Below are 55897 nucleotides of genomic sequence, written 5' to 3' on the forward strand. Positions count from 1 at the left end.
GCCTCCTGCTCCTTGATCATCCCGATTATCTGCGCCTCGGTGAAACGGCTCTTTCGCATTCGTCTGCTCCTTTAAGGTTGGCGCAGACTCTACATCATGGTGAGGGATTTCGCGGGGGGCAGGTCACACCCCGAATATTGAGGAAATTTCAGACTTTGTTATCGAGCACCACACGAACAGCCAACTGGAACGATTTGGCAAGCTGAAAGAAAGAATCCGTGAATTGGTTCGTGATGCGATACTAGGGGGGGAATATCCGGACATATCAAATCAAGTAGATTTTTTGAAAGGATTAAAGCCCGGGCATTTGATCGCGCAACTGATATTTGGGTTTTCACCACAAATTATGATCTCCTTTTTGAAGATGCTTGCGCAGAAGTCGGATTGAAGTTGGTTAACGGGTTCATGGGTGCAACGACCCGCTGCTTCGCGGAACGAGATTTTTCTATGGCTTCTGGAACGATTTCTGGGGGCCGCTTTTCGCAGGACGCAGGATTGACTGTGCGATTAGTCAAACTTCACGGCTCTGTGTCTTGGTTCCGAAAAGGTGAACGAAGATTTGAATCAGCTCCTAGTGCCATAGACGAAGCCGAGGCAAGGTGCATGGTTCTTCCGCGACGCACAAAGGTTCTCGAAACCCTATCCCCCCCGTACGACCGACTCTTTCGACTCTCCAGCTCAGTTCTTGGAGATAAGTGCAAGCACCTAGTTTGTACTGGTTTCAGCTTTGGCGACGGCCACATTAATGAGACCTTAGTCACTCCAAAAGTAGAATCTGGCGCAATCGCTTTTTTCAATTTTTGCCACGATGAGCCAAAGAATCTTGAATCGTCACGGGCGCGACCGAACATTTGGCATTTTTGCAAGGACAAGACAGTAAATGGCGGGCGCGAAACAGAAGCGTCACACGAGACCTGGAAATTTAGCGAGTTCGTAAAACTCTTCTGAAAGTCAGTCTATGAAACATAAAATTGGAAAAGTGGTCGAGGTCAAGGGGGACCAAATAGTAGTCTCTCTGGCAGAGTATGATGGAGACAAAAATTTTGGCGTGCCTGAAGAAATGGCTGTTGATGTTTCGACTCCAGATGGACCGGAGAACATTTTAATTTGCTAACCCGGATCGTTTGTCGAACTTTCCTTGCCTAACGGTACCCTGCTTTGTTTGGTCACAGAAACTCGGATGAGAGAAGCATCAATAGGGGCATCCGATCTTAGACTGGCCGCTGCCGCTGGAGAATTTGTGATTGAACCAGTCACGCGGCAACTTGTGACGATACCGGTTGGGACGCTGGCAGCGGACGGAGAATTTGAGCGTGGCACAACTATTTTGCCGACTGTCAACACTCCAGTTTTCGCTGTACTTCCCAAGACGATCAACGACGTCTATACAAGCTTCGCGGAGGGCGATTTTTCAATAGGAAAACTATCGTTACTCCCAGAACAAGATGCCAAGATGAACTTGGACGCTTTCCTTGGTCGCCACGCCGCCGTACTGGGGCAAACAGGTGGGGGAAAGTCGTGGACAGTTGCGTCTATTTTGCAAAAAATCTCTGCGTTCCCGCAGTCTACGATTGTGCTGCTGGATTTGCACGGCGAGTACTCTCAAGCATTCGGCGACGAAGCAGATATCATCTCCGCGACCGACATTGAAATGCCATACTGGCTGATGAACGCCGAAGAGCTGTTAGGATTGATGATTGACAGAGCCGAGTCTAGCGCCCCTAATCAAAATGCCAAGTTCAAAGAACTCCTACAAGCGGCAAAGGAAAATCACCCAGAGAACGCATCGCTTGGGCTGGAGAAAATCACTATTGATACGCCGGTCTACTTCGACCTTGATGCGATAATTCAGGATTTCCGTAACCTAGATACTCAAATGGTCCTAGGCTCGTCGGGAAGGGACGTCAAAGGGCCGCTGCATGGTCAGTTTACTAGGTTACTGATGCGGCCTGAATCGCGTCTGAACGACCGACGCTACGACCTGATCTTTAAGCCAAAGACATACAATACCAGTGGGTCCATGGATGACCTATTCAGAAAGATACTGGGAGAAGAAGCATCAAATCGGAAGAAGGTTGTAGTTCTCGATCTAAGCCCCGTTCCTTTCGACGTCAGGGGTTCGTTGATATCGCTTACGTTGAGGTGCCTTTTCGATTTTTCTTATTGGCATAGCCGTGTGAAAGGAGCGCGATTTCCGATTGAGATCTTTGCTGACGAAGCACACATTTATTTGAGTGATGCGAGTACTGATCAAGCACCACGCGAGTCCGCAGAACGAATTGCGAAGGAAGGTAGGAAGTATGGAATTAGTCTCACGGTGATAAGTCAGCGACCAAGGGAGATGTCGTCTACAATTCTGTCGCAGTGCGGAAGTTTCTTGTGTCTAAGGATATCCAACCCAGACGATCAGGCCTACGTTCGTAATCTATTGCCGGATTCAGTGCGTGGAATCACATCCATGTTTTCCTCGTTAAGACGTGGCGAAGCAATATTAATTGGCGACTCTATGATGATGCCGACACGTATCAAGATCGATCCACCTAATCCAACGCCAGATAGCAATGATGCTTCGTTTTCAAAATTATGGGGCGAGGAACTCAGCGACTTGGACGTGGCTACTGTCTTAAGTGCGTGGCGAAATCAAAAAGTTGTTGAGTAACAGGTATCCCCTGGCAGCAAGTCTAGTCCGTTTTGCAAATGGCAGCTTTGGCGGGCCGCGATGCAGCATCGGATCACCACGTGTAAGGCCGCTTCGGGCCGGTGCGGCGGCGCCCGGTGCCGGGCTCGACCGACCGTTTAAGCCCAGGTTCGACGTTCCCAACCGGAGCGCGGCCACCTTTTCCGACGTGGCCTCGCCTGTCGCCCCCCCTACCCACAGCTGTGCTTCACGATACACGAGCTCACCGCAAACAGTCGCCAGAACCCCAAAACCGGCGTTTGTGACTCCGATGCGTCATTTCGGACATCGGAAACCCCGTTTTCGTGCTTTTTATGGCCCTCTGTTCACAAACCGCAAAAGCGCGCCTTACTCCTCCAGTTCCGCATCCCAGTAAAGAAAGTCCATCCAGCTGGCGTGCAGGTGGTTGGGCGGGAACTTGCGGCCGGTGTTGCGCAGCTCCTCGGCGCTGGGGCGGCGCGGTGGGCGGAACAGCGACATGCCGGCCTGACGCAGGCTTTTCGACCCCTTCCTCAGATTGCAGGGCGAACAGGCGGCGACGACGTTCTCCCAGCTTGTCACCCCGCCCGAGGCGCGCGGCACCACGTGGTCGAAGGTGAGATCGCCCTTGGCGCCGCAGTACTGGCAGTGGAATTCGTCCCGCAAGAAAAGATTAAAGCGCGTGAAGGCCACGCGCTTTTGGGGTTTTACATAATCTTTCAGGACGACGACGCTGGGCATCTTTATCCTCGTCGTGGGGCTTCGGACGTATTCGTCGTATTCCGCCACGATATCGACCCTGTCGAGGAAGGCCGCCTTGATCGCCTCCTGCCAGGACCAGAGCGACAGGGGGTAATAGGACAGCGGCCGGTAATCCGCGTTCAGCACCAGCGCGGGGTGCTGCTTGAGCGCCCCTGGTTCGCGTACAAATTCGGTTCTGAAATCGCCGTCCATCTGCGTGACTCCACCTTCGCCCTGTGTGCCGATCGGCGCCAGGGCGGGGAACCCGCCCCAGCCATGATTTAACTATATATCGTGGTCGACCTCTGACAAGTCCATAGATCCACCGGATGTCGCGGCAACCGATACGCCGCCCAGATGACAGGCAGATGACGTTATCCACAGCCGTGCCAGTTTCCCTTGCCGTGCTTTTGCGTTAGGAGGCGCGGCATGACCCGGCTGATCCGCTTTAACAAACCCTTCGACGTGCTGCCGCAGTTCACCGACCGCGGCACCGAAGGGTCCGCCCGCCGCACCCTGTCGGAATTCATCGACATTCCGCGCGTTTACCCCTGCGGCCGGCTGGATCGCGACAGCGAGGGGCTGATGCTGCTGACCGACGACGGCCAACTGCAGGCGCGGATCGCCGATCCCAAGCACAAGATGGAAAAGACCTATCTGGTGCAGGTCGAGGGCATCCCCGACGAGGCGGCGCTGAAGACCCTTGCAGAAGGCGTCGATCTGAAGGACGGGCGCACCCGCCCTGCCCGCGCCCGGCGGATTGACGACCCCGACACGCTCTGGCCACGGACGCCGCCAATCCGGGTGCGGAAATCCATCCCCGACGCCTGGATCGAGCTGACCATCCGCGAGGGCAAGAACCGCCAGGTGCGCCGCATGACCGCCGCCGTGGGCCATCCCACCCTCAGGCTGATCCGCTGGCGCATCGGCGACTGGAGCCTTGACGGGCTCGCACCAGGCCAATGGGACGACCTGCCGCCGCCGGGGCCTGACAGACGCCCGCGCCGGTGATATCCTCAAAGCCATGACCCTGCCCCCCGCCCCCGTTCCCGGCGCGATTCTTGAAGCCGCGCTCTATGTCCGCGATCTCGACGCGGCAGAGGGGTTTTATGGTGCTCTGCTGGGGCTGGAGAAGATCACCCGCCATGGCGATCGGCACGTCTTCTATCGCCTCGGCCCCGGGGTTCTGCTGATCTTCAACCCCGAGGAGACGGTGAAACCACCGCATCCCGGCGCCCTGCCGGTGCCGCCGCATGGGGCGCAGGGCCCGGGGCATGTCTGTTTTGCGATGGCGCGGGAGGATATCGCCGCGCTGCGCGCCCGGCTGGTCGCCGCCGGCGTGACCATCGAGGCAGAGTTCGACTGGCCGAATGGCGCCCGCTCGCTCTATGTCCGCGACCCGGCGAGAAACTCGGTCGAATTCGCCGAGCCCCGCCTCTGGGCCTGAAACGGTCTCTGGGGGATCAGAACCCCAGCTTGTCGCGCAGGAAGGCCAGCGCCACGCCCAGACCGTCGGGCGCGATGCCGTGGGCGGTGCCCTTCTCGATATGGGCAAAGACTTCCTTGAAGCCCGCCTGTTGCAGCGCCTCGGCCGCCTCGGGCAGCGATTGCACCGGCACCACATCGTCCTGATCGCCATGGATCAGCAGGATCGGCATCCGGCTGACCACCTCGTCCTTCAGCGTTTCCGGGCTCAACAGCCGGCCGGAGAAACCGACCACCCCGGCGATCGGGTCCTCGCGCCGCGGCGCGACATGCAGGCTCATCATCGTGCCTTGCGAAAAGCCCACCAGAGCCACCTGTTCGGGCAGCAGATCCTCATCCACCATCAGCGCGTCGAGGAAGGCGTTGATATCGGCGGTCGCGGCCTGCATGCCGCGTTCGGCGGCATCCTCGGACGATCCGTCAAGCCAGGGGATCGGGAACCACTGAAAGCCGAAGGGCGCGCCGGCGCAGCTTTCCGGCGCATCCGGGGCCACGAACAGCGTGTCGGGCAGATGTTCGCCCAACGGATCGGCCAGCCCCAGCAAATCGGCCCCGTTGGCACCATAGCCATGCAGAAACACCACCGCCGAACGGATTTCGCCCGAAACCGGCTCAACCCGGCCGGCATTGAGAACACGAGTCATCTAGCGACACCTTTCAAGCTCCAGTCGTAGCGGTTGTGCCTGTTAGAGGGTCCAGTTGCAAGCTGCGGCTATCTTCCCCAAGATGTCATCCACGCCGGTCAGAGAAAACTCCATATCCATGATGGTCGACCGACCCTCCAACCGCAGTGTCAGTGTCGATTTCCCCTCCAACGATTTCATGAAAGGAATAGCCGTACTACCTCCCCAAAGGCCAGCTGCCTTGTGGTCGGAAGAGGTAGAAAACCGTTTAACCACATGCTGCCCTCCATCCAACCGATAGCTGGCGCTCATAGTATCGTTCACCTCATACTCACCATGAACAATGTAAGCAGAGGTGGTGTTCCGCTGACAACGTAGAACAAGACTTGGGTAGGAAGTATTCCCGAAATTGTCCCTGATTGCTTTGGATGAATCCAAAATCGCATAGACATTCGGTTGATCTGTAATATCATCCTTTTTCTCAGACACCACCCATTTGCTGTCGGAATCTCTAGCCGTTGGGCCATCGCCAAGCGACCCACCTTTAATCAGCAAGAGCAATTCGCGCCCCGTCGTGGCTCCCTGCACCGTCAGGATACGCCCCAAGGACGCTTGTTCAATGTCGTCCCCATTCGCACGCGCCACCTGCTCGCAGTCACGGGCAAGAAGGATGCCTTCAAGCTGGTCGAGGTCTAGCTTTCCGGCATTGTTCTTCTCCAGAGCAACATCATAGCCATCAGGAGTTCTCACGATGCTGATCCAAGACAAGTATTCACTTCGAATCTCTCGAACCAACTGGTCTTGACGAATCCACAACTCACCATCGTGACGGCAGAACGCCCAGGCACTCGCCCCTCTCTTTTGCCCTAGGGGAATTTCCGCATAGGTGATTTTCCCAAGTTCTTTGCGGGCATCTTCCAAAGAAAGATCGAAACTGAACCCAAGCTGCTCTGGCCCAGAAACCTCTCCAAGAGATGTTTCCTGCGCGGCGGCTGGAACCACCAAACAAACAAGAGAAAGCAACCCGATTGCAGAAAACTTGCTCCCCATTCACTCCCCCAAAATTCTAAATTTGACTTGATCCTACGGTGACTAGCTCAGAAAATTCAATGCTTTTGGAAATGGAATGGGAAGCACTTCCCCCAAAACCGCAAGTCGGCATTTTGTCAGGCCTGCTCCGAAGATTCAGAAAAAGTAAATTAAACAATCCCTTCCCTGTCCTTTGCCACCCGGTAATAGGCCCAGAGCAGCCGCGCGGCAACAGACCTCCAGGGCGCCCAGTCCTCGGCCATCTGCCGGAACGCCCTTTCGCGCGGCCGCTCGGGCAGATCGAACAGAATTCGCGCCGCCTCCTGCAGCGCCAGATCGCCCGGGGCGAAGACATCGGCGCGGCCGAGCGAGAACATCGCATAGATTTCGGCGGTCCAGACGCCGATGCCCGGCACCTCGGTCAGGGTGGCGATCACCTGATCGGTCGGCGTGGTCCTGAGCGCGCCATAGTCGATCCGCGCCTCGGCCAATGCGCGGGCATAGCGGATCTTCTGCCGGCTGAGGCCCGCGGCGCGCAGATCATCGTCGCTCGCCCAGAGGATCTTGCGCGGGCCGGTGAGGCGCGCGTCCTTCATCCGCCCCCAGATCGCATTGGCCGAGGCAACGCTGACCTGCTGGCTGACGATGGCGGAGAGAAGCTGGGCAAAGCCGTCCGGCCGCCGGCGCAGGGGCAGCGGCCCGGTCTGATCCAGCGCGGTCGCCAAGCGCGGATCGCAGGCCGCAAGCCAGCGCGCGCCTTCGGCGACACAGTCGGGGGTTTCGATGATACGGCCAATGGTCATGCGCAGAACCATAGGAAATGTACCGATACAGGCAAGCCATCTTGTCGCAGGATATATTCGCGGATAGGCATTCGATATGTATGAAATTGACGACAGCAAGGCCCGGCGCAACGTGGCCGTTCTGGTTGCCGCCCAAGCCTTTCTGGGCGCGCAGATGCCGATGATCTTCACCGTCGGGGGGCTGGCCGGGCAATCGCTCGCCACCAATGCCTGCCTGGCCACCCTGCCGATCTCGCTGATCGTGCTGGGCTCGATGCTGGCGGCGACACCGATCTCTGCGATCATGCAGAAATGGGGCCGCCGGGCCGGCTTCTGGCTTGGCACGCTGGGCGGCGCCCTGGGGGGCAGCATCGGTGCGCTCGGGCTCTATTACAGCTCTTTCCCGCTGTTCCTGCTCGGCTCCTTCTGCACCGGCTTTTACATGAGCGCGCAGGGCTTCTATCGCTTCGCCGCCGCCGATACCGCCTCGGACGCCTTCCGCCCCAAGGCGATTTCCTATGTGATGGCCGGCGGGCTGCTGTCGGCGCTGATCGGGCCGCAACTGGTCAAGGTGACCTCGCAGGCGATGGTGATCCCCTTCCTGGGCACCTATCTGGCGGTGATCGGGGTGAACCTGATCGGCTCGCTGCTGTTTCTCTTCATCAATATCCCGAAGCCCAAGGCCCCCGCCGCCGACGCGCCGCGCGGCCGCACGCGGTGGGAGCTGATCACCACGCCGCGGATCGCCGTCGCCGTGATCTGCGCCATGGTCTCCTATGCGCTGATGAACCTGGTGATGACCTCCACGCCCTTGGCGGTGGTCGGCTGCGGCTATAATCAGGGCAATGCCGCCGATGTCGTCTCAAGCCACGTGCTGGCGATGTACATCCCGTCCTTCTTCACCGGCCATCTGATCGCCCGCTTCGGGGTGGAAAAGATCGTGGCCGCCGGGCTCGCCATTCTCGCCGGTGCCGGCGCCGTGGCGCTGAGCGGCGTGCAGCTTGAGAACTTCTTCCTTGCGCTGATCCTGCTGGGTATCGGCTGGAACTTCGGCTTCATCGGCGCCACCACCATGCTGGCCGGCGCCCATGCGCCGGAAGAGCGCGGCCGGATGCAGGGGCTGAACGACCTGCTGGTCTTCGGCGGCGTCACCATGGCCTCGCTCGCCTCGGGCGGGTTGATGAACTGTTCGGGCGGCACCCCGCAAGAGGGCTGGACCGCGGTGAACATGGCGATGGCGCCACTGCTGATGCTGGCCGGCGCGGCGCTGCTGTGGCTGATGTTCCAGCCCGAGGAAGGCCGCGAAGACACGGTCTGACCCCCGTGCCCCCAAGACAAGACCGGCGGCTCCAGGGCCGCCGTTTTCTTGTGACCTACCAGCGGCCCGAAGCCGCCCGCGCCATCAGCGCCAGGCGTTTGCGCGCATCGCTCTGCCCCAGGGTGGCCTGCGCCACCCGGGCGGGATCGCGGCGTGCCTGTTTCAGGATGGTGCCGGCCTCCCACCCCGCCAAGAGCGCAGGCCGCGCCGCAGGGCTGACATCCTTGCGCCGCGCCCGCGCGTCCGACAGCCGATCCAGCGCCTTTTCCGCCAGCGCCTGCACCCCCTTGGGGGTGCCGTCGATCAGCGGCACCCTGCCGCGCGTCTCAAGCTCGGGCACCGCGCGCAGCCAGTTGGCGATACCGGCGGCATAGCCCAGATCGCGCGCAACGCGTTCCTCCGCCTCCCCCAGCGCGGCGGCACCGGCCCACATCAGCCCCCCGGCGCTTTGGTCGATATAGCGGTCGAACTCGGCTTCATCCTCGAAGGGATCGCGATAGATGTCCCATTGCCTGACCGCCACATAGTCGTCCAAGCCCTGGGCCTGCGCCGCCGGCAGCACCGCCGCCAGGGGCGAGACCACCTCGTGCCGGCGCACCGCCCCCCCCTTGGCGATCTCTTCCAGCGCATCGCGCCACCATTGCAGCCGCATCTCGGCGATGATCGCCTCCTGCGTCACCCAGGGCGCACGCGACACCTCGACATTCATCGCGTAGAGCGGGAACAACACCCGGCGCGCCGCCACCGGCGCCGCCATCGCCGCCAGAAAACGGTCGGGGTCGCCGCGCCGGACCAGATCGGCGCAGGCGTTCAGATCGGCGGTGGAGGCCTCTGGCATGGCTCAGACCGCCTCCGCCGGCGGCAGGCTGCCCGGCACCTCGCCCGGCGCCACATCGCGCACCAGCTTCCAGCGGATCGCATCCAGCAGCGCCTCGAAGGAGGCGTCGACTATGTTCGGACTGACCCCCACGGTGGACCAGCGCCGGCCCTGCCCGTCGATGCTGTCGATGATGACGCGGGTCACCGCCTCGGTGCCGCCTTGGGTGATCCGCACCTTGAAGTCGGTCAGCCGCATGTCGTCGATTATGGCGGAATAGCGCCCCAGATCCTTGGCCAGCGCCTTCGACAGCGCGTTGACCGGGCCGCGATCCGAACCGCTCTCGTCGACGCTGTCAGAGACCGACATGTGCTTTTGCCCGTCGACCTTGATCACCACCACCGCCTCGGAAAAGCTGACCATGCGGTTGCGCTTGTTCTTGCGCCGCTCGACGGTGACGCGATAGCGCTTGACCTCGAAGAACTCGGGCATCTGCCCCAGCTCCTCCCGCGCGATCAGCTCGAAGCTCGCCTGCGCGGTGTCATAGGCATAGCCCTCGTCCTCGCGCGCCTTGACGCGGTCGAGAATGCGGCCGAGCGCCGGATCGCCGGGCGCGACCTCAAGCCCTGCCTCGGCCAGACGGCGGCGCAGGTTCGACTGGCCGGCCTGGTTCGACATCGGGATGATGCGGGTATTGCCCACCTCGCCCGGGTCGATGTGCTCATAGGTGGTCGGGTCCTTGAGAATGGCGCTGGCGTGCAGCCCGGCCTTATGCGCGAAGGCCGAGGCGCCGACATAGGGCGCCTGTTTCATCGGCACCCGGTTCAGGATGTCGTCGAGCATCCGCGAGATCCGCGTCAGCCCCTTCAGCGCCTCGTGGCTGATGCCGGTATCGAAGGCGCTGGCGAAGGGCTCCTTCAGCAACAGCGTCGGGATGATCGAGGTCAGGTTGGCATTGCCGCAGCGTTCGCCCAGCCCGTTCAGCGTGCCCTGCACCTGTCGCACCCCCGCCTCGATCGCGGCGAGCGATCCGGCGACGGCGTTTTCGGTGTCGTTATGGGTGTGGATGCCAAGATTTTCGCCCGGGATCCCGGCGGCGATCACCGCGCGGACGATGCGGGCGATCTCCTCGGGCAGGGTGCCGCCGTTGGTGTCGCACAGAACGATCCAGCGGGCGCCGGCAGCATGCGCGGCCTTGAGGCAGGCCAGCGCGTAATCGGGATTGGCCTTGTAGCCATCGAAGAAATGTTCCGCATCGAACAGCGCCTCGCGGCCTTGGGCGACCAGATGGGCAATCGAGGCGGCGATATTCTCGAGGTTCTCCTCAAGCGTGATGCCAAGGGCGGCGGTGACGTGGAAATCATGGGTCTTGCCGACCAGACAGACCGCGCCGGTGCCGGCGTTCATCACCGCCGCCAGAACGTCGTCGTTTTCGGCCGAGCGGCCGGCGCGCTTGGTCATCCCAAAGGCGGTCAGCCGGGCGCGGGTCTTGGGGGCGGTCTCGAAAAACGCGCTGTCGGTGGGGTTCGCCCCGGGCCAGCCGCCCTCGATATAATCGACGCCCAGCTTGTCCAGCGCCTCGGCGATGCGGGTCTTCTCGGAGGTGGAGAATTGCACCCCCTGCGTCTGCTGCCCGTCGCGCAGCGTGGTGTCATAGATGTAGAGGCGTTCCTTAGACATTGCCGGTCTCCTCGCCCGATTTCTGGTGACAGATCAGGGCCATCTCCCAATTGCCGGCAGCGCCCGTCTCGCCCCCCCACGGGGCGGGCGCTTCGCGTCCCCCCCGCGCGGGCCGGGCGCGGTGCTCTGTCTGTTGAGCGATACGCATCATTCCACCCCCTCCAGCTTGGCGGCATCGAAACCCGGCCCAGGGACCAGCTCCACGCCCGCCTTGCTCATCCGCACTTCAAGGCCGGCGGCAAGATAGGCCGCCTTCAGCCGGTCGACCTCGGAAAAATCCTTGTTCTCCATCGCTGCCTGCCGCGCCGCGCCAAGCCGCGCCTCATGGGCGGAGAGGTCGACCGATCCGGTCTCCGCCCAGGCCCCCAGTTCCGCCGTCAAAAGCCCCATCAGCCGGGCCGAGGCCAGCATAGTGCCCTTTTCGTAAAAGCAGTCCTTTTGCGGGTTGGCGGCAATCTCTTTCGCCATGGCATGCAGCCGCGCAATCGCACCGGCGGTGTTCAGGTCATCGGCGATCATCTCGACCAGCTCCGCATCCGGCCCGGTCGGTTCCGCATCCGAGAGAAGCCCGCGCCAGTTGCGCAGCGTCGCCGCGGCCTCCTCGGCCTTCTTCTCGGTCCAGTCCATCGGCTTGCGGTAATGGGTGGAGAGAAAGACAAAGCGGATCACCTCGCCCGGCACGCCCTTTGCCAACAGGTCGTGGACGGTGAAGAAATTGCCCAGCGACTTGGACATCTTCTTGCCCTCGACCTGCAGCATCTCGTTGTGCAGCCAGTAATTGGCGAAATGCCCCTCGGGATGGGCGCAGCAGCTTTGCGCGATCTCGTTCTCGTGGTGCGGGAACATCAGATCGTTGCCGCCGCCGTGGATGTCGAAACTGTCGCCCAACAGCTCATAGGACATGGCGGAGCATTCGATATGCCAGCCAGGCCGGCCTCGGCCCCAGGGGCTGTCCCAGCCGGGCTCATCCGCCTTGGCGGGTTTCCAAAGCACGAAATCCATCGGGTCACGCTTGTAGGGCGCCACCTCGACCCGGGCGCCGGCGATCATATCCTCGACCGACCGCCCGGAGAGCGCGCCATAGGTCTTGTAGCTGTCGACCGAGAAAAGCACATGCCCCTCGGCCGCATAGGCGTGACCACCCGCGATCAGCGCCTCGATCATCGCGATCATCTGCGGGATGTATTGCGTTGCCCGCGGCATCGCATTGGGCTCCAGCGCGCCAAGCGCGCCCATGTCGTCCAGGAACCACTGCGTCGTCTCGGCGGTGATCAGGTCGATCGGCCGGCCACTCTCCTCCGCGCGCTTGATGATCTTGTCGTCCACGTCGGTGAAGTTGCGCACATAGGTGACGTGAGCGGCCCCGTAGACATGGCGCAGCAAGCGGTAGAGCACATCGAAGACCACGACGGGGCGCGCATTGCCCAGATGCGCCCGATCATAGACCGTGGGACCACAGACATACATGCGCACATTATTGGGGTCGATCGGGGTGAAGACCTCTTTCCGGCGGGTCTTCGTATTGTGCAGTTTGATCGTCGTCATGACGGACTCCTCACAGGCGCGGCGCTCGGCGCGGGCTTAGCAACTTGTCTCGAAGATGAAAACGACAGAAACCGGCCCGCAGATGAGATCAGCAGGGAATAATGCAGCAGGTAATGATGCAGCGAATGCGGTTCATGCGGCCGGGATACCATGTGCGGAGGATTGTGGGAAGCCGAAAGCGTGGCGCGGTTTGTCGCGGGCGGCGAATGGGGCAGCGGCGCGCAAGGGGGGCTCTGCCCCCCACGGCCTGCGGCCTCCCCCCGGGATATTTGCAGCTAGAAAAAGGCGGCAGGGGGGGCAAAGCCTGCGGTCGGCGCGTCCCGAGGTCACCGGGCGGCTCAGGTTGACAATCACTGCCGCCTCTGTCCCCTTCGAGCCAAGATGACCTGAGCCAAGCGAGGAGCCGATCATGCAGCTATCCCATCGGATCGAGACCCTGACCCCCGGCGGATCGGACGGATGGGAGGTGTTCTACAAGGCCAAGGCGCTGATCGCCCAAGGCGTGGCGGTGACCGAGCTGACCATCGGCGAGCACGACATCCGCACCGATCCCGCGATTCTGCAGGCGATGGACGCCAGCGCCCGCGGTGGCCGCACCGGCTATTCCGAAATCCCCGGCATCGGCGCCCTGCGCGACCGGGTGGCGGCGCGGATCACCGAACGGACCGGGGTGACCACCGGCCGGGACAATGTGCTGATCACCCCCGGCGGCCAGGCCGGGCTGTTCGCCGCCCATTGCGCGGTCTGCGATCCGGGCGACGCGGCGCTGTTCATCGACCCCTATTATGTCACCTATCCCGGCACCCTGCGGGCGGCGGGCGCCCGCCCCGTCAGCGTGCCGACCCGCGCCGAGGACGGTTTTCGCCCGCGCAAGGCGGCGATCCTGGCCGCCGCCGAGGGCGCGGCGGCGAAATCGCTGCTGATCAACAGCCCCAACAACCCGACCGGCGCGATCTATGACCGCGAGACGCTCGAGAGCATTGGGGGCGCCTGCGTCGAGGCCGGGCTCTGGCTGATCTCGGACGAGGTCTATGACACCCAGATCTGGGACGGCGCGCATCTGTCGCCCCGCGCCCTGCCGGGCATGGCGGATCGGACGCTGGTGATCGGGTCGATGTCGAAATCCCATGCGATGACCGGATCGCGCTGCGGCTGGATCATCGGCCCGGACCATGCGATCGCCCGGCTGATCAGCCTGGCCACCCATACCACCTATGGGGTGCCGGGTTTCGTGCAGGATGCGGCGCTCTTCGCCCTGGATCAGGGGCCCGAGCTCGAAGAGCTGGTTGCCGCCCCCTTCCGCCGCCGCCGGGCGTTGGCTCTGCGCATTCTGGCGGCTCAGAACACCCTGCGCATGTTGCCGCCGCAGGGGGCGATGTATCTGATGCTGGACGTGCGCGCCACCGGGCTCAGCGGCAATGCCTTCGCCGATGCGCTGCTCGACGCGGAACGGATCGCGGTCATGCCGGGGGAAAGCTTCGGTCAGGCCGCCGCCGGCCATATCCGGGTGGCGATGACCATCGAGGACGAGGCCTTTGCTGCGGCGCTGGAGCGGCTTTGCGGCTTTGCCGCCGGGCTCGCCGCGACCCAGGCGGGCTGACGGCTCAGCCCTGGTTCTGCCGGCGCGGGCGCAGGCGGCATTCGAGGCGCCCGAGGCCGTCGGCCTCGATCACAGCCTCGAGCGTGCTGTCGATCTCGAGAAAGACCTCTTCGCCGCCCTCCTGGTCGGCGGTCTGCAACCATTGCCCCGCCGACGGCGCCGCCGCCATCGGCGTATTCGCCCAAGCGAGCCCCGGTAGCGACAGGGAGGCGACGGCAAGCGCCAGGATCAGCTTTTTCGGTTTCATTTCATGTCCTTCTTCAAGGCACTGCGCGCGTGGAGGATACCGGCGAGCGATAGAAAGACCTGCCGCCGGCCGATGTCATCCCCATAATCGACAGGCGCGACCGGCCGGCCAGTCTTGGCGCTTTCCTGGCCCTTTGCCGCCTCGGAACCGGCTGAAACCAGCCCATGGAACCGGCGGAGCGCCCGATCTTGCGGCAACCGGTCCCGTCGCCCCCTGGGCGAGGCCGGCGCAGGGGAGCGCGCGCCCGCCATCGCCAACGCGCGCCCCGGTCTTGCGGGGGAGATTGGATAAGGGCCGCGCCCGAGGCCCTTTCGGTCGCCGACGGGCGCGGCCCTGCCGGTCACTCCTCGGCCAGGGGGATCAGCCCGGCCTTGCGGGCCTGGGTCAGTTCCTCGGCATCGAGTGCACCGTCGGCATTGCTGTCGAGTTCCAGGAAGACCTCCTCGTTCACCTGTGGGGCGATGGCCTGGACCTCGTCAAAGCTCAGCAGCCCGTCGCCGTCGGTGTCGGCGGGGTCCGCCGCCCAGGCCAGCCCCGGCAGGGCAAGCGCCGCGGCGGCAAGCGTCAGCGTCGTTCGGGAAGTCATCGTCTCACCTCCTCTCACTCGCTCACCGGCGGCAGCAGCCCGGCCTTGCGCCCGGCGGCGATCTCGTCAACGTCGAGAAAGCCATCCTTGTTCACGTCCAGCTCGGTGAAAAGCTCTTCGGTGGTGTCAGGCAACGCCGCCTGCAGTTCCGCCAGGTCGAGCTTGCCATCGCCATTGGTGTCGGCGCTGGCGGCGGCGAAGGCCATGGCCGGCAGGGCGACGGCGGTGGCGGCGGCAATCAGGGTCATCTGTTTCAAAGTCATGTCAGGGTCTCCTTTAAGGATAGGGGTTCAGAGCAGCGCTTAGCCTTCGTTCGCCGGCAGCAGGCCGGCGCCCCGGGCCATGGCGATCTCGTCAGCGTCCAGCACCCCGTCGGCATTCGCGTCCATCTTTGCGAAGTCCGCTTCGGTGATCATCGGCAAGACCGACTGAAGCTCGGCCAGGTTCAGCATGCCGTCGCCGTCGGTGTCGGCCTCGGTCAGCGCCCAGAGCATGCCGGGCGCCATGATCGCCGCCACGGCCGCCAGGGTGGTCAGTTTCATCGGTTTCATGTCTTGGTCCTCCTTCAAGGATCATCGTCCGCCCTGTTTGCGGACACCCCGAAAGAAAGGTCGGCGCGGAGGGTTTGTCATCGGGGCGGCGGCGGCGCGCCGGTTTCGGGCGAAAGGCCGCGCTTTTCGACGCGCCGCTGTCGCGGAAACCCGCCCGTGCAAGAGCGCGAAAATCCGCTCGGCGGTTTGACTCCGCAGCTGCGGGCGGGTTCCGGCGCCCCACCGCCGGTTTCAGCGCCGGCTCCCCTTGCGCGACACATCGCCGAAGGCGCCGGCGGACATGAAAAAGGGGCCACGCCGGGCCCCTCTTGCCGTCATTCCAGGGGAAATCCGGTCAGAACAGGAAATCACCCTTGCCCAGATCGGCGATCTCGACGTTCAGCAGGGTGATCCGGGTGCCGGCGTGATCGTCGATCACCACATCACTGCCCACCTGCTCCATATGATTATTGACCAGATCCTTGAAATTCCGGATCCGGGTCACCGCGCTCAGGTCGATATCCTCACCATTGCTGGTGGCGTTGAAATCGGTGATCACGTCGCGGCCGGCCTTGTTGCCGAAGACGAAGGTATCAAGCCCGGCGCCCCCGGTCATCCGGTCGTTGCCCCTGCCGCCGATCAGCACGTCGGCCCCGGCGCCGCCGAACAGCTTGTCGTTGCCGTTGCCACCCTCCAGCCGATCATTGCCATCGTCACCATAAAGCTTGTCCGCCCCGCCGCCGCCGAAAATCTTGTCACGGCCGGCGCCGCCTTCCAGCGTGTCGTTACCGGCATCGCCGAACAACCGGTCGTTGCCATCCCCGGCGAACAGCACGTCATCGCCGCCACCGCCGGCGATGCGGTCGTTGCCGATCAGGTTGAAGGCCACGCCATCGCCCACCGTGCTGCCAGAGCCGGCGATATCGTCCTCATTCCCCAGGGTAATGTCCCAGTCCCGCGCCATCAAGAAGGTTTCGATCGCGCTCTGGTCGATGCCATATTCGTCGCGATAGATGATCGGGGCGAAATCTTTCATGTCGATATCGACCGAGGCGAACAAAAGCTCCTGCCCACCCAGGGTGAAGGTGATGGTGTCGATCACGCCGGAGGTCACGTAATAGGTGCCGCCGATCATCCCGAGCCCGAAGCCCGAACCGGAGACGGAGAAGCTGGCCGCGGTGCCGCCGAAGCTGCCGTATCCTGAAAACCCGGTGGAACTGGTCGTGTCCACCACCGCGTCGACCGAGATGAAGTCGATGATATCGACCAGATCGGCAAGCGACACCCCACTCGAGGGAAGGGAAACTGTGATCGCCATGGCAAACTCCTTTTAAAACTGATGACGCGCCTTGCCGGCAGTCTGCGCAGAGGGAGGGGGTATTACAAGCGATTGACGGCACATCCCCCGCGCGAGCCGTGAAAAAAAGGGGGGCGAACCGCCCCCCTTCAGTTTCGACCTTCAGGCTCATATCGTTCACCGCCCTAGTTTTCTGCCTGCGGCCTGAACGTCGTCAGGGGCGAGCGCACCCGCCCCGCGAGGTAAGGGGAAGACCGGCCTGACCGGTCCTCCCGGTGCTGTGGAACGCAGGGGGATGCCCCCTGCCCTCCGCATTCGTCGGGGATGGAAAGATTTTATTTTCCAATCCCCTGCGCATCAATCCTGATGCGTTGCCTTAACTACACCCGCTGGTCGCCCCGCAGGTGTTGCATTTCATGCAGGTGCCATTGCGCACCAGCGTATAGTTGCCGCATTCACCGCAGGCCTCGCCCTCGTAGCCCTGCATCCGGGCCTTGGCGCGGGCGTCCATGGTGACGGTGCCGCTGGCCATCGCCGTGGTGGTCGTGGTGGTGACCATGGCCGAGGTCGTCTCGGGCACCAGGGTCGCCACCCCGGCGCCGGGGGTCGAGAAGGCCATGCCGCCACCGCCCTGCAGCACCATCAGCTCTTGCGGCAGCCGCTTGCGCAGATAGCCGGTGGAACTGATCTGCTTAAGCACTTCGAGCGACCGCGAGGCGGCGGTTTCGCTGATCTCGCTGACGTTCAAGACGCCTTCGTTGTCGGCGCCATGGCCCAGATCGTCAAAGGTGGTGCCCTGCGGTTTCACATGTGCCAGATCGGTGCGGTCGAGATAGCTCACCGCCAGTTCGCGGAAGATGTAATCGAGGATCGAGGTGGCGTTCTTGATGCTGTCGTTGCCCTGGACCATCCCCGCCGGTTCGAACTTGGTGAAGGTAAAGGCATCGACGAATTCCTCAAGCGGCACGCCGTATTGCAGACCGACCGAGACCGCGATGGCGAAGTTGTTCATCATCGCGCGAAAGCCGGCGCCTTCCTTGTGCATGTCGATGAAGATCTCGCCCAGAGAGCCGTCCTCATATTCGCCGGTGCGCAGATAGACCTTGTGACCGCCGACGATGGATTTCTGGGTATAGCCCTTGCGGCGCGACGGCATCTTTTGCCGGCCGCGGGCGACCTCCTTGATCACCAGTTTCTCGACGATCTTCTCGGCCAGCACCTGGGCCTTTTCCACCGGCGTGCCGGTTTCCAGCACCTCGGCCGCCTCATCGTCATCCTCGACCAGCGCGGCGGCCAAGGGTTGCGACAGCTTCGATCCGTCGCGATAAAGCGCATTGGCCTTCACCCCCAGCGACCAGGACAGCTCATAGGCCTGCTGGCACTCTTCGATGGTGGCGTTGTTGGGCATGTTGATGGTCTTGGAGATGGCACCGGAGATAAAGCTCTGCGCTGCCGCCATCATGGTGATGTGGCTGTTGACCGACAGGAACCGCTTGCCCTTCTTGCCGCAGGGGTTGGCGCAATCGAAGATATGGTAATGTTCCGCCTTCAGATGCGGCGCCCCTTCCAGCGTCATCGTCCCGCAGACGTGATCATTCGCCGCCTCGATATCGGCGCGGGAATATCCCAGATGCCGCAGCAGGTCGAAGGTGGGATCGGTCAGCTTTTCCGGCGCGATCTTCAACACGTTGGTGCAGAACTCTTCCCCCAGGGTCCACTGGTTGAAGACAAAGCGGATGTCGAAGGCGCTTTCCAGCGAGGCGTCGATCTTGGCCAGTTCGTTTTCGCCAAACCCATGCGCCACCAGCGTGGTATGGTTGATCGACGGCGCATTGCCGATGGTGCCATGGCCCACGGCATAGGAGATGATCTCCTCGATCTCGGCCGAGGAATAGCCGAGGTTTTCCAGCGCGGCGGGAACCGAGCGGTTGATGATCTTGAAGTACCCACCGCCGGCGAGCTTCTTGAACTTCACCAGGGCAAAATCGGGCTCGATCCCGGTGGTGTCGCAATCCATCACCAGGCCGATGGTGCCGGTGGGAGCGATCACGCTGGTCTGGGCATTGCGAAAGCCGTGCTTTTCGCCCAGCTCCAGCGCCTCGTCCCAGGCGGCCATGGCCAGATCGACCAGCCGACGGTCGGGGCAATGGGCGTGATCCAGCGGCACCGGCGCCACCGCCAGCCCCTCGTAGCCCTCGCTGTGGCCATAGGCGGCCAGACGGTGGTTGCGGATCACCCGCAGCATGTTGTCGGCGTTGCGGGCATAGCCGTCAAAGGTGCCAAGCTCTGCCGCGATCTCGGCGCTCGTCGCATAGGCGACGCCGGTCATGATCGCGGTCAGCGCCCCGCAAAGCGCGCGGCCCTCGTCGCTGTCATAGCCATACCCCATGTTCATCAGCAGACCGCCGATATTGGCGTATCCCAGGCCAAGGGTGCGGAAGTCATAGGAAAGCTGCGCGATTTCCTTCGACGGGAATTGCGCCATCATCACGCTGATCTCCAGCGTCAGCGTCCACAGCCGGGTGGCATGCATGTAATCGCCGGCCTGGAACTGCCCGTCCTTCAGGAAGGTCAACAGGTTCATCGAGGCGAGGTTGCAGGCGGTATCGTCCAGGAACATATATTCCGAACAGGGGTTCGATCCGCGGATCGGCCCATCCGCCGGGCAGGTGTGCCAGGCGTTGATGGTATCGTGGAACTGGATGCCCGGATCGGCGCAGGCCCAGGCGGCATGGCCGACCTTTTCCCACAGATCACGCGCCTTGACGGTCTTGGCGATGCTGCCATCGACCCGGTTGATCAATTGCCAATCCGCATCCTCGCACACCGCCTGCAGGAAGGCATCGGTGACGCGGATCGAGTTGTTGGAGTTCTGGCCGGAGACCGAGCTATAGGCCTCGGAATCCCAGTCGGTGTCATAGGTGGGGAATTCGATGCTGGTATAGCCCTGCTTGGCGTAATCCAGCACCCGTTTCACGTAAGTTTCGGGGATCGCGGATTTCTTGGCGTCGCGGATCGCCGATTTCAGCCCCGGGTTGGTGGCCGGATCGCAGGCGTCCTCGACACTGCCGTCCCAGGCCCTGATCGCGGCGAAGATGGCGTTGAGCTTTTGCTCGTGCATCTTGGAACCGGCGACGATCGAGGCGACCTTCTGCTCCTCGATCACCTTCCAGTCGATGAATTTCTCGATATCGGGGTGATCGGCGTCGACGATCACCATCTTGGCGGCGCGCCTTGTGGTGCCGCCGGATTTGATCGCGCCTGCCGCCCGGTCGCCGATCTTGAGGAACCCCATCAGACCCGAGGATTTGCCGCCGCCCGACAGCCGCTCCCCCTCGGCCCGCAGGCGGCTGAAGTTGGTGCCGGTGCCCGAGCCGTATTTGAACAGCCGTGCCTCACGCACCCAAAGATCCATGATGCCGCCCTCGGTCACCAGATCATCGGCCACCGACTGGATGAAACAGGCGTGCGGCTGGGGGTGCTCATAGGCGGATTTCGATTTGGTCAGCTTGCCGGTCTTGTAATCGACATAGAAATGGCCCTGGCTCGGCCCATCGATGCCATAGGCCCAATGCAGCCCGGTGTTGAACCATTGCGGAGAGTTCGGCGCGGCGCGCTGGCTTGCCAGCATATGGCGCATCTCGTCGTAATAGGCGCGGGCGTCGGTCTCGGTGGTGAAATAGCCGCCCTTCCAGCCCCAATAGGCCCAGGCACCGGCGAGCCGGTCGAACACCTGTTTCGAGGAGGTCTCTCCCCCCGTCTCGGTGGTGGCGGTTTCGGGAACCGACCGCCAGAGGAATTCCGGCACGTCCTTTTCGGCGACCTTCTTCAGCCGCACCGGCACGCCGGCCTTGCGGAAGTATTTCTGCGCGATGACGTCGCTGGCGACCTGGCTCCAGCCGGCGGGCACTTCGATCTCCTCCAGACGGAAAACGATGGTGCCATCGGGATTGCGAATCTCGGACGTCGTGGTGACGAAATCCAGATCGGCGTATGCGTCCTGCCCTGCCTTGGTGAACTTTCTTTCGATTTTCATTGCTGCCTCTGACCTTCCAAGCGTTCCCCGCAACCGGGTCCTTCACCACCCCATCAGGCGTCTTCGGCGGCCCATGCGCATGACATCCCCGATCCGCAAAGCCGATCTCAGGCCTTGCGTTCGGCCCCTTGTCCGACGCGATACGCTGGTTTTGCTGCCACTCGTTCCCGACCGCGAGTTCTCGCATCATCCACTAGATTTAGTGCGCTTGTGGCCGGCTCACACAATTTGGAGCAGACAAAAGCCAGGGGTCAACGGATTTTTTTGCCCGAGCCACGGAAAAAGCCGATTGACCGGCAAGCCATCCACAGGGCCTTGCGATTCTTCCACAGGATGCTGCAAAGCAGCACTTCGCGCAGGGGCTGAAGCCTCTGCCGGAAGCCCCTTTTCCTGCATGAAAAACCTTCGACCGGCCCCGGCGCCTCCTGGCAACCGCAACCTGTCCGTCCATATTCTGGGCAGACCACAACATTTGGCGGCGATATCACCCGATGCGCGAAAACCGGGCCAAGCCGGAGCGCCGAGGGCGAAAAACCAGAGGGAATTGGGAGGGGTGGTCGGGGCGGCGAGATTCGAACTCACGACCCCCTGTACCCAAAACAGGTGCGCTACCAGACTGCGCCACGCCCCGGACCGTGCGCCTGTCTAGCGGCGGCAATCGGATTTGAAAAGCCCTAACAGGGCCAGGCGGCCGGACCTTCGGCAAAAACCGGATGGCGCATCACCGTGCCGGGGCCAATGCCATAGCGGCGGGCCAGCCCGGCGTTGATCTCGAGCACGGCAAAGATCCCCTCGCCCCCCTCGATCGGCGTCAGATCGCGCGGCTTCGCATCGCTGTGCACGCGTCTGACCACACCCTGACGGTCGAGAAACAGCATATCGAGCGGAATCAGCGTGTTCTTCATCCAGAAGGACACCGGCTGGGGATGTTCATAGACGAACAGCATGCCGGCCCCACGGGCCAGGCTTTTGCGATACATCAGCCCCCGCGATCTTTCGTCCGGGCTGTCGGCGATCTCGACATCGAAGCCGAGTTGCCCCCAATCGCCCCGCAGCTCAACCCGATCCGCGCGGCACTGCGCCCAGGCACCACTGGCGGCGCAAATCAGGATCAGAGCAAGAGCGAGGCGGCGGATCATGAAACGGCGGCGTCCTCCGCAATCTGCGGCTCGACCGTGGCCCCTTCGACCGCGGCCTCCCAGGCCAGCACCTCGGCGGCCATGCGGCCACGGCGCCCGTCGATCACCCGCATCGCCAGGGCCTCGCCCGGCTGCAGATCAGCCAGGCCGGACTGGCGCAGCACCTCGATATGCAGAAAAACGTCTTCATCCCGGCCGAACACATTCGCAAAACCGAATCCCTTCGCCTTGTCGAACCACTTCACCCGGGCCGGCTCCAGCGGATAGCCTTGCAGCTCTTCGGGATCGAGATGGCTGAAGTCGGACAGGACCGGCCCCTCGGCACGCACCGGCGGGGTGATCGATACCACCTCGACCGCCTGCACACCGCGTTCGGTCTGGTGGATCACCACTTCGATCCGCGATCCGTCAGCGACCGAACTCTGGCCGAAATTCCGCAATACATTCACATGCAACAGAATATCGGGGCCACCTTGGTCCGAGACGACGAAGCCATAGCCCTTCGCCGGATCGAACCATTTCACCTGACCTTCCACGTGCTGCATACTGCTCAGATCTTCCGCCACTTTTTTTGGTTCCGCGTTCTTGCGTGTTTGCGCGTCTTCATGATTTGCCCGCCTGTCTGCTATAAACCCCAGAAGGGTTTCAAGCGCAAAACGTCAAATTGGCCAAAATTCCGCACCAAATTTCAAGGCTTTGCATTTCACGTAACGTGAACATCACGGGTTCAGACGCTGAATTTCCCAAGCGGATTCAGGCGTCTGGCGACGCCAGACGAAACGGTCATGCAGGCGAAACGCGCCATCGGCCCAAAACTCGATCTGCACCGGCGTCAGCCGATATCCGCCCCAGAAGGGCGGCCGCGGCGGATTAGTGCCGAAGCGCGCGGTCACCTTGGCGACCTCGGCCATCAGGCTGGTCCGGCTGTCGAGCGGCTGGCTCTGATGCGAGGCCCAGGCGCCCAGCCGGCTCTTCAGCGAGCGGGAGGCATAATAGGCGTCCGCCTGCGGCCCCTCCTCCTTGCTGATCAGCCCGCGCACCCGCACCTGCCGGCGCAGCGATTTCCAATGCATGACAAAGGCAGCCTTGCCGGCCTGGTCAAGTTCCTGCGCCTTGGCACTATTGTAATTGGTATAGAAGACGAAGGCCTTATCCTCGACCTCCTTCAACAGGACCATGCGCACGTCCGGCAGGCCCTCTGCATCGACCGTCGCGATCGCGATCGCATTAGGATCATTCACTTCGCTTGCCTCGGCTTCGGCAAGCCACCGGCGAACGATGACAAACGGATCATCGCCGGCAAAAATTCCGCTTCTATCGCCCATGGTATCCCCATCATGGATTGTGGCGAGACCCTAGAACGCTCCAGCCCAGCGGGCAAGCCCGTGCGGGCGCCCCGATGCGATCGTCTCCGAACTTCGTCGGTGACTGCGCGCCCTTGAAGCGCAGATGGCAATCGCCTAAAGGACGGATCCAAACCGTTGGACAGGCGGAGGATCGAGATGTCACAACAGCTATTGGCCGGCAAGCGCGGCCTGATCATGGGCCTTGCCAATGACAAATCCATCGCCTGGGGGATCGCCAAGGCGCTGTCCGGCGCCGGTGCGGAATTGGCCTTTTCATATATGGGCGAGGCGCTGAAAAAGCGCGTCATGCCCTTGGCGGAACAGCTCGGCAGCGCGATCGTCCTGCCCTGCGACGTCGGCGACGAGGCGTCGATCGACGCCTTGTTCGAAGCGCTCAAAGAGCAGTGGGGCGAGCTGGATTTCGTCGTCCATGCGATCGGCTTCTCCGACAAGAACGAGCTGCGTGGTCGCTATGTCGACACCAGCCGCGCCAATTTCACCATGAGCATGGATATTTCGGTCTATTCCTTCACCGCGGTGATGCAGCGGGCCGAGAAGATGATGAGCGAGGGTGGCGCCGCGCTGACGCTGACCTATTACGGCGCCGAAAAAGTGATGCCGCATTACAACGTGATGGGGATCGCCAAGGCGGCGCTGGAGGCGAGCGTGCGCTATCTGGCCGAGGATCTGGGCAAGGACGGCATTCGCGTCAACGCGATCTCGGCCGGGCCGATCAAGACGCTGGCAGCCTCGGGCATCGGCGATTTCCGCTATATCATGAAGTGGAACGAATATAATTCGCCGCTGCGGCGCAATGTGACGATCGACGACGTCGGCAATTCCGCGCTCTATCTGCTGTCCGACCTGAGCGCCGGGGTGACCGGCGAAATCCTGCATGTCGACGCCGGCTATCACGCCGTCGGCATGAAGGCGGTCGACGCCCCCGATATTGCCAAGAACTGAGCCGAGACCGCCAGAGGGAAGATGCCGATGACCGACCTGCTGCCGCATGAGAAAGGGTTTCTCGTCAGCTGGGACCAGCTCCACCGCGACGCGCGGGCGCTGGCCTGGCGGCTGCAGGGGGATGCGCCGGACGGCGGCTGGCGCATGGTGGTGGCAATCACCCGCGGCGGCATGGCCCCGGCGATGATCATCGCCCGCGAGCTGGATATCCGGCTGGTCGATACCATCAGCGTCAAGTCCTATGACCACCAGACCCAGAGCGAGCCGGTGGTGATCAAGTCGCCCGACATGACCCTGGTCGGTGATGGCGCGGGCGTCCTGATCATCGACGATCTGGTCGATACCGGCCGCACCCTGGAAGTGGTGCGCACCCTGCTGCCGAAGGCGCATGTCGCCACCGTCTATGCCAAGCCCAAGGGACGGGCGCAGGTGGATACCTTCATCACCGAAGTGAGCCAGGACACCTGGATTTTCTTCCCTTGGGACACCGCGCTGCAGTACGTTAAGCCCTATCGCGCGCTGGACTGACCGGGCGCGTCCCCGGCCCCGCCGGCGGATAATCGAGTATTCTACCGAGACCAAGGGGCGCGGGCGGGCCCGGGCCCTGACCGGCGCCTTCAGGATGATCGAAGCGATCAAGGAAGGAACGCGCCCATGTCCCTCGCCTCTCCCACCCGCACCGAGGCCACCTTTCCCGCCCCCATCGTCGCCTCGCGCCGCTGGATCGAGGGGGTCAGCTTTCCCGCCGATCGCCCGCTGATCAACGTCAGCCAGGCGGCGCCGATCGACCCGCCGCCCGAAGCGCTGCGGCAGGCGATGGCCGAGTTCCTCCTCACCGTGCCGCAGGCGCATCTTTACGGCCCGGTGCTGGGCATGCCCGAGCTGCGCGCGGCGCTCGCCGGCCAGGTCTCAGCGCTCTACGGCGGCACGGTGGCGCCCGGTCAGGTGGCGATCACCTCCGGCTGCAACCAGGCCTTCACCGCCACCATTGCCGCGCTGACCGGCGAGGGCGACGAGGTGATCCTGCCGACGCCTTGGTATTTCAATCACAAGATGTGGCTGGATATGGCCGGGGTGCGCACGCTGCCACTGCCGACGGGCGATGGTCTGATCCCCGATCCGGAACGCGCCGCGGCGCTGATCACCTCGCGCACCCGGGCAATCGTTCTGGTCACCCCCAACAATCCCAGCGGCGCGGAATACCCGGCGGGCATCCTGCGGGCGTTCTATGATCTGGCGCAGGCGCATGGGCTGAAGCTGATCGTCGACGAGACCTATCGCGATTTCGACAGCCGCGATGGCGCCGCGCATGATCTCTTCACCGATCCCGATTGGGACCGGACGCTGGTGCATCTCTATTCCTTCTCAAAGGCCTATCGGCTGACCGGCCACCGGGTCGGCGCGCTGCTGGCTTCCCCCGCGATGATGCTCGAGGTGGAGAAATATCTCGACACCGTGACCATCTGCCCGAGCCAGGTAGGCCAGTTCGCGGCGTTGATCGGCATTCGCACCCTGGGCGATTGGGTGAAGGGGGAACGCGACGAAATCCTCTCCCGCCGCGCCGCGCTGGCGCAGGGTTTCGGCCGGCTCGACGAACAGGGCTGGCGGCTGAAGGGGCTCGGCGCCTATTTCGCCTATGTCGAACATCCCTTCGATCTGGAGGCCGAGGCGCTGGCGCAAAAGCTGGTGCATGCGGCCTCGATCCTTGCCCTGCCGGCCAGCATGTTCGTTCCGGCGGACGATCCCTCGGGTGCGCGACACCTGCGCATCGCCTTCGCCAATACCGACCAGGCGGGGATCGCGGAAATGATCGACCGGCTGGCGGCAGTCAGGCTCTGATCCCGGCATCTGAGCTTGCCCCCCTTCGGCGCGCGTCGTATTGAGGGCGCCGATACAACGGCATTGCCAGAAAAGGGGGCGCCATGGCCGCGCGGGTCAAAGAGCTTTCGAAATCCTTTGTCTGGATCCTGATGGGTCTGCTGGTTGCGGGTCTGGCGGGCTTCGGCGCCACCAACCTGAGCGGCACCGCCCATACGGTTGCGACCGTGGGCGATCAGACCGTCACCACCCAGGCCTATGCCCGCGAGCTGCAACGCGAGATTCGCGCCATCGAAGCGCAGAACGGCCAGGCGCTGCAGATCAGCCAGGCCAAGGCGATGGGGATCGACCAGCAGGTCCTGGGCCAGCTCATCGCGCTGGCGGCGCTCGACAATGAGGTCGACCAGCTTGGCATCGGCATCGGCGACGCCAACCTGCAAAAGGAAATCCTGGCCATTCCGGCCTTCCACGGCCCCGATGGCAAGTTCGACCGCGACACCTATCGGTTCCAGCTCGATCAGGCCGGGTTGAGCGATGTCGATTTCGAAACCGACCTCCGCCACGAGGCCGCCCGCACCCTGGTGCAGGGCGCCATCGTCGGCGGCGTGAAGATGCCGCCGGAAATGACCGCCACGCTGGTCGACTATATCAGCGCGCGCCGCAGCTTTTCCTTTGCGACGCTGACGCCCGAGGCGCTGACCACGCCGGTGCCGACGCCCGACGAGGCGACGCTGAAGGCCTATTACGACGCTCATGGCGACCAGTTCACCCTGCCCGAGACCAAGTCGATCACCTATGTGCTGCTAACGCCCGAGATGATCCTGGGTCAGGTCGAGGTCGACGAGGCCGCGATCCGGCGCCTCTATGACGAACGCCAGGCCGATTACAACACGCCCGAGCGTCGGTTGGTCGAACGGCTGGTCTTCTCCAGCGACCAGGCCGCCAAGGACGCCATGGCGCAGATCGAGGTTGGCGGCACCACCTTTGAACAGTTGGTCGAACAGCGGGGGCTGTCGCTGTCCGATATCGATCTGGGCGATGTCGGCGCCGAGGACCTTGGCGCCGCAGCCGAGACCGTCTTTGCCGCCAATGTCGGCGATGTGGTCGGGCCGCTGCCCTCGAACCTGGGGCCGGCGCTGTTCCGGGTGAACGGCACCCTGGCCGCCCATGTGACCACCTTCGAGGAAGCGCATGACGAGCTGCGCGACGAGCTCGCCTCGGAACGCGCGCGCCGGCTGATCGAGACCCAGGCCGAGGATATCAACGACCGTCTGGCCGGGGGCGCCACGCTCAAGGAGCTGGCGGACGAGACCGACATGCAGCTTGGCCAGATCGACTGGACCAGCGACAGCTCCGACGGGATCGCCGCCTATGACGCCTTCCGCGAGGCCGCCTCGAAAGTCACCGCCGACGATTTCCCCGAGGTGAAGTTCCTGGACGATGGCGGCGCCTTCGCGCTGCAGCTCGACAAGGTGCTGCCGCCGCGCCCCGAACCCTTCGAACAGGCCCGCGACCGCGTGCTCGCCAGTTGGACCGCCGCCGAGACCGATGCCGCGCTGAAGGCGCAGGCACAGGCCATTGTCGACGGACTGGGCACCACCGGCGATCTCGCCGGCGCCGGGCTGACCCAGCGCAAGGAGACCGGGCTGACCCGCGCCGCCTTTCTCGAGGATACCGCGCCCGATTTCATGAACCAGGTGTTCGAGATGAAGCCGGGTGAATTGCGCATCGTCCCCGGCGATCAGATGGTGCAGATCGTACGTCTGGACGAGGTGCTGCCGCCCGCGGAAACCCCTGATCTGGCCGTCATGCGCAAATCCATCGCGCAGCAGTTCGATCAGTCGCTGGCCCAGCAGCTGTTCGACGCCTATGTGCGCGACGCCCAGATCCGTGCCCACCCGACGGTGGACCAGCAGGCGCTGAATGCGGCGCAGGCGAATTTCCGATAAGGCGAGACCATGGCACTGACCCCCGATTTCGAAACCTTCGCCCGCGCCTATCAGGCCGGGCGGAACCAGGTCGTCTATACGCGGCTCGCCGCCGACCTGGACACCCCCGTTTCGCTGATGCTGAAACTGACCGGAGCGCAGAAGGATGCCTTCATGCTCGAGTCGGTAACCGGCGGCGAGGTGCGCGGGCGCTATTCGATCATCGGGATGAAGCCGGACCTGATCTGGCGCTGCAACGGCGAACAGGCCTTTCTCAACCGGCAGGCGCGGTTCGACCCCGAGGGGTTCGAGCCCGAGACCGCGGAGCCGCTGACCAGCCTGCGCGCGCTGATCGAGGAGAGCCGGATCGAGCTGCCCGAGGATCTGCCGCAGGCCGCCGCCGGTCTTTTCGGCTATCTCGGCTATGACATGGTGCGGCTGATCGAATATCTGCCGAACGTGAACCCCGATCCGCTGGGCCTGCCCGACGCGGTGCTGATGCGGCCCTCGGTCGTCGCCGTTCTGGATGGCGTCAAGGGCGAGGTCACCGTGGTCTCCCCCGCCTGGGTCAGCGAGGGGCTGTCGGCGCGCGCCGCCTATGCCCAGGCCGCAGAACGGGTGATGGACGCGGTGCGCGATCTCGACCGCGGCATGCCGGCCGAATCCCGCGACCTGGGCGAGGCGCAGGAGATCGGCGAGCCGACGTCGAACTTCACCCGCGACAGCTACAAGGCGGCGGTGGAGACCGCCAAGGACTATATCCGCGCCGGCGATATCTTTCAGGTGGTGCCGGCGCAGCGCTGGACGCAGGATTTCCCGCTGCCGCCCTTCGCGCTCTACCGCTCTCTGCGGCGCACCAACCCGTCGCCCTTCATGTTCTATTTCAACTTCGGTGGCTTCCATGTCGTCGGCGCCAGCCCGGAAATCCTGGTGCGCGTCTTCGGCCGCGAGGTGACCATCCGCCCGATCGCCGGCACCCGCCCGCGTGGCGCCACGCCGGAGGAGGATCGCGCGCTCGAGGCCGATCTGCTCGCCGATCAGAAGGAACTGGCCGAACACCTGATGCTGCTTGATCTCGGGCGCAACGACGTGGGGCGCGTGGCCAAGATCGGCACCGTGCGCCCGACCGAGAAATTCACCATCGAACGCTATTCCCACGTCATGCACATCGTGTCGAACGTGGTGGGCGAACTGGCCGAGGACAAGGACGCGCTCGACGCCTTCTTCGCCGGCATGCCGGCCGGCACCGTCTCGGGCGCGCCGAAGGTCCGGGCGATGGAGATCATCGACGAGCTGGAGCCCGAAAAGCGCGGCCTTTATGGCGGTGGCGTCGGATACTTCAGCGCCGGTGGCGACATGGATATGTGCATCGCGCTGCGCACGGCCATCGTGAAGGACCGCAAGCTCTACATCCAGGCCGGTGGAGGCGTCGTCTATGACAGCGACCCGGACAGCGAATATATGGAAACGGTGCATAAATCCAACGCCATCCGCCGCGCCGCGGCCGATGCCGCGCGGTTCTCGGGCAGCGGCAACCGCTGAGCCGAGCGAACGCCCTGCGCTGCGCGGATCAGGGGCCGGCGACGGCCCCTTTTTCATGCCTGGGACACAATAGACCGCGCCGCCGGCCCCGGCGCTGGTGTCACCGATCCGCCCCAGTGCGGGCGGCGCTTCGCCCAGTTACGTGATGCCAGATTGCCAAATCACAGAGGTCGTGAGCTAATTGGACAACTGTAATTTCATCTCCCCAAAAGGTGCGGTCGATGCTTAGGCCGATTGTTCTCTCTCTCTGCGCCGCGCTGGCACTCACGGCCTGCGGATCGCGCATGCCCAAATCGAATCCCGAGCCGCCGCGCAGGGTCACCACCACGCCCGATGCGGCGCATCTGAGCTTCTTCCCCGCCCCAAGCTTCGGCGATCTGAAGCCGCATGACTGGGCGACGGTGACGCCATCGGCCTATGCCGTCCATGGCATCGACGTGTCGCGCTATCAGGGCGATGTCGACTGGGCGCTGGTGCGCGCCTCGGGCGTCTCCTTCGCCTATATCAAGGCGACCGAGGGCGGCGATCACGACGATCCGAAATTCCGCGACCACTGGAACGGGGCCGGACAGGCCGGCGTCCGGCGTGGCGCCTATCATTATTTCTATTTCTGCCGCCCGGCCGAGGAACAGGCGCGCTGGTTCATCCGTCATGTGCCGCGCGATCCAGATGCCCTGCCCCATGTGCTGGATCTGGAGTGGAACCACCTGTCCCGCACCTGCCCAAAACGCCCCGATGGCGCCATCGTGCGGGCCGAGGCAAGCAAATTCCTCGATATCCTCGAACGCCACTATGGCAAGCGACCGGTGATCTATACCACCCCCGATTTCTATCGCGATACCGGCATCGGCCAGCTTCGCGGCACCCAGTTCTGGCTGCGTTCGGTCGCCGGTCACCCGTCGGAAACCTACCCCGGCGCACGCTGGACCTTCTGGCAATACACCGGCACCGGCGTGGTGCCCGGGGTTCAGGGGCAGGTCGACATCAACGTCTTCGCCCATCCGCCCGAAATCTGGGCAGTCTGGCCCGGCTGAACGCCCTCTTGACGGGCAACCGGCGCCGCCCCATTTGAAAACCGCGACATTTTGCCCTAAGTTAACAAAACAACACAACACTGAGCAGCAAGGCTACCCCACGATGATGAACCCGCGCTCCATCCCTTGGTTGGAAAGCATCAAGCTTATGATCAGCCGCCCCGAACCGGTGCAGTTGGCGGCTTTGTGTTTTCGAACACCCAAGCGGAAGGACACGCCCGAGGTTCTGCTGGTCACCAGCTCGCGCGGTCGCTGGATCCTGCCGAAGGGCTGGCCGATCAACGGGCTCGACAGCTGGGAAACCGCTCTGCAGGAGGCCTGGGAAGAGGCCGGCGTGCATAAGGGCAATCCCTGGCGCGACCCGCTGACCAGCTTCAGCAGCGTCAAACGCCACCCGAACGGAATCGAACAGCGCTGCGCCGTCTCGGTCTATCCGGTCGAGGTGGAGGAGATGCGCAAGGACTACCCCGAGGCCGACCGCCGCCAACGCCAATGGCTGAGCCTTCCCGAAGCGCATGAGCGGGTCGACGAACCCGCCCTGCATGGGGTTCTGCAACTGTTCGAGCAGGAACTCGCGGCGCGCGCTTGATCTGCGCGCCGATCCATCCTATCCGCCAACAGACTGTAACAGTTTCTTGACAGGGCGCAGGCCGGCCCCCGGCATTGGCGCGCGGCGGAAGGAGCCCATGCCTCAGGATAGCCCCGACACGTCCACCCGACAGTGGAAGACGCTCGACAAGGATCTCGGCCGCATCGGTCAGCTCGAGCTTGCCGCGCAATACGTATCCCGCCCGATGGTGGGACTGGGCGTGGCGCTGGCCTTCATGGTGATCGTGGGGCTGCTGGCAGCACTGCTGGCGGGGGTCGGATCGACCTCGGGGATCATCATCGTCGCCGCCGCCGTGCTGGGCGCCTATATGGCGATCAACATCGGCGCCAACGACGTGGCCAACAACATGGGTCCGGCGGTGGGCGCCAACGCGCTGACCATGGGCGGGGCCATCCTCATCGCGGCACTTTGCGAAAGCGCCGGCGCCCTGCTGGCCGGCGGCGATGTCGTCTCGACCATCTCCAAGGGCATCATCGACCCGAGCAGCGTCGCCGACACCCGAATCTTCGTCTGGGCGATGATGGCCGCGCTGACCTCCTCGGCGCTCTGGGTCAATCTGGCCACCTGGATCGGCGCCCCGGTCTCCACCACCCATTCGGTGGTGGGCGGCGTGATGGGGGCCGGAATCGCCGCCGCCGGTTTCGGTGCGGTCAACTGGTCCAGCATGGGCGCCATCGCGCTGAGCTGGGTGATCTCCCCCGTTCTCGGCGGCGTGATCGCCGCCGCCTTCCTTGCCTTCATCAAGACCTATATCATCTATCGCGAGGACAAGATCGCCGCCGCCCGGCGCTGGGTGCCGGCGCTGGTGGGGATCATGGCCGGCACCTTCGCCGCCTATCTGGCGCTGAAGGGGCTGAAGCAGGTGGTTGAGATCGATCTCGGCAATGCGCTGATGATCGGCGTCCTGGTCGGCGCCTTCAGCTATGCCGGTGCCATCCCCTTCCTGCGGCGTCAGTCGGCGGGGATGGAGAACCGCAACAAGTCTCTGAAGGCGCTGTTCGCGCTGCCGCTGGTGATTTCGGCCGGGCTGCTGTCCTTCGCCCATGGCGCCAACGATGTCGCCAATGCGGTCGGTCCGCTGGCCGCCATCGTCCATTCGGTGAATTTCGGAGAGATCGCCGGCAAGGTCGAAATCCCCACCTGGGTGATGATCATCGGCGCCTTCGGGATCTCGTTCGGGCTGGTGCTGTTCGGGCCCAAGCTGATCCGCATGGTCGGCAGCCAGATCACCAAGCTGAACCCGATGCGCGCCTTCTGCGTGGCGCTGTCGGCGGCGCTGACGGTGATCGTGGCCAGCGCGCTCGGGCTGCCGGTCTCCTCCACCCATATCGCTGTGGGGGCGATCTTCGGCGTGGGCTTCTTCCGCGAATGGTACACCGCCCGCCATCTGCCGTCGCAAAGCGGCCCCGGCAAGAAACTGGCGGTCGAGGAGCGGCGCCGCCGCAAACTGGTGCGGCGGTCACATTTCCTGACCATCGTGGCGGCCTGGGTGATCACCGTGCCCGCCGCCGCAGCGATGTCGGCGCTGGTCTTCCTGCTGCTGCGGGCGATCTTCGTCTGAGCCGGCAGGCGACGCGCTGACCTGCGTGACAGGCGGCCGGCGCAACCGCCGACCGCCCGCACCGTTCAGCGCGTATAGACGGCGGTGATCCGCGCGCTGCCCAGGGTGCTGCCGTTGATCATGAAGCCCGCCAGCGCATTGCTCGCTCCCTCGGGCAGATCGAGCTTGTCGACCGGCAGGGCGTAGAGGGTGAAGATATAGCGATGCACCTCGCCCGGCGGCGGGCAGGCACCACCAAAGCCCGCGTTCCCGAAATCATTGGTCATCTCGACCGCCCCTGCCGGCATCGCCGCGGTGCCGTTGGCGCCCTCCTCCAGTCCGCTGACCGAGGCGGGGATGTTCACCACCGCCCAATGCCACCAGCCGGACCCGGTCGGCGCATCGGGATCATAGGCGGTGAGCGCGAAGCTCCGGGTGCCCTCGGGCGCGCCCGACCAGGAGAGCTGCGGCGAGGTGTTGCCCCCGGTGCAGCCGAAGCCCGCAAAGACCTGTTCGGCATGCAGGGGCATGCCCTCGGCGATGCTGCCGCTGGTCAGGCGGAACTCCTCGGCCCGGGCCGATGACGCGCTGATCCATCTTCAGCCCTCCCGCTTCGCCAGATCGGCGAGCGCCGCCGCTAGTCCTGCGGCGCCGCCTCCGGCTTGTGGGTGAGCACGGCCGAGACCGGCGCCAGCGCCACCCGCTGGGCTCGGTCCTGCAGCCCCCAGAGCAGCAGCGCGCTGACGGTATCGGGCCGCACCCGGCCGAGCATGATCACCGTCCCCTCCTGACTGGCGCGGAAAGCGGCCTGATCGAGGAAACGGCGCATCACCGTCGGCGTCTGCCCGGCCCCGTCGAAATCGCGGAACACCACTGCCGAAGGCACCCCCTCGCGGGCGGCGAGCTTCTGAACCGTATTGAGCCCGCTCGATTCCGTGATCAGCCCCAGCCCGGCCGAGCGGGCGATTTCGGTCACCTGATCGGACAGCGGCCGGTTGCCCTGAATGCCGCTGCCCGGACCTTCGAGGATCGCCACCGCCTCGGGCACCTCGGAGCGCCAGACCGACAGCGACACCTCGGCGTCCTGCGGCGTGGCGGCGACCGGCAGATCGGCCAGCAGCACCACCTCGAACCCGGCATCGCGATATGTCTGCATCTTGGTGGCGGCATCGGCCTCGGTCGGGTCGATGGCGAAGGTCAGCGGATAGGGGAAATCGGCCAGGGCCTCGGCCCCGATGGACTGGGCGTCGTCGATCAGGATGATCGACATCAACGGCCGACCCTCGGCATTGTCGAAGGGTGCGGAATAGAGCGCCAGCGGCGTCGGCCCCTCGGCGGCGACTGGGGCGGCTTCGCGGTCGGTCAGCGGCTTGACCGGCGTGCCGAGCGGGCTGGACCCCGGGGCGGCATCGGTGCCGGCCTGCGGCAGGGCGGCGATGCGCGGCGCCGCGGCCTCCTCGGTCGCGGGCGCGGCCGCGGCTTCCTCGGCCGGTTCCACCTGATCGGCGGGGGTCTCGGAATGGGTCTCGGTTTCCAGCCGGGCCAGACCCGAGTCCGTCTCGGGCAGCGCCGGCGCGGCGGGCTGCGCTGGTTCAGAGGCGATCGAGACGCCCTTGTCGGTTCCGGGCGCCTCGGGTCCCGCGCCGGGGGCCTTCGGCAGATCGGGATTGTCGGCCCCGATCGAAACCTCGGGCGCGGCGGCGGTGGTGATCGGCCCGGCGAGCCCCTCGGTGGCGGCGCCGACGCTCGGCTTCGCGGCCGGCGCGGTGTCGAGCGGTTTCAGTTCATCGGCGGCCCCCCCCGCGACCGGCGCCTTCGGCATCGCCTCGACCAGATCGGCGTCATTGCCCTTGGTCTCGATCCCGGCCCGGCCCGTGGTCTCCTCGGGCGCCCCGGCCGAGGCGGTGGGCGCCTGGCCCACCTCCGGCCGCTGCGGCAAGGGCATCAGCAGCGACAGCGCCCCCGAGCCCACCACAACGACCACCGCGCCCAGCCCGAAGCCCCCGAAAAATCCGCGCATAGCTGCCATGCCTCTCTCACCTTAACCGCCCCTAACCTTCCGGTTACGGCCCGTTTGCCCGATTTCCAACCCGCAAGTTGCCACGGCAGCGGTCGATTTGTCCCGCCCCTGGCCCTTGACGCTGCCTGCCATCCCTGAGCATGTATGTCCCAATTACCATTATTATGCTGGCGACGACTTTGCCACCAGCCCCCAATCTGCACGGGTCGCCATGCTGCTGCTGATCGACAACTACGATTCCTTCACCTACAACCTCGTGCAATATCTGGGCGATCTCGGAGCCGAGATGGCCATTCGCCGCAATGACGCGCTGAGCGTCGACGAGGCGCTGGCGCTGAAGCCCGCGGGGATCCTGCTGTCGCCCGGCCCCTGCGACCCGGATCGCGCCGGCATCTGCCTGGCCCTGACCAGGGCCGCCGCCGAACACCGCATCCCGCTGCTGGGCGTTTGCCTGGGCCACCAGACCATCGGCCAGGCCTTCGGCGGCAAGGTGGTGCGTGCGGGCGAGATCGTGCATGGCAAGATGGGCAGCATCCATCACAGCGGCAAGGGCGTCTTCGCCGGCCTGCCCTCGCCCTTCCAGGCGACGCGCTATCATTCGCTGGTGGTCGAGCGTGCCAGCCTGCCCGACTGTCTCGAGATCACCGCCTGGCTGGAAGACGGCACCATCATGGGGCTGCAGCACCGTGAACTGCCGATCCACGGGGTGCAGTTCCACCCCGAGTCGATCGCCTCGGAACACGGCCATGCGCTGCTGAAGAATTTCCTGAACGACATGAAGGTGCCCGCATGAGCGATGCCCTGAAACCCCTGATCGGCGCAGCGGCCGAGCGGCCGCTGACCACGGAAGAGGCCACCACCGCCTTTACCATCCTGTTCGAAGGAGAGGCGACGCCGGCCCAGATCGGCGGCCTGTTGATGACCCTGCGCACCCGCGGCGAGACGGTTGACGAATATACCGCCGCCGCCACCGCGATGCGCGCCAAATGCCATATGGTCAAGGCGCCGAAGGGCGCCATCGACATCGTCGGCACCGGCGGCGACGGCAAGGGCACGCTGAACATCTCGACCGCCACCGCCTTCGTGGTGGCCGGTGCCGGGGTGCCGGTGGCCAAGCACGGCAACCGCAACCTGTCGTCGAAATCCGGCTCTGCCGACGCGATGAGCGAGATGGGCATCAAGACGATGGTGGGCCCTGCGATCGTCGAACGTGCCCTGGCCGAGGCTGGCATCGGTTTCATGATGGCGCCGATGCATCATCCGGCGATGGCCCATGTCGGCCCGGCCCGGACCGAACTGGGCACCCGCACGATCTTCAACATCCTCGGGCCGCTGACCAACCCGGCCGGCGTCAAGCGGCAGCTGACCGGCACGTTTTCCCGCGCCCTGATCCGGCCGATGGCGGAAACCCTGGGGCGGCTCGGGTCGGAACACGCCTGGCTGGTGCACGGCTCGGACGGCACCGACGAGCTGACCATCACCGGGGTGAGCTGGGTTGCCGCGCTTGAGGAAGACGGCTCGATCCGCGAGGTGGAACTTCACCCCGAGGATGCCGGCCTGCCGGTCCACCCCTTTGAGGCGATCGTCGGCGGTACCCCGAAAGAGAACGCCCAGGCCTTCGCCGCGTTGCTGGCGGGCGAGCAGTCTGCCTATCGCGACGCGGTGCTGCTGAACTCTGCCGCCGCCCTGGTGATCGCCGGCGCCGCGCCCGATCTGCGCGCGGGGGTGATGGCGGCACGCGAGAGCATCGACAGCGGCGCCGCCAGGCGCAAGGTCGATCAACTGGCCCGCATCACCCAAGAGGCCGAATGAGGCTGGAACTCAATCGCCTGGGCGACTGGGCCGATCTGCCGTTTTTCCACGACGACCTGCCCGCCGTGGCAGCGCGGCTGGATGCCGAGACCGACCCGGTGTTTCCGCCGGCGAACCGCATCTTTGCCGCGCTCGAACGCACGCCGCCCGAGGCGGTCAAGGTGCTGATCCTGGGTCAGGATCCCTATCACACGCCGGGCAAGGCGGATGGGCTGGCGTTTTCGATCCCGGCGGATTTCGGCGGACCGCTCGACAGTCTTGGAAATATTTTCAAGGAGTTGGAGGCTGATCTTGGTGAAAAGCGCGAGGTCAGCGACCTGCGGGATTGGGCCGATCAGGGGGTCTTGCTGCTGAACACCGCGCTCAGCGTGCCGCAGGGTCGCGCCCATGGTCACAAGGCGATCGGCTGGACGCCGCTGATCCATCAGATCCTGGCCCGGCTTGACCACCGGCCCCGGGCGCTGCTGCTCTGGGGCAAACCGGCGCAGAAGCTCGGCGCGCGGATGACCAACCCCGGCCACCTGCGCATCGAGACGCCGCACCCCTCACCATTGTCGGCCTATCGCGGATTCTTCGGGTCGCGCCCGTTTTCTCAGGTCAATGCATGGTTGCAGGGACGCGGCGAGACCGCCATAAACTGGGCTAACCAGGAGGGATCATGACCGAAACCGTTCTTGACCGCATCAAGGCCTATAAGCTGGAGGAAGTGGCCGCCGACAAGGCCGCCAAACCGCTGGCCGAGGTCGAATCCGAAGCCCATGCCGCCAGCGCCGTCCGCCCCTTTGCCGCGGCGTTGCAGCAGGCCAGCCGCACCGGCTATGGGCTGATCGCCGAGATCAAGAAGGCGAGCCCGTCAAAGGGGCTGATCCGCCCGGATTTCGATCCGCCGGCGCTGGCCCAGGCCTATCAGGCGGGCGGCGCCACCTGCCTCTCGGTGCTGACGGATACGCCGAGCTTCCAGGGCGCCAAGGAGTTCCTGGCCCAGGCCCGCGCCGCCTGCGACCTGCCGGCGCTGCGCAAGGATTTCCTCTATGACCCCTATCAGGTGGTCGAGGCGCGCGCACTTGGCGCCGATTGCATCCTGATCATCATGGCCTCGGTCTCGGATTCGCTGGCGCAGGAGCTGGAGCAGACCGCTTTCGACTGGGGCATGAGTGTGCTGATCGAAGTGCATGACGAGGCCGAGCTGGAGCGCGCCACCCTGCTGAAAAGCCCGCTGATCGGCATCAACAACCGCAACCTGCATACCTTCGAGACCACGCTCGACACCTCGCGCAGGTTGTCGAAACTGGTGCCGGCGAACCGAACCATCGTGTCGGAAAGCGGGCTGAACACGCCCGAGGATCTGGCCGAGATGGCGCGCTATGGCGCCCGCTGTTTCCTGATCGGCGAAAGCCTGATGCGGCAGGAGGACGTCGCCGACGCCACCCGCCGCCTGCTGGCCAATCCGCTGACCGCGCCGGGAGGGATGATGTGAGCGGGCTGACCCATTTCGACGCCTCGGGCAATGCCCATATGGTCGATGTTTCGGACAAGGCCGAAACCGCGCGGGTGGCCGTTGCCGAAGGCTACATCAAGATGTCCCCGCAAACACTTGAAATCATTGTAGAAGGACATGCCAAAAAGGGCGACGTCATCGGCGTGGCGCAGATCGCCGGGATCATGGGGGCAAAGAAAACCTCTGACCTGATCCCGCTCTGCCACCCGCTGCCCGTCACCAAGGTGGCGGTGGGGCTGACCGCCGATCCGGCACTGCCGGGCCTCAGGATCGAGGCGGTGGTGAAGACCACCGGCCGCACCGGGGTGGAAATGGAGGCGCTGACCGCCGTCAGCACCGCCGCGCTCACCGTCTATGACATGGTCAAGGCAGTGGACAAGACCATGCAGATCGGCGGCATCCGCGTGATGCTCAAAGATGGTGGAAAATCAGGGCGGTACGAGGCGAAATGATCACCGTAGACGAGGCCCGCGCGACACTGTTCGATCTGGCCGGAACGATGCCGGTGGAACAGGTTCCGCTGATCGAGGCCTGCGGCCGGGTGCTCGCACACCCGGTCACCGCAGGACGCGATCAACCGCCCTTCGCGGCCTCCTCGATGGACGGCTATGCGGTCAAGACCGCCGAGGTGCAGCAGCACGCCATGTTCAAGGTGATCGGCGAGGCCGCCGCCGGGCGGCGGTTCGACGGGGCCCTGGGCGCCGGACAGGCGGTGCGCATCTTTACCGGATCGCCGATGCCGGAGGGCGCGGATTTCGTTGTCATTCAAGAGGATGTCAACCGGACCGGCGATCTGATCACCGTCGTCAACGAACCTGGCAGCCATGACAACGTGCGCCCCCTGGGCGGTGATTTCCGGGCCGGGTTGACGGTGCCGGCGCCGCGTCTGCTGCGCCCCAACGATCTGGCGCTGCTGGCGGCGATGAACATCGACCGGGTGCCGGTCCATCGCAAGCCGGTGGTGGCGCTGATCTCCACCGGGGACGAGCTGGTGATGCCCGGCGACACCCCCGGCCCGGATCAGATCATCGCCTCGAACGCCTTCGCGCTGAAGGCGCTGTTCGAGGAAGCCGGGGCCCAAGTGCGCCTGCTGCCGATCGCGCCCGACAGCATCGGCGCGCTGACCATGGCCTTCGGGTTGGCCGAGGGGGCCGATCTGATCGTCACCATCGGCGGCGCCTCGGTCGGCGATCACGATCTGGTCGGCCGGGTGGCCGAGACGCTGGGGATGGAACGCGCCTTCTACAAGGTCAAGATGCGTCCGGGCAAGCCGCTGATGGCCGGCCGGCTGAACGGCGCAGCCATGGTGGGTCTGCCAGGAAATCCCGTGTCTGCAATAGTTTGCGGCCATGTCTTCGTGGTGCCGATGATCCGGTCCATGCTGGGGCTTGGGGCGCAGGCGCCGGTGCTGAAACGTGCCGAACTGGCCACCGACCTGCCGGCCAACGGCCCGCGCGAACACTACATGCGGGCCGAGGTGAACGATCAGGGCTGGATCGGCGCCGCCGACGATCAGGACAGTTCGTTCCTGACCATTCTGGCAGGGTCGAACGCCCTGCTGCGCCGGCCCTGCAACGATCCCGCCCGCGCCGCCGGCGAGGTGGTGGAGTATCTGCCGATCTGAATGACTTGCGCCCCGACGTTGACCCTGCGTGTTGACACAAAACGAGAACATGCGTAGAACAAAACGAAACGCAGGTTTGGGAGGTGGCGCGGATGCTAACCCGGAAGCAATTGGATTTGCTGAATTTCATCCACATGCACGTGCAGCGCGACGGGGTTCCGCCCAGTTTCGACGAAATGAAGGTTGCGCTGGCTCTCAGGTCGAAATCCGGCATCCATCGGCTGATCACGGCGCTTGAAGAACGCGGCTTTATCCGCCGCCTCGCCCATCGCGCCCGCGCCATCGAGATCGTCAAGCTGCCGGACAGCCTGGGTGGCGAGGCGGCGCTGAGCGCCGGTTTCACCCCCCGCGTCATTCCCGGTGAGCGCGAAGAGATGCCCCGTGCCGCCAACGCGGACAAGGTGGAGCACTATGCGATCGAACTGCCGATGATGGGCCGGATCGCCGCCGGCGTGCCGATCGAGGCGATCAACGAGGTCACCAGCCATGTCGCGGTGCCAAGCGCGATGCTGTCCTCGAAGGGCGAGCATTACGCGCTGGAGGTCAAGGGCGACTCGATGATCGAGGCCGGGATCAACGATGGCGACGTGGTCATCATCCGCGAGGCGGAGGATGCCCAGAACGGCGATATCGTGGTGGCGCTGGTCGACGATCACGAGGCAACGCTGAAACGCTTCTTCCGCAAGGGCCGCTCCATCGCCCTGGAGGCCGCCAACCCGGAGTATGAAACCCGCCTGCTGCCGGAAGATCGCGTCAAGGTGCAGGGCCGTCTGGTCGGGCTGATCCGCAGCTATTGATCCCGCCGCGGTCCGGACCAAAGCCGTGCGCGCGCCGGATCGCGGGTGGTGCGCATCCCCTGCCGTCCCAGCGCCACCGCACCGGTCTGGCGCAGGCGGGCCGGATCGAACAGCAGGCACCCGCCCTTGAGCGTCAGCGGCACCGCCGAGACCACGATCTCTCCCTTTTCGCAGGCGATCAGCTCTGCCGCCGCGCGCTTGCCGGTGACGTGGAGAATGCGCAGGCCTGACGCCTCGAAGACCGGCAGCCGGCCCGCCGCTCCGGGCCAGCGCGCCGCCGCCGTCGGCTGATCGGCACCGTCGCCATCATTCTCCAGCCAAATGCCGGCGACGAACCCCGCGCCGCGCGGTTTGCTCAGCGCCCGGCCTTCGGACGTCATCACCCCCACCAGCCCGCCATCGGCCGAGATCAGCACCATCGGCCGCTCCGTCTCCGCCCAGAGGCCGAAGGCCAGCAGCATTGGCACCACCCCGATGAACCGCCCGCGCCCCCGCCAGAGGCAGAGCAGAAGGGCGCCGGCGGCGAAAAGGGGCAGCACCCAGGGCCCGGGCGCCAGCAGATGGCCGGTGGCGCCGGGCAGCTCGGCGGTGCCCTGGGCCACCGCCAGGATCCACCTGAGCCCCAGCCCCATCCCCCAGAGCCCCCAATCGGCCAGACCGAAGGGCGCCAGGCCGGCCGCGAGCACCGCCGCCGGGATCACCACCAGCCCCATCACCGGCACCGCCAGCAGATTGGCGGCCAGCCCGTAATGCGACAGCGCGTTGAAATGCGCGGCCCCGACCGGAGCGGTCGCAAGCCCCGCCACGAAGGACGACAGCATCACCCCGGTGACCGGCGCCAGCCAGCGCGGCCCGAGGCCGAGCCGCCGGTCGCGCAGGGCGCCGAAGACCGCGATCAGCGCCGTGGTGGCGGCAAAGGACATCTGGAACCCCGGGCTCAGCAGGCTTTCGGGGCGCAGGCTCAGCAGGATCAGCGCCGCCAGCGCCAGCGCCCGCAGCGACAGCGCCCGGCGGTCAACCATCAGCGCCCCCAGCACCACGGCGGTCATCACGAAGGCGCGCTCGGTTGCCACCCCGCCCCCCGAGAGCGCCAGATAGGCCGCCGCGGCGACCAGCGCGCCCGCCGCCGCGATCCGCCGCACCGGCAACCGCAGCGCCAAGGCCGGGATCAGCGCCAGCCCCAGCCGCAGCGCGGCAAAGACAAAGCCACTCAACAACCCCATATGCAGCCCCGAGATCGCCAGAAGATGCGCCAGATTGCTGTCGCGCAGCGCCTGCAGCGTCGCCAGGCTCACCCCGCTGCGATCGCCGGTGGTGACGGCGGCGGCGAAACCGCCGATATCGCCCGGCAGCGCCGCCCGCACCCGATCCGCCACCGCCATCCGGAAGGCGGCGAGCCGCGCGCCCTCTGCCGGCGCCGCGATCAGCAGCGGCGCGCGGGTATAGCCGACCGCCCCCAGCCGCTGGAACCAGGCGTGGCGCTGGAAATCAAAGCCGCCGGGTTCCGCCGGCCCCTCCGGCGGGGCGAGATGGGCGGTGGTCATGATCCGCTGCCCCGGGCGCGGCAGGCTTTCCGCCGCCGCGCCATGCAGGGCGACGCGGACCCGGGCCGGGGTGCGCCCCGGCGCCACATCCGCCAGCCGCACCCTGTCGAGCGTCAGCCTGAGCGCGTCCGAGGCCGAGCGATCAAGCGCGATCACCCGCCCCTCGACCGCGCCGTAATAGCGAAACCCCAGCACCGGCGCGGCGACCAGATGGGCGCGCAGCCCGGCCAACCCCAGCCCCAGCGCGATCAGCGCCACCGCCCAGCCCAACACCGACAGGCCACCCGGCCGCGCCACGGCCCAGAGCGCCCCGGTGGCGCCGATCCCCGAAGCGATCAGCCAGACCGCCCAGCCCGGCTCTGTCCGCCAAAGGAAATAGACCCCGATGCCCAGCCCCAGCGCCACCGGCGCCCAGGGGAACAAGGCCCCGCGCTGATTTTCCAACGCAGCCTCAAGCCGGGCATGACACAAGCTCAGAACGCCCATGCTTGCCCCCCGCTCTGCCTGCCGCTAGACAGGCCACGAAACGCTACTCCTTTTAAAGTTACCGAAAGGTAAACCCTGCATGTCCTCCGATCAGGTCGTCACCCGCTTCGCCCCCTCGCCCACCGGCTTTCTGCATATCGGCGGCGCGCGCACGGCGCTCTTCAACTGGCTCTACGCCCGCGGGCGCGGCGGCAAGTTCCTGCTCCGGATCGAGGACACCGACCGGGAACGCTCCACCCCCGAGGCCACCGCGGCGATCCTGCAGGGGCTGACCTGGCTCGGCCTCGACTGGGACGGCGAACCGATCAGCCAGTTCGAATGCGCCCCCCGTCACGCCGAGGTGGCGCTGCAGCTTCTGGCCGAGGGCAAGGCCTATAAGTGCTTCTCCACTCAGGAGGAGATCGCCGCCTTCCGCGAGGCGGCCCGGGCCGAGGGCAAGAGCACCCTGTTCCGCAGCCCCTGGCGCGATGCCGATCCCGCGACCCACCCCGATGCGCCCTATGTCATCCGCATCAAGGCGCCGCAGGATGGCGCCACGGTGATCCACGACCGGGTGCAGGGCGATGTGACGATTCGCAACGACCAGCTCGACGACATGGTGCTGCTGCGCTCGGACGGCACGCCGGTCTATATGCTGGCGGTGGTGGTCGACGATCACGACATGGGGATCACCCATGTGATCCGCGGCGACGACCACCTGAACAACGCGGCACGTCAGCAGATGGTCTATGATGCCATGGGCTGGGACGTGCCGGTCTGGGCGCATATCCCGCTGATCCACGGGCCGGACGGCAAGAAACTGTCGAAACGGCACGGCGCCCTGGGGGCGCAGGAATATCAGGCCATGGGCTTTCCGGCCGCCGGCATGCGCAACTATCTGGCCCGTCTCGGCTGGTCACATGGCGATGACGAATTCTTTACCGACGACCAGGCAAAGGCCTGGTTCGACCTCGATGGTATCGGCAAGAGCCCGGCGCGCTTTGACATGAAGAAGCTGGAGAATCTCTGCGGCCAGCACATCGCTGTTAGCGATGACGCCGCCCTGCGGCACGAAATCGAGGCTTATCTGGCTGCGGCCGGCCTTCCCGCCCTGACGAAAGACCAGGGCGACGGGTTGGAAAATGCGATGTTTTGCCTGAAGGACCGGGCGCACACTTTCCCCGAGCTGATGGAAAAGGCGCATTTTATCCTTACGAAACGGCCAGTTGAGCCGGATGAGAAGGCGCTGAAAGCGCTGGAAACGGTATCCAATGGTATACTGTCAGAATTGACGCCGCATCTGCAAAGTGCTAGCTGGACGCGAAACGATCTGGAGGCGACTCTGGGCGCTTTCGCCGAAGAAAAGGGAACGAAATTCGGCAAGCTGGCAGGTCCGCTCAGGGCGGCGCTGGCGGGTCGTGCGGTCACCCCTTCGGTGTTCGATATGATGCTCGTACTGGGCCGAGAGGAAACGATCGCCCGTCTCGAGGACGCTGCCGGACGCGTCGGGTCGGAGTAACCGGGCGACGCGCCTTATGAAGACGAAGACCGTCTCTGCGCCATGGCGCCGGGACGCCTGCGCGGGCCAAGGCTTTTCGTGTCCCGTGCCATTAACAGGAAGGGACTTCAATGACTGAAGAGAAGAAAACCGCCACGCTGACCCTGGATGGCAAATCCTACGAATTGCCGGTCCTGTCACCGACGGTGGGCCCTGATGTGCTGGACATCCGCAAGCTTTACGGCCAGGCGGGCGTCTTCACCTACGATCCCGGCTATACCTCGACCGCAAGCTGCGACAGCACCATCACCTTCATCGACGGTGACAAGGGCGAGCTGCTGCACCGTGGCTATCCGATCGACCAACTGGCCAGCAAATCGCACTATCTCGAAGTGTGCTTCCTGCTGCTCTACGGGGAACTGCCGACGGCGGCCGAGCTGGAGAAGTTCGAGACCACGATCACCCGCCACACCATGCTGCACGAACAAATGCAGTATTTCTTCCGTGGCTTCCGCCGTGACGCCCATCCGATGGCGACCATGGTGGGTGTGGTCGGCGCCATGTCGGCCTTCTATCACGACTCGACCGACATCTCGGATCCCAAGCAGCGCGAGATCGCCTCGCACCGCCTGATCGCCAAGATGCCGACCATCGCGGCCTGGGCCTACAAGTATTCGATCGGCCAGCCGTTCGTCTATCCGCGCAACGATCTCGACTATGCGGCGAACTTCCTGCACATGTGCTTCTCCGTGCCGGCCGAGCCCTATCACGTTGACCCGATCCTGGCCCGTGCCATGGACCGGATCTTCACCCTGCATGCGGATCACGAACAGAACGCCTCGACCTCGACCGTGCGTCTGGCCTCGTCCTCGGGTGCCAACCCCTTCGCCTGCATCGCCGCCGGCATCGCCTGCCTCTGGGGCCCCGCCCATGGTGGCGCCAACCAGGCCTGCCTGGAGATGCTGAAGGAAATCGGCACCGTCGACCGCATTCCCGAGTACATCGCCCGCGCCAAGGACAAGAACGATCCGTTCCGTCTGATGGGCTTCGGCCACCGGGTCTATAAGAACTTCGACCCGCGCGCCAAGGTGATGAAGCAATCCGCCGACGAAGTGCTGGATCTGCTGGGGATCGAGGACAACCCGACCCTGCAAGTCGCCAAGGAGCTGGAAAAGCAGGCGCTGGAGGATCCGTATTTCGCCGAGAAGAAGCTGTTCCCGAACGTGGACTTCTATTCGGGCATCATCCTCGAGGCGATGGGCTTCCCGACCTCGATGTTCACCCCGATCTTCGCGCTGTCGCGGACCGTGGGCTGGATCTCGCAGTGGAAAGAGCAGCTGGCCGATCCGCAAATGAAAATCGGCCGTCCGCGTCAGCTCTATCTGGGTCACACCGAACGCGACTACGTGGATATCGAAAACCGCTGAGCGCGGAATTCGAGCCGGAAACAACAAACGCCCCGCGGTTTCGCGGGGCGTTTCGTTTTGCGTGGGGTCCATTCGGAGCGATCTGAGGCGGCCGCCCGCCTCCAGGGGTCAGTGACCGGCCGCCTTCCGGCCCGACACCGCCCGCCACAGCGGCGCGATCGCCTTGGTCGCCACCGGCACCAACAGCAGGCCGAGCAGCAGCGCCAGCACGCCGTCGATTGCCGCTGTCACGATCCACTCCACCGCCGCCGCCGCGCCTTCGGGCACCATCGCCCCCGCAGCGCCCGCGGCGTGGTGGATCAGCTCCTCCGGCAGGTGCCAGCCGAGCTGGCCCAGCCCGTGGACGATGATCGAGCCGCCGACCCAGAGCATCGCCGCCGTCCCCACCGTGCTGAGCAACCGCATGAACCGCGGCATTCCCCGCACCAGCCCGCGCCCGACGGCCCGGGTGACGCCCAGCCGCCCGACCCGCGCCAGATGCAAGCCGATGTCGTCGGCCTTCACGATCAACGCCACCGCGCCATAGACCAAGACGGTGATCCCGACGGCGACGATCGCCAGCGCCGCCGCCTCCATCGCGACCCCGGCCTGGGGAATTTCCGACAGGGCGATGGTCATGATCTCGGCCGAGAGGATGAAGTCGGTCTTGATCGCGCCGGTCGCCTTCTGCTCCTCCAGATGGGCGGGATCGGCGGGCAGTTCCGCCTCGGCCTCGGCGCTATGGGGGAAGAGCACGTGCAGGATTTTCTCGGCCCCTTCGAAGCAGAGGTATCCGCCCCCCAGCATCAACAGCGGCGCGATCGCCCCCGGCGCGAAACTGGAGAGCACAAGCGCCACCGGCAGCAGGAACACCAGCTTGTTCCTGAGCGATCCCTTGGTGATCCGCCAGATGATCGGTAGCTCGCGGCTGGCCTCGAAGCCATGGACATATTTCGGCGTGACCGCGGCGTCGTCGATCACCGCCCCGGCCGCCTTGGCGCCGGCCTTGGAGGCATAGCCCGCCACATCGTCGACCGAGGCCGCCGCCACCTTGGCCAGCCCCGCCACATCATCCAGCAAAGCCAGAAGCCCGCTCATCCCGTTTTCCCGTTCCTGCCTGTTGTTCGGAGAGCCTAACTTAATGCCATTGCGCCGCAAGCGTTAGCGCCACCGTGGCGGAACCTGGCCGGTTTTGCGCTAACAGTCTCGACTTTCGACATATTCCCCCTTTTGGGCAAGGCCCCCGCCAGCTATAGCACCGTCGAGAATTTTCAGTGGAGCTTATCATGACCATCAAAGTCGGGATCAACGGGTTTGGCCGCATTGGCCGGTGCACTCTGTCGCATATCGCAGCCTCGGGCCGCGACGACATCGAAGTGATCAAGGTGAACGCCACCGGCCCGCTGGAAACGGCAGCGCATCTGATCAAATATGACAGCGTGCACGGCCGTTTCCCCGGCGAGGTCACCCTGGGCGATGGCACCATGGATCTGGGCCGCGGCCCGATGCAGATGTATTCCACCTATGACATGAACGACCTGGACTGGGACGGCTGCGATGTCGTGCTGGAATGCACCGGCAAGTTCAATGACGGCGAAAAGGCCAAGACCCATCTTGAGCGTGGCGCCAAGAAGGTGCTGCTCTCGGCTCCGGGCAAGAACGTCGACAAGACCATCGTCTTCGGCGTCAATGACGGCGATCTGACCGCCGCCGACGTGATGGTATCGAACGGCTCCTGCACCACCAACTGCCTGGCGCCGCTGGCCAAGGTGCTGGACGAGACCGTCGGTATCGAGAGCGGCATCATGACGACGATCCACGCCTATACCGGCGACCAGCCGACGCTGGACCGCCGCCACAAGGATCTCTATCGCGCCCGCGCCGCGGCGATGTCGATCATCCCCACCACCACCGGCGCCGCCAAGGCCCTGGGCGAGGTGCTGCCGAACCTCAAGGGCAAGCTCGACGGCTCGTCCCTGCGGGTGCCGGTGCCGAACGTGTCCGCTGTCGACCTGACCTTCCTGGCCGGTCGCGACGTCACCGCCGAAGAGATCAACGCGATCATGGAGGAGGCCTCGAAGGGCGCGCTGAAGGGCATCCTGGGCTATGAGCCGGCGCCGCTGGTCTCGACCGACTTCAACCACAGCCCGGAAAGCTCGATCTTCGCGCCGGATCAGACCCGCGTGGTCGGTGGCCGCATGGTCCGCGTGCTGAGCTGGTACGACAACGAATGGGGCTTCTCGGTGCGGATGGCCGATGTCGCCGTCGCCATGGGCAAGCTGGGCTAAGCCCTCGCCCCACGGGCACCCTTGTACGAAAGCACCCGGTCAGGCATACCTGACCGGGTGTTTCATTAGATGCAGGTCGCCATGACGGACAGGCTCGCCCTCATTCTCGGTCTGATCATCACCGCGGCGCTGATCGTGGATATCCATTTCTTCGGCACCACCCATCTGATCTTTCTGGGCAAGGAATTCTACGCTTTGCTGGAATGGATGGCCTTCTGGCATTGAGCCGCGGGAATGAGAAAAGCGGCCCACCAGGGGCCGCTTGACGAAGTCCGGGTCATCCCGGCTTGGACGGCCCCCACAGCCGGGACCCGCAGAGATCGGATCAGCGCTTGCCCAGCCGGCGTTGCAGCGCCTCGTTCACCCGGGGGGTGACGAATTTCGACACATCGCCATCAAGCCGGGCAATTTCCTTCACCAGCTTCGAGGCGATCGCCTGCCGCCGCGCATCGGCCATCAGGAAGACCGTCTCGACACTGGCGTCGAGCGCGCGGTTCATGCCGACCATCTGGAATTCATATTCGAAGTCCGCCACCGCGCGCAGCCCGCGCACGATCAGTTGCGCCCCGACATCATGGGCGCAGTCGATCAGCAGGTTCTCGAACGGATGCACGACGATCTGCGTGCCGGTTTTTTCCGACAGGGCGATGCATTCGTATTCGACCATCTCCACCCGCTCTTCCAAAGGGAAAAGCGGCCCCTTGTCCCGGTTGATCGCGACACCGATCACCAGCTTGTCGACCATTACCGCGGCGCGGCTGATAATATCGATATGCCCCAGGGTGATCGGATCAAATGTTCCCGGATAGAGCGCGACGCGCATGGCATCCTCCTGCCTGTTTGCTCCCTGAGCGCAAGCAACACGACGACGCAACAATTTGCAAGGGCGCTCGGCCCTACCGGAAACAGAATTACCGGGGTCAATGCCCCATGATCATCCCTTCAAGGGCATTTTTCTCCATCGCCAGCTCGCTGAGCTGCGCCTTGACCAGGTCGCCGATGGTGACGATGCCCACCAGGGTGCCGTCTTCGACCACCGGCATGTGGCGGAACCGCCCGTCGGTCATGCGCTGCATCACCTCCTCGACGCTGCACTGGTTGGTGCAGGTGACGATCTTGCGGGTCATATAGCTGCCGACCGGGCTTTGCAGACAGCCGCTGCCGACCTGGGCCAGTTCCCGCACGATGTCGCGTTCCGACAGGATGCCCTGCACATGGGTGCCGTCATCCGACACCACGATGCCACCGATGTGGTTTTCCGCCAACAACTTGGCGGCCTCTGCCACGCTGGCGTCGGAGCGGATGGTCACCACATCCGCGGAGTCCTTGTTCTTCAGGATGGTTTGGACGAGCATTTCCGGCGCCTCCTCTCGCAAGACAATGTCATGAGGAAAGCGTCGCCGAGGTGCGACATTCTGTCAAGCCGGGGAATAATGACAGCTTTCCTGACCTGTGGCCGCCGCCCTGCCCCTGCCCCTGCACCCTGCCCGTTCAGCCGCGCCGCTCCAGCCGGGCGACCTCGGCCCGAACCCCGTCGCAAAGCAGCCCGGCAAAGCGGGTCAGCCGGGCGCTGCGCTCGGCCCCCTGATAGCGCACCAGATAGAAGGCCCGTTCCAGGCTGACCTGATCCGCCAGCACCCGGCGCAACCCGGGGTGAAACGGCAGACAGAATTCATGCACGATGCTCAGCCCCGCCCCCAGTTCGGCGAGCCGCGCCTGCACCGGGACCGAATTCGAGGCCAGCGGCACCCGGGTGATGCCGAGATCCGAAAGGTAATCCAGTTCCTCGTCGAAGATCATCTCGGGGACATAGCCGATCATCCGGGCGCCCTGCAGATCGGCGACGTCATGCGGCGCGGGATGATCCCGCAGCCAGGTCTCGGAGCCCACCAGGATCAGCCGATAATCGGTGATCTTCTGCACCAGCAACTGCCCGGCGGTGGGGGCGCTGACGGTGATCGCCATATCGGCCTCGCGCCGCGACAGGTTCACCACCCGGGGCAGCGCCACGATCTGGATGTCGAGATCGGGATGCGCCGCGCCGATCCGGGCACAGACCTGCGGCAGGATGTAATTGGCGCAGCCGTCCGGGGCGCCGATGCGGACCTGGCCGGTGAGCCGATCCGCCGGCCCCTCCAGCGCCTCGGCGGCCGAGCGCATCGCCGCCTCCACCGCCTCGCCATGGGCGAGGAGCCGCTCCCCCGCGGCGGTCAGCGTATAGCCCTGTGGCGACTTGACGAAGAGCGCCGCGCCCAATGCCTGCTCCAACCGGCCCACCCGGCGACCCACAGTGGCCGGATCGAGCTTCAGCACCCGCCCCGCGCCCGACAGGCTCTGTTCCCGCGCGACGGCGAGAAAAACCTTCATATCGTCCCAATGTGGTTCCATTCGCCGCCCCACCCCTTGCGTTTTTGCAAAGCCTTTTTGGCGTCTTGCCCCTGTTCAAGGGATTTTTGCAAGCCTATCCTGCGCCCAGTCTGACTTGGAGGAGAGATCCCATGCAGGAACTCACACATTACATCAACGGCGTTCACGTCAAAGGCCAGTCCGGCCGGTTCGCCGATGTCTTCAACCCCGCCACCGGCGAAGTGCAGGCGAAGCTGCCGCTCGCCAGCGCCGAGGAACTGGCGCTGGCCGTCAGCGTCGCCGCCGATGCGCAGATCGGCTGGGCCGCGACCAACCCGCAGCGCCGCGCCCGCGTGCTGATGAAATTCGTCGACCTGCTGAACCGCGACATGGACAAGCTGGCCGAGGCGCTGTCGCGCGAACACGGCAAGACCATCCCGGATGCCAAGGGCGACGTGCAGCGTGGTCTGGAAGTCGTCGAATATTGCATCGGCGCGCCGCAGATGCTGAAGGGTGAATTCACCGATGGCGCCGGCCCCGGCATCGACATGTATTCGATGCGTCAGCCGCTGGGCGTCTCGGCCGGCATCACGCCGTTCAACTTCCCCGCCATGATCCCGATGTGGATGTTCGCCCCGGCGCTGGCCTGCGGCAACGCCTTCATCCTGAAGCCCTCCGAGCGCGCCCCCTCGGTGCCGCTGATGCTGGCCGAACTGCTGGAAGAGGCAGGTCTGCCCAAGGGTGTGCTGCAGGTGGTCAACGGCGACAAGGAGGCGGTCGACGCCATCCTCGATCATCCCGTGATCCAATCGGTGGGCTTCGTCGGCTCGACCCCGATCGCCGAATACATCTATGGCCGCGGCTGTTCGAACGGCAAGCGGGTGCAATGCTTTGGCGGCGCCAAGAACCACATGATCATCATGCCCGATGCCGACATGGATCAGGCCGCCGACGCGCTGGTCGGGGCCGGCTATGGTGCCGCCGGCGAACGCTGTATGGCGATCTCGGTTGCCGTGCCGGTGGGTGAAGAGACCGCCGACCGGCTGATCGCCAAGCTGATCCCGCGAATCGAGAAGCTGAAGGTCGGCCCCTATACCGCCGGCAATGATGTCGATTACGGCCCCGTCGTCACCGCCGCCGCCAAGGAGAAGATCCTCGGCCTGGTGAACTCCGGTGTCGAACAGGGCGCGGAACTGGTGATCGATGGTCGCGACTTCACCCTGCAGGGCTATGAAGAAGGCTTCTTTGTCGGTCCGCACCTGTTCGACAAGGTGACGCCCGACATGGACATCTACAAGCAGGAGATCTTCGGACCCGTCCTGTCGACCGTCCGCGCCCAGACCTATGAAGAGGCGCTGAGCCTCGCCATGGACCACGAGATGGGCAACGGCACCGCGATCTTCACCCGCGACGGCGACACCGCCCGTGACTTCGCCCACCGGATCAACATCGGCATGATCGGCATCAACGTTCCGATCCCGGTGCCGCTGGCCTATCACACCTTCGGCGGCTGGAAGAAATCGGCCTTCGGCGACCTGAACCAGCACGGGCCGGATGCCTTCAAGTTCTACACCCGCACCAAGACGGTCACCTCGCGCTGGCCCTCGGGCCTGAAAGAAGGTGGCGAGTTCCACTTCAAGGCGATGGACTGATTGCCCCGGCATTGACCGAATGGTCAAATCATGATTTTTGAATGGGCCGGCCGCGAGGTCGGCCCTCTTCTTTCCGCAGGTTGTTTTCATGTCCGTCACCTACCGCATCCTTCCGGACCGCGGCCTGGTCTATGTCCGCTACGAAGGCTTCACCCGGCTCGATGACACATTGAGGGTCTTCGCCGACTATGCCGCCGACCCGCTGGCACGGCCGGGGCAGAAACAGCTTGTCGATCTCTCGGCCGTCACCGGCTTCGAACAGGATTTCACCAAGCTCATGCAGGTTCAGGCGCAGAAGGTCGATGTCTTCGCCGCCGGCGGCGTGCAGACGCTGATGGTCTATTACGCGCCGACGCCGCTGGGGCGCGATCTGGCGGCGCTTGCATTGCGCTCGTGGGAGCCTTTCGACTCAGTCGTGGCGCTGATCCAGGAGGATGAGGCGCAATCGCTGGAGTTGCTGGGCCAACGCGAACGCAGTTTCGCCGAACTGCTCCAGCACGCGCGCGAGGAGTGATCTGCCCGGCCGATCCGGCCCCGGCCTGCCGAAACCTGCGCCAATCCCCCCACACGATCCCTAACAAAGCCGTGAGATGGCACCGAAAGCCGTCGGTCACCTCTGGCCTGTATCGGGGAAATTGAATACATCTGAGCCACCCCGTGATTTTATGAGGTACGAGCACATGTCCAGTACACGCATTACCCGCCGCAGCGCGCTTCTTGGCGCTGCCGTGACCCTGGCGACGCCGGCCCTGCTGCGCGCCCAGTCGAGCGACGCCTTCCCGCAGAGCGAGGAACCGATCCGCGATCAGTTCCCGGTGCGCCGCAATATCTCCGCCTTCCGCGAACAGCATTGGGAAGATCACTTCGACAGGCTCGGGGTGGGTTGCCTGCTGGCCGATATCGGCAGCCGCTGCGTCCACTACTGGGGCGGCGATGGGCAGACCTATCGGCTTTACCCCTCTTCCGTGCCGATGAGCGAAGAGCTGACGCGCCGCGGCTATACCGAAGTCGTGCGCAAGGCTGAAAATCCGACCTGGACGCCGACCCCCTCGATGCGCGAGCGCGACCCCTCGCTGCCGCTCAGGATGGATGGCGGCGTCGGCAACCCGCTGGGCACCCGCGCCATGTATCTGAGCTGGCCGGCCTATCTGGTCCACGGCACCCATGACACCCGCAAGATCGGCCGTCAAAGCTCCTCGGGCTGCATCGGGCTCTACAACCAGCATGTGGAACAGCTCTATCCGATGGTGCAGATCGGCACCCAGGTGCGGCTGCTCTAATCCGGCCCAAGACCGGAAGACAGGCAGAGATACAGGCAATCAGGGCGGTCCATCGGGCCGCCCGTTTCCGTTGTGGCAAGGCCATCGACGCGCCTGCGGCGCGTGCCTCCGGCGGGGATATTTGCAGCTAGAAAAAGGCGGGGGACACTCCCCTAGCGCTTGCGCATCCAGAAGCTCTGCGCCCGCCCCTCGGCCAGGAACGGCAGCGCCGCCACCGCGCCGGGCCGCGCGCGTTGCAGGTAATGGCCGGGCCAGAGGATGTCATAGCCGCCGCCCTGCAACAGCGCGTGCAGCAGGTATTGCTCACCCCAGCCGGGGCAGTCGTAGAAGAACCGCTTGGGGTATTCATAGGGCAGGAAGACGTCGTGGACGTGGATCACCACGCCGGGCGCCAGCGCGGGCAGGATCCGGCAGAACAGATGCGCCACATCGTTGCTGACCCGCACCAGATGGCTCGAGTCGATGAAAAGCACATCCCCCGCCTCCAGCGCCGCGAAGATCGCCGGATCGGCGGCCTCGACCGGGGCCTGTTCGAAGCGGTCGATCACCCCGGCGATATCGGCCCGCGGCCAGGGGTCGATCGCCGTCAGCTCGGTCTGGAACCCGCCGTCCAGGACCGCCTGCCGGGTGATACGGGTGGAATTGCCGCAGCCGACCTCGACCACCCGGCGGGGGGCGAAGCGGCGGATCATCAGATAGAGCGCCTCGGCATCCGGGCGGTCGAAATAGCCGTTGCCGGCGCGATAACCGGTTGTGGTTCCCTCGGGCGCCATCAGATCGGCAAGCGCGGCCTGGTGGGTGTGATAGGCCTCGACCAAGGGAGAGAGATCAAACCCCTCCATCCCCGGCGACAGCGCATAGGCGGGGCCATCGAGCCCGCCCCGCGCCTCGAAGGCGCGAAGCCGCGCCTGCTCGTCCTCCTGCTCGCCCAGGACACGCGCCAGCCGCCGCCGCCGGGTCGGGTCGAGACCGTCGATCAGCGTCATCAAGTCGGGAGGGGACGGCTTGGCCATGCGCGGCAGCTCCATCTGGTTGCGAGCGAATTGCGGAGTTCTGCATAGCCCTGCCCGCCCCGGGGGCGCAACCGCCGATCGGCTGCCCCCGCAGCTTTTCGCTTGGCAGCGCGGCGCCGAGGGAGTTCACTGGAGCCGGGCGGACCCATGGCGGCAGAGTTCGAACAGGATGCGCGACACTGGCGAAAGACGCCAAGAAAATTCAGAATTTTCTTGGCAGAATTCTTTGGAAGAATTTTGGTCGCGGGCCTTCGCCCTGTCGCCCGACAGCGGCATTTGCGCAAAGCCGATTTGCGGCAATGGGACTTGAAGCTGCGATCCTGCAAAGGCTAGGAATGAAACGACCGTTCAATTCACACGACCGAGGGGAGGCGTAGGGTGGATTTTGCACTGAGCGAGGAACAGAGCGCGATTTTCGACATGGCCCGCGACTTCGGGCAGGATCGGATCGCCCCCCATGCCCGAACCTGGGAAGCCGCGGGCACCATTCCGAAAGACCTCTGGCCGGAAGTGGGCGAACTGGGCTTTGGCGGGCTCTATGTCTCGGAGGCCTCGGGCGGCGCCGGGCTCAGCCGGCTGGACGCGACCCTGGTGTTCGAGGCGCTGTCGATGGCCTGCCCCTCGGTCGCGGCCTTCCTGTCGATCCACAACATGTGCGCCAAGATGATCGACAGTTTCGGCAGCGACGACCTGAAGGCGCGCGTGCTGGCCGATGCGGTCAGCATGAAGACGGTGCTGTCCTATTGCCTGACCGAACCGGGATCGGGATCGGATGCCGCCGCGCTGAAGACCCGGGCGGAGAAGACCAATGCCGGCTATGTGCTGAACGGCACCAAGGCCTTCATCTCCGGCGGCAGCTATTCCGATGCCTATGTCTGCATGGTGCGCACCGGCGGCGACGGGCCCAAGGGGGTTTCCGCGCTTTATGTCGAGGACGGCGCCGCCGGGCTGAGTTTCGGCGGGCTCGAGGACAAGATGGGCTGGCGTGCCCAGCCCACCGCGCAGGTGCAGTTCGACGATTGCCAGGTGGCGGCGGAGAACCTGATCGGCATCGAGGGCGACGGCTTCAAATACGCCATGGCCGGGCTCGATGGCGGCCGGCTGAATATCTCGGCCTGCTCGCTCGGTGCGGCGCAGACCGCGCTGACCCAGACGCTGCAATATATGTCCGAACGCAAGGCCTTCGGCCAGTCGATCGACCAGTTCCAGGCGCTGCAGTTCCGGCTGGCGGATATGGAGATCGAGCTGCAGGCGGCCCGCACCTTCCTGCGCCAGGCGGCGTGGAAACTGGACCAGGGCGCGCCGGACGCCACCAAGTTCTGCGCCATGGCGAAGAAATTCGTCACCGAGGCCGGATCGAAGGTGGTGGACCAGTGTCTGCAGCTGCATGGTGGCTATGGCTATCTGGCCGATTACGGGATCGAGAAGCTTGTCCGCGACCTGCGGGTGCATCAGATCCTCGAAGGCACCAACGAGATCATGCGCGTGATCGTGGCGCGCCACCTGCTGGCCAACCGCTGAAAGGCCCGACCATGACCGACGATATCGACATCCGCGTCACCGGCCGCGCCGGCCGCGTCACCTTCACCCGGCCGCAGGCGCTGAACGCGCTGAGCTATGACATGTGCCTGGCGATCGAGGCCGCGATGCGGCAATGGGCCGAGGACGACGCGGTGGCGCTGGTCATCATCGACGCGGTTGGTGACAAGGCCTTTTGCGCCGGCGGCGATGTGGCCGAGCTCTATCGCACCGGCATCACCGG

Annotated in this window: 53 protein-coding genes, 1 tRNA gene and 1 pseudogene (1 of these 55 cut by a window edge); 30 read left to right on the forward strand and 25 right to left on the reverse strand. The window is 64.7% G+C overall.

Going from position 1 to position 55897, the window contains the following annotated elements:
- Window positions 1-324: 324 nt before the first annotated feature.
- On the forward strand, window positions 325-948 hold the full coding sequence (locus ACN0V4_RS12120) for an SIR2 family protein (protein WP_417676976.1): 624 nt from the start codon (window positions 325-327) through the stop codon (window positions 946-948).
- Between the two features lie 232 nt (window positions 949-1180).
- Window positions 1181-2659 carry an ATP-binding protein gene (locus ACN0V4_RS12125; RefSeq protein ID WP_417676405.1) on the forward strand — a complete coding sequence of 493 codons (1479 nt, stop codon included), beginning with the start codon at window positions 1181-1183 and terminating at the stop codon, window positions 2657-2659.
- A gap of 366 nt (window positions 2660-3025) precedes the next feature.
- On the opposite strand, the gene ACN0V4_RS12130 is transcribed toward ACN0V4_RS12125, so the two are convergent.
- Entirely contained in the window at window positions 3026-3610 is a 585-nt protein-coding gene (locus tag ACN0V4_RS12130) for an HNH endonuclease (RefSeq protein ID WP_417676407.1), read from the reverse strand.
- A gap of 216 nt (window positions 3611-3826) precedes the next feature.
- Here ACN0V4_RS12130 and ACN0V4_RS12135 point away from each other — a divergent pair, with 216 nt between their 5' ends.
- Window positions 3827-4408: a pseudouridine synthase gene (locus tag ACN0V4_RS12135; protein WP_417676409.1), complete on the forward strand. Its 582-nt coding sequence runs from the start codon at window positions 3827-3829 to the stop codon at window positions 4406-4408.
- A 13-nt stretch (window positions 4409-4421) separates the two neighbouring features.
- Window positions 4422-4844 carry a VOC family protein gene (locus ACN0V4_RS12140; RefSeq protein ID WP_417676411.1) on the forward strand — a complete coding sequence of 141 codons (423 nt, stop codon included), beginning with the start codon at window positions 4422-4424 and terminating at the stop codon, window positions 4842-4844.
- A gap of 16 nt (window positions 4845-4860) precedes the next feature.
- Here ACN0V4_RS12140 and ACN0V4_RS12145 read toward each other — a convergent pair whose 3' ends face one another.
- The 3 genes from ACN0V4_RS12145 to ACN0V4_RS12155 all read right to left on the reverse strand — a co-directional run bounded on the left by ACN0V4_RS12145 (window position 4861) and on the right by ACN0V4_RS12155 (window position 7337).
- Window positions 4861-5526: an alpha/beta hydrolase gene (locus tag ACN0V4_RS12145; RefSeq protein WP_417676413.1), complete on the reverse strand. Its 666-nt coding sequence runs from the start codon at window positions 5524-5526 to the stop codon at window positions 4861-4863.
- Between the two features lie 42 nt (window positions 5527-5568).
- A complete protein-coding gene (locus tag ACN0V4_RS12150) occupies window positions 5569-6555 on the reverse strand; it encodes a hypothetical protein (protein ID WP_417676415.1) in 987 nt (328 codons plus the stop codon).
- Between the two features lie 149 nt (window positions 6556-6704).
- Window positions 6705-7337 carry a DNA-3-methyladenine glycosylase family protein gene (locus ACN0V4_RS12155; RefSeq protein ID WP_417676416.1) on the reverse strand — a complete coding sequence of 211 codons (633 nt, stop codon included), beginning with the start codon at window positions 7335-7337 and terminating at the stop codon, window positions 6705-6707.
- A gap of 76 nt (window positions 7338-7413) precedes the next feature.
- Here ACN0V4_RS12155 and ACN0V4_RS12160 point away from each other — a divergent pair, with 76 nt between their 5' ends.
- The gene (locus ACN0V4_RS12160; RefSeq protein WP_417676418.1) at window positions 7414-8634 is read left to right on the forward strand and encodes an MFS transporter; all 1221 of its coding nucleotides are present in this window, start codon (window positions 7414-7416) and stop codon (window positions 8632-8634) included.
- 55 nt (window positions 8635-8689) lie between these two features.
- Here the strand turns inward: ACN0V4_RS12160 and ACN0V4_RS12165 are convergent, their stop codons facing one another.
- The 3 genes from ACN0V4_RS12165 to cysS form a co-directional block, all read right to left on the reverse strand.
- The gene (locus tag ACN0V4_RS12165) at window positions 8690-9472 is read right to left on the reverse strand and encodes a squalene/phytoene synthase family protein (RefSeq protein WP_417676420.1); all 783 of its coding nucleotides are present in this window, start codon (window positions 9470-9472) and stop codon (window positions 8690-8692) included.
- Between the two features lie 3 nt (window positions 9473-9475).
- Complete coding sequence (gene cimA / locus ACN0V4_RS12170) at window positions 9476-11131, reverse strand: citramalate synthase (RefSeq protein WP_417676422.1); 1656 nt, start codon at window positions 11129-11131, stop codon at window positions 9476-9478.
- Between the two features lie 147 nt (window positions 11132-11278).
- Window positions 11279-12676 (reverse strand): cysteine--tRNA ligase, encoded by a 1398-nt coding sequence (gene cysS, locus ACN0V4_RS12175; RefSeq protein WP_417676424.1) that lies wholly within the window; start codon window positions 12674-12676, stop codon window positions 11279-11281.
- Window positions 12677-13085: 409 nt separating this feature from the next.
- On the opposite strand from cysS, the gene ACN0V4_RS12180 reads away from it, so the two are divergent.
- Window positions 13086-14276 (forward strand): pyridoxal phosphate-dependent aminotransferase, encoded by a 1191-nt coding sequence (locus tag ACN0V4_RS12180; protein ID WP_417676426.1) that lies wholly within the window; start codon window positions 13086-13088, stop codon window positions 14274-14276.
- Window positions 14277-14280: 4 nt separating this feature from the next.
- Here the strand turns inward: ACN0V4_RS12180 and ACN0V4_RS12185 are convergent, their stop codons facing one another.
- The 10 genes from ACN0V4_RS12185 to pdxH form a co-directional block, all read right to left on the reverse strand.
- Window positions 14281-14523, reverse strand: coding sequence for a hypothetical protein (locus ACN0V4_RS12185; protein WP_417676428.1), 243 nt, complete (start codon window positions 14521-14523; stop codon window positions 14281-14283).
- A 340-nt stretch (window positions 14524-14863) separates the two neighbouring features.
- Entirely contained in the window at window positions 14864-15109 is a 246-nt protein-coding gene (locus ACN0V4_RS12190; protein WP_417676429.1) for a hypothetical protein, read from the reverse strand.
- 14 nt (window positions 15110-15123) lie between these two features.
- Entirely contained in the window at window positions 15124-15372 is a 249-nt protein-coding gene (locus tag ACN0V4_RS12195) for a hypothetical protein (protein WP_417676430.1), read from the reverse strand.
- Between the two features lie 39 nt (window positions 15373-15411).
- Complete coding sequence (locus ACN0V4_RS12200; protein WP_417676431.1) at window positions 15412-15660, reverse strand: hypothetical protein; 249 nt, start codon at window positions 15658-15660, stop codon at window positions 15412-15414.
- 334 nt (window positions 15661-15994) lie between these two features.
- Complete coding sequence (locus ACN0V4_RS12205; RefSeq protein ID WP_417676432.1) at window positions 15995-16957, reverse strand: calcium-binding protein; 963 nt, start codon at window positions 16955-16957, stop codon at window positions 15995-15997.
- 355 nt (window positions 16958-17312) lie between these two features.
- On the reverse strand, window positions 17313-20972 hold the full coding sequence (locus ACN0V4_RS12210) for a vitamin B12-dependent ribonucleotide reductase (RefSeq protein WP_417676434.1): 3660 nt from the start codon (window positions 20970-20972) through the stop codon (window positions 17313-17315).
- Between the two features lie 554 nt (window positions 20973-21526).
- Window positions 21527-21603, reverse strand: a tRNA-Pro gene (locus ACN0V4_RS12215).
- Between the two features lie 43 nt (window positions 21604-21646).
- Entirely contained in the window at window positions 21647-22111 is a 465-nt protein-coding gene (locus ACN0V4_RS12220) for a DUF192 domain-containing protein (protein WP_417676436.1), read from the reverse strand.
- Window positions 22108-22677 (reverse strand): cold-shock protein, encoded by a 570-nt coding sequence (locus ACN0V4_RS12225; protein ID WP_417676438.1) that lies wholly within the window; start codon window positions 22675-22677, stop codon window positions 22108-22110. The genes ACN0V4_RS12220 and ACN0V4_RS12225 overlap by 4 nt, the downstream gene beginning before the upstream one ends.
- 153 nt (window positions 22678-22830) lie before the next feature.
- On the reverse strand, window positions 22831-23436 hold the full coding sequence (gene pdxH, locus ACN0V4_RS12230; protein ID WP_417676440.1) for a pyridoxamine 5'-phosphate oxidase: 606 nt from the start codon (window positions 23434-23436) through the stop codon (window positions 22831-22833).
- Window positions 23437-23613: 177 nt separating this feature from the next.
- Between pdxH and fabI the strand changes: the two genes are divergently transcribed.
- From fabI to ACN0V4_RS12270, 8 genes are all read left to right on the forward strand, one after another.
- Window positions 23614-24420 carry an enoyl-ACP reductase FabI gene (fabI, locus tag ACN0V4_RS12235; RefSeq protein ID WP_417676442.1) on the forward strand — a complete coding sequence of 269 codons (807 nt, stop codon included), beginning with the start codon at window positions 23614-23616 and terminating at the stop codon, window positions 24418-24420.
- 27 nt (window positions 24421-24447) lie between these two features.
- Window positions 24448-24948: a xanthine phosphoribosyltransferase gene (gene gpt, locus ACN0V4_RS12240; RefSeq protein ID WP_417676444.1), complete on the forward strand. Its 501-nt coding sequence runs from the start codon at window positions 24448-24450 to the stop codon at window positions 24946-24948.
- Window positions 24949-25074: 126 nt separating this feature from the next.
- Window positions 25075-26259, forward strand: a complete 1185-nt coding sequence (locus ACN0V4_RS12245) for an aminotransferase (protein WP_417676446.1) — start codon at window positions 25075-25077, stop codon at window positions 26257-26259.
- 83 nt (window positions 26260-26342) lie between these two features.
- A complete protein-coding gene (locus tag ACN0V4_RS12250) occupies window positions 26343-28187 on the forward strand; it encodes a peptidyl-prolyl cis-trans isomerase (protein ID WP_417676448.1) in 1845 nt (614 codons plus the stop codon).
- Between the two features lie 9 nt (window positions 28188-28196).
- A complete protein-coding gene (trpE, locus tag ACN0V4_RS12255; RefSeq protein ID WP_417676450.1) occupies window positions 28197-29708 on the forward strand; it encodes an anthranilate synthase component I in 1512 nt (503 codons plus the stop codon).
- 284 nt (window positions 29709-29992) lie between these two features.
- Window positions 29993-30742 carry a GH25 family lysozyme gene (locus tag ACN0V4_RS12260; protein ID WP_417676452.1) on the forward strand — a complete coding sequence of 250 codons (750 nt, stop codon included), beginning with the start codon at window positions 29993-29995 and terminating at the stop codon, window positions 30740-30742.
- A gap of 148 nt (window positions 30743-30890) precedes the next feature.
- Window positions 30891-31331: an NUDIX hydrolase gene (locus tag ACN0V4_RS12265; protein WP_417676454.1), complete on the forward strand. Its 441-nt coding sequence runs from the start codon at window positions 30891-30893 to the stop codon at window positions 31329-31331.
- 97 nt (window positions 31332-31428) lie between these two features.
- Entirely contained in the window at window positions 31429-32913 is a 1485-nt protein-coding gene (locus tag ACN0V4_RS12270; RefSeq protein ID WP_417676456.1) for an inorganic phosphate transporter, read from the forward strand.
- A 65-nt stretch (window positions 32914-32978) separates the two neighbouring features.
- Here ACN0V4_RS12270 and ACN0V4_RS12275 read toward each other — a convergent pair whose 3' ends face one another.
- Both ACN0V4_RS12275 and ACN0V4_RS12280 read right to left on the reverse strand, forming a co-directional pair.
- Window positions 32979-33422: a YbhB/YbcL family Raf kinase inhibitor-like protein gene (locus ACN0V4_RS12275; RefSeq protein ID WP_417676458.1), complete on the reverse strand. Its 444-nt coding sequence runs from the start codon at window positions 33420-33422 to the stop codon at window positions 32979-32981.
- A 107-nt stretch (window positions 33423-33529) separates the two neighbouring features.
- Window positions 33530-34921, reverse strand: a complete 1392-nt coding sequence (locus tag ACN0V4_RS12280; RefSeq protein WP_417676460.1) for a divergent polysaccharide deacetylase family protein — start codon at window positions 34919-34921, stop codon at window positions 33530-33532.
- Window positions 34922-35123: 202 nt separating this feature from the next.
- On the opposite strand from ACN0V4_RS12280, the gene ACN0V4_RS12285 reads away from it, so the two are divergent.
- From ACN0V4_RS12285 to lexA, 7 genes are all read left to right on the forward strand, one after another.
- Window positions 35124-35705 (forward strand): anthranilate synthase component II, encoded by a 582-nt coding sequence (locus ACN0V4_RS12285; protein WP_417676462.1) that lies wholly within the window; start codon window positions 35124-35126, stop codon window positions 35703-35705.
- Entirely contained in the window at window positions 35702-36724 is a 1023-nt protein-coding gene (gene trpD / locus ACN0V4_RS12290; protein ID WP_417676464.1) for an anthranilate phosphoribosyltransferase, read from the forward strand. The genes ACN0V4_RS12285 and trpD overlap by 4 nt, the downstream gene beginning before the upstream one ends.
- On the forward strand, window positions 36721-37386 hold the full coding sequence (locus ACN0V4_RS12295; protein WP_417676466.1) for a uracil-DNA glycosylase: 666 nt from the start codon (window positions 36721-36723) through the stop codon (window positions 37384-37386). The genes trpD and ACN0V4_RS12295 overlap by 4 nt, the downstream gene beginning before the upstream one ends.
- Window positions 37383-38201 carry an indole-3-glycerol phosphate synthase TrpC gene (gene trpC / locus ACN0V4_RS12300; protein WP_417676468.1) on the forward strand — a complete coding sequence of 273 codons (819 nt, stop codon included), beginning with the start codon at window positions 37383-37385 and terminating at the stop codon, window positions 38199-38201. Before ACN0V4_RS12295 ends, trpC begins: the two co-directional genes overlap by 4 nt.
- Window positions 38198-38674 carry a cyclic pyranopterin monophosphate synthase MoaC gene (moaC, locus tag ACN0V4_RS12305; protein WP_417676470.1) on the forward strand — a complete coding sequence of 159 codons (477 nt, stop codon included), beginning with the start codon at window positions 38198-38200 and terminating at the stop codon, window positions 38672-38674. Before trpC ends, moaC begins: the two co-directional genes overlap by 4 nt.
- Window positions 38671-39846, forward strand: coding sequence for a gephyrin-like molybdotransferase Glp (gene glp / locus ACN0V4_RS12310; RefSeq protein ID WP_417676472.1), 1176 nt, complete (start codon window positions 38671-38673; stop codon window positions 39844-39846). Before moaC ends, glp begins: the two co-directional genes overlap by 4 nt.
- Window positions 39847-39938: 92 nt before the next feature.
- On the forward strand, window positions 39939-40643 hold the full coding sequence (gene lexA, locus ACN0V4_RS12315; protein ID WP_417676474.1) for a transcriptional repressor LexA: 705 nt from the start codon (window positions 39939-39941) through the stop codon (window positions 40641-40643).
- Here lexA and ACN0V4_RS12320 read toward each other — a convergent pair.
- Complete coding sequence (locus ACN0V4_RS12320) at window positions 40637-42673, reverse strand: ComEC/Rec2 family competence protein (RefSeq protein WP_417676476.1); 2037 nt, start codon at window positions 42671-42673, stop codon at window positions 40637-40639. The genes lexA and ACN0V4_RS12320 overlap by 7 nt on opposite strands.
- 79 nt (window positions 42674-42752) lie before the next feature.
- Here ACN0V4_RS12320 and gltX point away from each other — a divergent pair, with 79 nt between their 5' ends.
- Both gltX and gltA read left to right on the forward strand, forming a co-directional pair.
- Window positions 42753-44171 carry a glutamate--tRNA ligase gene (gene gltX / locus ACN0V4_RS12325; protein ID WP_417676477.1) on the forward strand — a complete coding sequence of 473 codons (1419 nt, stop codon included), beginning with the start codon at window positions 42753-42755 and terminating at the stop codon, window positions 44169-44171.
- 110 nt (window positions 44172-44281) lie between these two features.
- Window positions 44282-45577 carry a citrate synthase gene (gene gltA, locus ACN0V4_RS12330; protein WP_417676479.1) on the forward strand — a complete coding sequence of 432 codons (1296 nt, stop codon included), beginning with the start codon at window positions 44282-44284 and terminating at the stop codon, window positions 45575-45577.
- A 108-nt stretch (window positions 45578-45685) separates the two neighbouring features.
- Here the strand turns inward: gltA and ACN0V4_RS12335 are convergent, their stop codons facing one another.
- A complete protein-coding gene (locus tag ACN0V4_RS12335; RefSeq protein ID WP_417676481.1) occupies window positions 45686-46654 on the reverse strand; it encodes a DUF808 domain-containing protein in 969 nt (322 codons plus the stop codon).
- Window positions 46655-46842: 188 nt separating this feature from the next.
- Between ACN0V4_RS12335 and gap the strand changes: the two genes are divergently transcribed.
- Both gap and ACN0V4_RS12345 read left to right on the forward strand, forming a co-directional pair.
- The gene (gap, locus tag ACN0V4_RS12340) at window positions 46843-47844 is read left to right on the forward strand and encodes a type I glyceraldehyde-3-phosphate dehydrogenase (RefSeq protein WP_417676483.1); all 1002 of its coding nucleotides are present in this window, start codon (window positions 46843-46845) and stop codon (window positions 47842-47844) included.
- An 81-nt stretch (window positions 47845-47925) separates the two neighbouring features.
- Entirely contained in the window at window positions 47926-48069 is a 144-nt protein-coding gene (locus ACN0V4_RS12345) for a hypothetical protein (RefSeq protein WP_417676485.1), read from the forward strand.
- A 100-nt stretch (window positions 48070-48169) separates the two neighbouring features.
- Here the strand turns inward: ACN0V4_RS12345 and coaD are convergent, their stop codons facing one another.
- The 3 genes from coaD to ACN0V4_RS12360 form a co-directional block, all read right to left on the reverse strand.
- The gene (gene coaD / locus ACN0V4_RS12350; protein WP_417676487.1) at window positions 48170-48667 is read right to left on the reverse strand and encodes a pantetheine-phosphate adenylyltransferase; all 498 of its coding nucleotides are present in this window, start codon (window positions 48665-48667) and stop codon (window positions 48170-48172) included.
- A 97-nt stretch (window positions 48668-48764) separates the two neighbouring features.
- The gene (locus ACN0V4_RS12355) at window positions 48765-49199 is read right to left on the reverse strand and encodes a CBS domain-containing protein (protein WP_417676489.1); all 435 of its coding nucleotides are present in this window, start codon (window positions 49197-49199) and stop codon (window positions 48765-48767) included.
- Window positions 49200-49335: 136 nt separating this feature from the next.
- Entirely contained in the window at window positions 49336-50232 is an 897-nt protein-coding gene (locus tag ACN0V4_RS12360) for a LysR family transcriptional regulator (protein WP_417676491.1), read from the reverse strand.
- 110 nt (window positions 50233-50342) lie between these two features.
- Here ACN0V4_RS12360 and ACN0V4_RS12365 point away from each other — a divergent pair, with 110 nt between their 5' ends.
- The 3 genes from ACN0V4_RS12365 (at window position 50343) to ACN0V4_RS12375 (ending at window position 53122) form a co-directional block, all read left to right on the forward strand.
- Complete coding sequence (locus ACN0V4_RS12365) at window positions 50343-51842, forward strand: CoA-acylating methylmalonate-semialdehyde dehydrogenase (RefSeq protein ID WP_417676493.1); 1500 nt, start codon at window positions 50343-50345, stop codon at window positions 51840-51842.
- An 88-nt stretch (window positions 51843-51930) separates the two neighbouring features.
- Window positions 51931-52356 carry a hypothetical protein gene (locus ACN0V4_RS12370; protein WP_417676495.1) on the forward strand — a complete coding sequence of 142 codons (426 nt, stop codon included), beginning with the start codon at window positions 51931-51933 and terminating at the stop codon, window positions 52354-52356.
- Window positions 52357-52522: 166 nt separating this feature from the next.
- Window positions 52523-53122 (forward strand): L,D-transpeptidase, encoded by a 600-nt coding sequence (locus ACN0V4_RS12375; RefSeq protein ID WP_417676497.1) that lies wholly within the window; start codon window positions 52523-52525, stop codon window positions 53120-53122.
- 152 nt (window positions 53123-53274) lie between these two features.
- On the opposite strand, the gene ACN0V4_RS12380 is transcribed toward ACN0V4_RS12375, so the two are convergent.
- Complete coding sequence (locus tag ACN0V4_RS12380) at window positions 53275-54135, reverse strand: class I SAM-dependent methyltransferase (RefSeq protein WP_417676499.1); 861 nt, start codon at window positions 54133-54135, stop codon at window positions 53275-53277.
- Window positions 54136-54513: 378 nt separating this feature from the next.
- Here ACN0V4_RS12380 and ACN0V4_RS12385 point away from each other — a divergent pair, with 378 nt between their 5' ends.
- Both ACN0V4_RS12385 and ACN0V4_RS12390 read left to right on the forward strand, forming a co-directional pair.
- Window positions 54514-55656 carry an acyl-CoA dehydrogenase family protein gene (locus tag ACN0V4_RS12385; RefSeq protein ID WP_417676501.1) on the forward strand — a complete coding sequence of 381 codons (1143 nt, stop codon included), beginning with the start codon at window positions 54514-54516 and terminating at the stop codon, window positions 55654-55656.
- Window positions 55657-55667: 11 nt separating this feature from the next.
- A pseudogene (locus tag ACN0V4_RS12390) lies at window positions 55668-55897 on the forward strand (enoyl-CoA hydratase/isomerase family protein); its annotated part runs 736 nt beyond the window's last position; the annotation flags it as partial.

Source organism: Pseudodonghicola sp. (genome assembly GCF_048268305.1).
Classification (GTDB): Bacteria; Pseudomonadota; Alphaproteobacteria; order Rhodobacterales; family Rhodobacteraceae; genus Pseudodonghicola.

What these genes read in the sequence shown, in the direction of transcription:
- cysS (WP_417676424.1), bottom strand. Translation starts at nt 12,676, where the DNA reads ATGACGACGATCAAACTGCACAATACGAAGACCCGCCGGAAAGAGGTC.
- ACN0V4_RS12380 (WP_417676499.1), bottom strand. Translation starts at nt 54,135, where the DNA reads ATGGCCAAGCCGTCCCCTCCCGACTTGATGACGCTGATCGACGGTCTC.
- trpD (WP_417676464.1), top strand. Translation starts at nt 35,702, where the DNA reads ATGAGCGATGCCCTGAAACCCCTGATCGGCGCAGCGGCCGAGCGGCCG.
- ACN0V4_RS12335 (WP_417676481.1), bottom strand. Translation starts at nt 46,654, where the DNA reads ATGAGCGGGCTTCTGGCTTTGCTGGATGATGTGGCGGGGCTGGCCAAG.
- ACN0V4_RS12365 (WP_417676493.1), top strand. Translation starts at nt 50,343, where the DNA reads ATGCAGGAACTCACACATTACATCAACGGCGTTCACGTCAAAGGCCAG.
- ACN0V4_RS12285 (WP_417676462.1), top strand. Translation starts at nt 35,124, where the DNA reads ATGCTGCTGCTGATCGACAACTACGATTCCTTCACCTACAACCTCGTG.
- ACN0V4_RS12180 (WP_417676426.1), top strand. Translation starts at nt 13,086, where the DNA reads ATGCAGCTATCCCATCGGATCGAGACCCTGACCCCCGGCGGATCGGAC.
- ACN0V4_RS12145 (WP_417676413.1), bottom strand. Translation starts at nt 5,526, where the DNA reads ATGACTCGTGTTCTCAATGCCGGCCGGGTTGAGCCGGTTTCGGGCGAA.
- ACN0V4_RS12165 (WP_417676420.1), bottom strand. Translation starts at nt 9,472, where the DNA reads ATGCCAGAGGCCTCCACCGCCGATCTGAACGCCTGCGCCGATCTGGTC.
- ACN0V4_RS12265 (WP_417676454.1), top strand. Translation starts at nt 30,891, where the DNA reads ATGATCAGCCGCCCCGAACCGGTGCAGTTGGCGGCTTTGTGTTTTCGA.
- ACN0V4_RS12200 (WP_417676431.1), bottom strand. Translation starts at nt 15,660, where the DNA reads ATGAAACCGATGAAACTGACCACCCTGGCGGCCGTGGCGGCGATCATG.
- ACN0V4_RS12270 (WP_417676456.1), top strand. Translation starts at nt 31,429, where the DNA reads ATGCCTCAGGATAGCCCCGACACGTCCACCCGACAGTGGAAGACGCTC.
- ACN0V4_RS12360 (WP_417676491.1), bottom strand. Translation starts at nt 50,232, where the DNA reads ATGGAACCACATTGGGACGATATGAAGGTTTTTCTCGCCGTCGCGCGG.
- ACN0V4_RS12150 (WP_417676415.1), bottom strand. Translation starts at nt 6,555, where the DNA reads ATGGGGAGCAAGTTTTCTGCAATCGGGTTGCTTTCTCTTGTTTGTTTG.
- ACN0V4_RS12320 (WP_417676476.1), bottom strand. Translation starts at nt 42,673, where the DNA reads ATGGGCGTTCTGAGCTTGTGTCATGCCCGGCTTGAGGCTGCGTTGGAA.
- ACN0V4_RS12140 (WP_417676411.1), top strand. Translation starts at nt 4,422, where the DNA reads ATGACCCTGCCCCCCGCCCCCGTTCCCGGCGCGATTCTTGAAGCCGCG.
- fabI (WP_417676442.1), top strand. Translation starts at nt 23,614, where the DNA reads ATGTCACAACAGCTATTGGCCGGCAAGCGCGGCCTGATCATGGGCCTT.
- ACN0V4_RS12130 (WP_417676407.1), bottom strand. Translation starts at nt 3,610, where the DNA reads ATGGACGGCGATTTCAGAACCGAATTTGTACGCGAACCAGGGGCGCTC.
- ACN0V4_RS12275 (WP_417676458.1), bottom strand. Translation starts at nt 33,422, where the DNA reads ATGCCCCTGCATGCCGAACAGGTCTTTGCGGGCTTCGGCTGCACCGGG.
- ACN0V4_RS12195 (WP_417676430.1), bottom strand. Translation starts at nt 15,372, where the DNA reads ATGACTTTGAAACAGATGACCCTGATTGCCGCCGCCACCGCCGTCGCC.
- ACN0V4_RS12210 (WP_417676434.1), bottom strand. Translation starts at nt 20,972, where the DNA reads ATGAAAATCGAAAGAAAGTTCACCAAGGCAGGGCAGGACGCATACGCC.
- ACN0V4_RS12345 (WP_417676485.1), top strand. Translation starts at nt 47,926, where the DNA reads ATGACGGACAGGCTCGCCCTCATTCTCGGTCTGATCATCACCGCGGCG.
- ACN0V4_RS12250 (WP_417676448.1), top strand. Translation starts at nt 26,343, where the DNA reads ATGGCCGCGCGGGTCAAAGAGCTTTCGAAATCCTTTGTCTGGATCCTG.
- coaD (WP_417676487.1), bottom strand. Translation starts at nt 48,667, where the DNA reads ATGCGCGTCGCGCTCTATCCGGGAACATTTGATCCGATCACCCTGGGG.
- ACN0V4_RS12370 (WP_417676495.1), top strand. Translation starts at nt 51,931, where the DNA reads ATGTCCGTCACCTACCGCATCCTTCCGGACCGCGGCCTGGTCTATGTC.
- gltA (WP_417676479.1), top strand. Translation starts at nt 44,282, where the DNA reads ATGACTGAAGAGAAGAAAACCGCCACGCTGACCCTGGATGGCAAATCC.
- ACN0V4_RS12125 (WP_417676405.1), top strand. Translation starts at nt 1,181, where the DNA reads ATGAGAGAAGCATCAATAGGGGCATCCGATCTTAGACTGGCCGCTGCC.
- cimA (WP_417676422.1), bottom strand. Translation starts at nt 11,131, where the DNA reads ATGTCTAAGGAACGCCTCTACATCTATGACACCACGCTGCGCGACGGG.
- ACN0V4_RS12205 (WP_417676432.1), bottom strand. Translation starts at nt 16,957, where the DNA reads ATGGCGATCACAGTTTCCCTTCCCTCGAGTGGGGTGTCGCTTGCCGAT.
- pdxH (WP_417676440.1), bottom strand. Translation starts at nt 23,436, where the DNA reads ATGGGCGATAGAAGCGGAATTTTTGCCGGCGATGATCCGTTTGTCATC.
- lexA (WP_417676474.1), top strand. Translation starts at nt 39,939, where the DNA reads ATGCTAACCCGGAAGCAATTGGATTTGCTGAATTTCATCCACATGCAC.
- ACN0V4_RS12280 (WP_417676460.1), bottom strand. Translation starts at nt 34,921, where the DNA reads ATGGCAGCTATGCGCGGATTTTTCGGGGGCTTCGGGCTGGGCGCGGTG.
- ACN0V4_RS12190 (WP_417676429.1), bottom strand. Translation starts at nt 15,109, where the DNA reads ATGACTTCCCGAACGACGCTGACGCTTGCCGCCGCGGCGCTTGCCCTG.
- ACN0V4_RS12355 (WP_417676489.1), bottom strand. Translation starts at nt 49,199, where the DNA reads ATGCTCGTCCAAACCATCCTGAAGAACAAGGACTCCGCGGATGTGGTG.
- ACN0V4_RS12245 (WP_417676446.1), top strand. Translation starts at nt 25,075, where the DNA reads ATGTCCCTCGCCTCTCCCACCCGCACCGAGGCCACCTTTCCCGCCCCC.
- gap (WP_417676483.1), top strand. Translation starts at nt 46,843, where the DNA reads ATGACCATCAAAGTCGGGATCAACGGGTTTGGCCGCATTGGCCGGTGC.
- glp (WP_417676472.1), top strand. Translation starts at nt 38,671, where the DNA reads ATGATCACCGTAGACGAGGCCCGCGCGACACTGTTCGATCTGGCCGGA.
- gltX (WP_417676477.1), top strand. Translation starts at nt 42,753, where the DNA reads ATGTCCTCCGATCAGGTCGTCACCCGCTTCGCCCCCTCGCCCACCGGC.
- ACN0V4_RS12260 (WP_417676452.1), top strand. Translation starts at nt 29,993, where the DNA reads ATGCCCAAATCGAATCCCGAGCCGCCGCGCAGGGTCACCACCACGCCC.
- gpt (WP_417676444.1), top strand. Translation starts at nt 24,448, where the DNA reads ATGACCGACCTGCTGCCGCATGAGAAAGGGTTTCTCGTCAGCTGGGAC.
- trpC (WP_417676468.1), top strand. Translation starts at nt 37,383, where the DNA reads ATGACCGAAACCGTTCTTGACCGCATCAAGGCCTATAAGCTGGAGGAA.
- ACN0V4_RS12295 (WP_417676466.1), top strand. Translation starts at nt 36,721, where the DNA reads ATGAGGCTGGAACTCAATCGCCTGGGCGACTGGGCCGATCTGCCGTTT.
- ACN0V4_RS12135 (WP_417676409.1), top strand. Translation starts at nt 3,827, where the DNA reads ATGACCCGGCTGATCCGCTTTAACAAACCCTTCGACGTGCTGCCGCAG.
- ACN0V4_RS12160 (WP_417676418.1), top strand. Translation starts at nt 7,414, where the DNA reads ATGTATGAAATTGACGACAGCAAGGCCCGGCGCAACGTGGCCGTTCTG.
- ACN0V4_RS12220 (WP_417676436.1), bottom strand. Translation starts at nt 22,111, where the DNA reads ATGATCCGCCGCCTCGCTCTTGCTCTGATCCTGATTTGCGCCGCCAGT.
- ACN0V4_RS12375 (WP_417676497.1), top strand. Translation starts at nt 52,523, where the DNA reads ATGTCCAGTACACGCATTACCCGCCGCAGCGCGCTTCTTGGCGCTGCC.
- ACN0V4_RS12185 (WP_417676428.1), bottom strand. Translation starts at nt 14,523, where the DNA reads ATGAAACCGAAAAAGCTGATCCTGGCGCTTGCCGTCGCCTCCCTGTCG.
- trpE (WP_417676450.1), top strand. Translation starts at nt 28,197, where the DNA reads ATGGCACTGACCCCCGATTTCGAAACCTTCGCCCGCGCCTATCAGGCC.
- ACN0V4_RS12155 (WP_417676416.1), bottom strand. Translation starts at nt 7,337, where the DNA reads ATGACCATTGGCCGTATCATCGAAACCCCCGACTGTGTCGCCGAAGGC.